Origin of the sequence: Bradyrhizobium sp. CIAT3101, from assembly GCF_029714945.1 — a bacterium.
In the GTDB taxonomy this organism is placed as follows: Bacteria; Pseudomonadota; Alphaproteobacteria; order Rhizobiales; family Xanthobacteraceae; genus Bradyrhizobium.
In genome coordinates this window covers 8,170,127-8,226,045 of record NZ_CP121634.1, presented here as the reverse complement: position 1 = coordinate 8,226,045, position 55,919 = coordinate 8,170,127, and the positions used below count along the sequence as shown (strand labels likewise).

The window sequence follows — 55,919 nt, the reverse complement described above, 5'->3', positions numbered from 1 at the left end:
CGATATTGTCGTAGGTGGGAAACAAATCAGAAAGGGCGACAAGGTCGTCATGTGGTACATCTCTGGTAACCGCGACGAAGAGGTCATCGAGAATGCCGACAAATTTCTCATCGACCGCAAGAACGTGCGGCAGCATCTCTCGTTCGGATACGGCATCCATCGCTGCGTTGGCAGACATCTCGCGGAACTGCAGTTAAAACTCCTCTGGGAAGAAATTTTGAATGCGCGGCTGGAAGTCGAGGTTGTCGGCGAACCCGGGCGAATTGCGTCTAACTTTGTGCATGGTTATTCCGCTCTTCCTGTGCAGATTAGAGCTTAGGCTGTGCTGCGTTGACTTGGAAGGCGCCACGAAGCACGGTCTTAGTTCCTCTTGGGCCGCTTCAAGGCCCCCCCGCGAATGTTCTTGGGCAAACCTTCGCTCATACTTACATAGAAGGTGCTAAATGGGGAATGGTTCCGACGAGAGTGAGCGCGCCGAAGCCTCCTGCGGCTCTCGGCGATCCACAAGAACACGGGATAAGTCATGGGCGCCGTCATGCCGGAGGGGCGCGAGCCCGCGGCTGTTTGCATAGCGGGCGCAGGCGTATCGGTCATCGCGGTCATGTGGCGCGTATTGTCTAGCGCCAGGTTCGTTGCTGCGGATGTTCCGCAGCTCTCTGTTTGAGCTCCTTCTGCTTGGCGAAGAGCTAGATCTAATACGGAACATCGCAACCAATACCGCGTCCGGGGATGGCCCTGTCCGCGTGCGCCGGCTAGGGCTGCACGAACTGAATCGTCGATGTCTTGAAGGGATCAACTCTCCCTGCAGGCCTCGTTAGCGGGTTTATTCAAGACACGACAGCTCACGAAGGACCCGATGGAATCTGCCGCCAACCCGGCCACCGAGTCGGTTAAAGCTTCACCGCTCAGGGTTGCAAAAGAGCAGTCGCGGTCTGACAACGGTCGCCCCGCTAGATAGACCGACCGGGCTAGGCGACAAAGGCGTCGACACAGTAAGGTCGAGGCAACGCTCCAGAGGGTGAAACGGTTGCACGATAAAAAATCGCCAACGAGGTCTGGCACGCCGCCGTCGAAAGATGGTCGCCGCGTTGACCTAGCGAAGACGACTCGCCGGATGCTCAGGGCATAATGCGAAAGTGATCGGCTTAGCCTTCACGAACAGTGCCGGCCCTTCCGCAGGAGGAACGACTTGCACGGCGAACAGGACGAAACAGTCGGGTAGCCATCGCGGCATGACGTTCAAGCCGTCGGCCGCGCCGTTCTCGAATCAAGCTCGATATTGTCTGCAATCTGGACGTTTATTCTGCGCCGGCGTCCAGCGCATCCTGGAATGGAAGTAGACACGCAAAGTCAGGATTAGCAGCTGACATGTCGCGTCATGCCTTACCATTTCCATGTATCTGGGCTCGTGTCGGTAGCAAGCACCCGGATTCCGTTGTTGCTGACGGTTACAATAGCATATGTATAGCCATGGTCGCAGCTCGCCTGGTACTCCCTGTCTCGTTCCGACCAGCGCCAATAGTTATTGCCACTGGATGGATAAAACTGCTGGTCGTGCCCCCGGTGGTGGTGTAGCTCGGTAGAGCAAAGCCGCCCGGACGCGCGCCTCAACTAGCGCCGTAGCGGGCGGGCGGCTTTACGGTGGTCACCGGCAGTTCTCCGGTAGGATCGGGTTGCGACACGCCAACGCAACCGAGGAACCACCGATGACCGACGATATGATGAACCTGCGCACGCTCGTGGAGAAGACCCCTGATGCCGATCTCTTGCGCGAGATGATCGGCTTTGCCGCCCAGCGGCTGATGGAGCTGGAAGTCGAAGGCCAAACCGGTGCAGCCTACGGCGAGAAGAACCCCGAGCGTCTGGCCCAGCGCAACGGCTACCGCGACCGGACCTGGGAGACCCGGGCCGGCACAGTCGAGCTGCGCATCCCCAAGCTGCGCAAAGGCTCCTATTTCCCGGGCTTCCTGGAGCCACGCCGGATGGCCGAGAAGGCGCTCACTGCCGTGGTTCAGGAAGCCTATGTGCAAGGCGTTTCGACCCGCTCGGTCGACGATCTGGTGCAGGCGATGGGGATGAGCGGCATCTCCAAGAGCCAGGTAAGCCGGCTCTGCGCGGAGATCGACGACAAGGTGAAGGCCTTTCTCGCCCGTCCGATCGAGGGCGACTGGCCGTATCTGTGGATCGATGCCACCTACGTGAAGGTGCGCCAGAACGGGCGCATCGTCTCGGTCGCGGTGATCATCGCGGTCGGCGTCAACAGCGATGGCCGGCGCGAGGTGCTCGGCATGGATATCGGCCCGTCCGAGGCCGAGACGTTCTGGACCGCGTTCCTGCGCAAACTCGCCCGCCGGGGCCTGCGCGGCGTCAAGCTGGTCGTCTCCGATGCCCATGAGGGCATCAAGGCCACCGTGACCAAGGTGCTCAATGCCAGCTGGCAACGCTGCCGCGTGCACTTCATGCGCAATGCATTGGCCCATGCCGGCAAGAGCGGCCGCCGCGTCGTCTCCGCCTTCATTGCCACGGCATTCGCCCAGGACGATGCCGAGGCCGCACAAGTACAGTGGCGGAAGGTCGCCGACCAGCTTCGCCCCAAGCTTCCCAAGCTTGCCGGTTTCCTCGACGAGGCCGAGACCGATGTGCTCGCCTATATGACGTTCCCGCCGCAACACCGGACCAAGCTGCACTCGACCAACCCGATCGAGCGCCTCAACGGCGAGATCAAGCGCCGCACCGAGGTCGTCGGCATCTTCCCCAATGAAGACGCCATCGTCCGCCTCATCGGCGCGATCCTGCTCGAGCAAAATGATGAATGGGCCGTCCAGCGCGCCCGCTATATGACGCTGGAAACCATCGCGCCGTTGAGCGATGATCCCACTGTCAGCCTTCCGGCGATCGCCAGCTGACCTGCCCGGCTCTTGCCGGCGAACGCGGTCTCCCGCCGCCAGCTACACCACGCAACGGGACACGATCACTCTGCTTTCGCAGCGAACGCTTGCCAGGCTCAAGGCCTTCGACATCGACCTTGACCTCGTTGCCGCTACTTTTCCACAAAACATGCCCTTTAAGCTTTTCTTTGGTCAGATTTACCACGAAGAATTCGTGCTTCGCTCCGCCCTTCTTTGCTGTTTTTTCCTTCTCTTTTTTCATCATTGCCCCTCATGGCCTGCTTCGGGTGGAAGGCAGAATCATCGGAGCTTGCTGGCGGAACGCTATCGTCTCAACTACTCAACTTGGTGGCTTGCATTCACATACGCTCCGCACGTCGCGTATAGCCAGCAATTCACAGCGGCGACTCGCTTTATCACGATGTGAGCCGCGTCTTCGTTAGAGGCAATAGGTATGGCAGTGCGTCGGGCAGAATGCGCGATGCGAAAGAGTATTGGCGGCTGGAGCAGAGTTACCTGCTAGAGGCGGAGTACGCGATGGGAGATTTCGAGCGAGACGGCTCCTCCAGCGATCGAATGATCCGTTGGTGAAAAGTAAAACTTGTATAGCCTGCGTCACTTCTATGTCGTTAATGCACTGCGAGATGGCGTCGCAGTGCTTTAAGTCGCCCGGAATGGGGACATCACTCCAGATGATCCAAGAACACTATGGTAAGCAAGCCACCCCGACGACATTCGCCACACGGCTGGTCGCCTGATTCATCAGCAAGGAAGGCTCATAGATCAGTTGAATGCGGGTTTGAAAGAGGCCGGCATGCAGCGGAGTAGCTTCGGTGAAAAGTACATGGTGTACAGCCTACGACGGATCCATGCCGTGAATGCAGTGCGGAACGGCGTGGGAGTTTTCGACACGGCCCGCGACATGAGCACTTCCGTTCAGATGATCCAAGAGTACTACGGCAAGCGGGCGATAGCCCGGTGTTTGCAAGTTGGGGTGACTAGGCCGCTGCAATATTGGTGCGAATGGACAGGCTGTAATTCAATGCTTTGACAACGGTGAACGATCTAACGCTCATCGTCGAAGATCAACTCCAACTGTTTCAGTGGGAAGGAACGCTGCGGCCAAAGCCCGTGACATGAAATTGCCTCGTCTGCCTTGGCCGAAGGAGCAACTGGCCGCGTTGGTGCCGCGCCGGTTGAGCTGCGAGCGACTCTGTCTTACTTCATCGACCCTAATCCTGGAGAGCGTGGGTGAACGAGGCGACATCGGTACGCTTCGCATCTTCGCTTCCGTGTGAAGGCCGCGACCGAGACTGTTTACGAGTTCAGAGCCCGCATCAATCAAGCGGCGCGGGATGACGAGGAAGGGGCGCTTCCCGGCGGTGGCGAGGATTGGCTCTAGTAAATACATTCGCGCTTCGACGCGCGCTCATCATGGCAGCTGATTCGATATGCGGGTACATCTTAGAAGACTAAATTTTGTGGACTTCAGTTCGCGCCCGCCGGCTGCAGGCTGGCACAAACAGGCAAGCCGGGATCTGATTGCCATTTAAGCGAGCCCCTCTTTTCCGCTGGGGCTTGGGCAATTCACTTGGAGCAGCGCTTGAAGTGATGATACAAGCACCAACCGCCGACGTCCGACGGACCTCGTGTCCAGTTTTCCTGCGCCTATCAACTCGTAGAGTTTGGTACGCCCCAGGCCGGTAGCTTGGCACGCTTCATCGATCGTACAGGTCAGCCGCTCGGGAAACCGTATTCTTCTTCGGTCGGAAGGCTTCGAAGTGGGGAGATTCCGCTCGACTTGTTCTCGCGCATCTTGACGCATAGGTCCAGCCTTTCAAACTCGACTGACGAGAGTTGCTTGAGCGGCCAAAAAACGTCAATGCGAACACATGAGCGTCAGCGCGTGCGGTGGCGAAAACCAGCGATGATTAGACTCTATTGCCCCAGGACGCGCTTTACGTCTCGCCCTTCGCGGATGAGACGGAGTGCGTCGACCTCGTCGCGCTCAAGCAGACGGACGCGCTGGGCAGCTATCGCCGTGCCGTCGGCTGGACCGACGACACGCGGGATCGCCGCGGCCTCGACAGAAGCTATCTGCTCTTCGGCCATTGAGCTCCGGGCCCTAACCCGAGCCATCAAGGAGACCGACTTCCGGCGAGAGAATAGAACTAGATATTGACCGGCTCAAAGATGTATCCGCGGCGAATCTGCTGTTCGAGCGACATTCTCTGGTCCGATGTGTCGTCAGTTAGCTACGGCTCGCCTTGATCGAACGATTCTGCGTATAGTTGTTCGATCTTCGAAACTTCGTCCTCACTTAGAGCTGCGAACTCGCTTTCTCGCGCTCGCTTCGACAGCTTGCCCTGATTTTGCCTGAGGAAGCCGAACAGATTGTTCAGCGTCCGCTCAGGCATGTCGATCATGTTTTCGACACCGGCACGGAAAGTGTCGAAACTGAGAAGAAAGCGGGTCTCGTTCGGAAGATCACTCTCGATCGTCTGACGCACACAGGCATACAGAAATTCCGCGTGCGGCGTCGCGTCAAAAAAGCGATAGAAGTCAGCAGTATCGTTGAGGACCTTGACGTTCCCGCTCGGCGTGGCCTCCCACTGGATACAGGGGAGCAGCCTGCCCGAATAGCTCTCAAGCACGCGTCTGTACTCGGCGATCCGATCGAGGATGGCCGATGATACCGGAAAATGCACCCCGGCCGGGTTGAATCCGCGACGCGCGAGAACATGGTGCATCAGATAACGATGAATGCGCCCATTGCCGTCCTCGAACGGATGGATATACACGAAGCCGAAGGCCAGCACGGCCGCCGCGATCACGGCATCGATGTCGTTCTCGACGCTATGGTCGAAAGCGATCAATCCCGCCATGAGCGAAGCGATATCTTCATGTCGCGAACTGATATGGTCCGGAATAGGGCGCTGCGTATCGCGGTCGTGCTCGCCGACGAACCCGCCGTCCTTGCGGAAGCCGAGCTTCACGAAACGCTCGTCCCCAATGACGATGCGCTGCAGACGAAGGAACTCCTGCTCGTCGAGTGCTGCGCTGCCTGCCTCGCCAATAGCGCGGCCCCAACGCTGGACACGATCCTGCGGCGGCCTTTCTCCCTCAATCACGTAGCTGGATTTTGAGTCCTTCAGCAGAAGGAAGGCGGCGGTGCGGGCAAGCAGATCCTTGGGCACTTGACTGACAACGGCGCGCGCGCGCTCCTTCCAGTCCTGTGTGATGAAGTCGTTCAGCGCAGGAGTCCTGAAGACAAGCGGACAAAATTCGGGTGTACCGGGAAGATTGTTGCGGACCCGATGCCGAGCCGAGTTATGTCCTGCGCCTCCGAATTGGATGTCGGTATCGACAGCATCCACATACGAGACCTTGTCTGCGGCAGGCAGCTCTAGCTCGCGGCCGAGCAGCCACTCGTACAGAAACCAGATACGGCGCGTGTAGAGGCCGGTAGGCTTCTGCCGTACGAGCTCTGCGATATCTCCCTCCTTGACGGCGAGGAATAGCCGCTTCAGGAGGGCGAGATCCAGGCCCTCGTACTTGAGGGCAAAGGTCAGGTGCCCCTCAAGCGAGGCTTCGGGGGCATGACGAGGCGTATAAATGCGCCAGCCGCCCTGTTCGAGGATGCGGTGCTTGGTACCGATCGCAGAGAGTGTCCGGGGCACCGGCACGGCCAGATCGTAAGCCTCGATCAACGCTGCGTAGCCTGCTGGAACGCCCGTTTCGGGCAGCCGCCGGTCATGAAAAACGCTCACTGGGCCTGAAAAGGGTGCGCTCAACCCAAGATCCATGAAAAAGGCTCTTTTTGCCGTGAATTCTTTTCACGGAGCTCACGGCTCGTGAATTTCAATCGTATCGCATGAAAAATGATCTCTCAAGTCGATTTTTGTGAAAAATGCTCACGCAGGTTCCATTTCCGAGACCCGGCCTTGGCAAATTTCGAGAGAAATCAGTGCCAGAGGGGCGCCGCCGAGCGGGAGACTCTTGTTCCTATGACCTCGGACCTCGCCCAGCCTGCCCGATTACAACCCCTCTGATGGACAGCATTTCCAGCTCAGCAAGAGGATCGTCAAATAGCCAGCTCCAACGAGCCGTTTCCTGTGCATCGCGTTCAATGCTCGCCGCATCAGGTGGATCCGGCAGCGATTTGCCCTCGAAGGTAATCCCGAGCGGATCGTCCCATGCGCAAGGAATCAATTGCTGGTCGATCCCGGTGTGCTCGTCAAGCTCGCCTTGTAGCGGGCAAGACGAACGCCCGTGCCGTGCTCATTCCAAGGCTTCCTGCAGCAATCTTGCAAGACGGAGCCCCGCCTTCGCAATCTGCTCCTTGACCACCGCAACGGCACGATCATCGTAGTTTGCATCGACACGAAAGACCTTTGATGGACCGCACCGGGTGTCCGGCTTCCCATGACGATCCTTGAATTCAAAGTCAGTTTGCTCGGGCTCCTGATCAATGGCTCCCGCGTACACCTTGCCTTTGGCGATCTGAAAGGATTCTGTGGCCCAGTCGCTAGCCGTACCTCCGCTCCACTTCTGGATATTCGCCTTCGTAAGAAGCTGTGAGACGGTGTCGGCCGCCTCGTCGACATCCTTGCCAAGTGCCTTCTGAACCAGATTCGTGTCCCAATAGGCGTGCAACCTTACCGGAACAGTCGCGCGGCCATGAAGAATGCCGACGCAGTTTCCTCCAAAATCTTCATTCCCCGTATCGGAATCGACATGCGTCGATGCGTGGAGCGGTTGGTGTACGTCACCGACGAAATGAAGCAGGAATTGCAGGGCAAGCAATTGCTCCTTTTTCGGTGTGTCCGGATCGGCCAGCTCGGTTTTGAATTGATCAATCTTGTGAACGACGCAGTCATGTGGATTTCCCTGGCTGGCAACGTCTTCAGCCGCCAGCTTGCCGAAGCAGGCTTTGTCGAGATCGGGATGATCGAGGTCTATATCGACGAAGTGCCACTCACGCGTGGCGGCCCTGGCCTCCGGACTGCTCTCGCGAAGGCGTCCGCCCAGGTTGCCTCGCTTGCGATGTCATGATCGGTCAAGTCGCCCTGGTCTCTCCGGAGCAGGGTCTTTACGCGTTTGAGAGTTTCCGGGCTCTCCTGTTGGAGAATGGCGGCCGCGACGGCGCCGATGATTTCGTGGCCTTCATTTCCCCACGCAAGGCATTGCCCGCATCCGAGCAGAACGCCAATAGCAGTTGCTCCAGCCAATCCAGCAATCTTGCGCATGTCTGCTCCTCAATGAAACACGAGCCGGCAAATACTCACTTCAACGGGCAATTCCCTGCATAACCGGGGGCAGCCTGCGTCTCATACTGTGATGGAGATACCGGTTGGCCGTCGAACCAGACCGCCCATTGGCGGGCAATGGCCGCGGGACCGGCGTGACGCCGCCTCTCGTTGATGCCGCGGACGATGTTCCACTCATCATGCGATCCGAGGCTAAAGGCGACTGAGGCGCGCAGGGCGTAATAATTCCTGAACAAGCGCTTATCGACGACTTTGATTTGAGGGTCGTCGGCCGCACGTTTGTCATACTCGGCCTCGAGCTGTGCCATCACATCGGTATCGGCAAGCCTCAAGCCTCGTTTGAAATCGTCAGGGCCAGTGAAGTAGACAAAATCAAAATCCGAGCCATCACCCGCCGCGCCTTCCAGAACCCGTGTCCACATCAGCATGTAGTCGGCCCCGCCGGCGCCGTCGGGAAGCGTCCAGCTCTTTTCGCCTGGGTTGAGCATCCACAGCGAGTTCGCTCCGAACTTCGTCTCGAGGCGCTGCTTGACGTCGCTTGCGACATCGAGATTTACCTTGAGATAGGACCCTTCGAGCGTTGATATTGGAATGCTGATATATCCGGTCGCTTTGCCGGTGGTGCGCTCACTGCTCAGTCGCGCGCGGATCGTTGTGACCCGTTCCTGAATGGCAGGAAGCAGGTCGGCGTTTACGCAAAAGCAGGTGCCCGACTGGGTGCATGAAGTGATAGCCTCGGCACCAGCCTTTGCTCCAAAAGCTGCCATCGCGGCAACCACGAGTACAAGCGGCAGCGTTCGCATTGGTGTCTCCAGCCAAGAGCGAGGGTCATTGCGCCGGGCAGGCGTTGGACGCATAAGCGTTGTTCAGGAATGCCGCGAGCCGGATCCCCGCTTTGCCGAGCTGGCGATCCAGCACCGGCAGGACTTCATTGTAGTAGTTGTCGTCGAGAACTTTGTTATCGGGCACGGCATTCCAGACGGACTGAGCCGCAACGTGGGTTTCAAGGATCCAGTCGGTGGGCGTTCCTATCGCGAGTGCCTTAGCTTCTTCGCTCTGCAGCCATCCATCTTCAAGGCGGTCCACGTAGGCGCCCCAGTCCCAGACCGTCTTCATGATGAGGCCGGTATCCCAGGCTGCATGAAAGTTTGAATGATTGTGGGTCGGATGGCATGTACCCGTGCAGCTCTTGCCCTGCATAAAGATGTCGACCTGCACACCGTTTCCGCCTCGCTCCTCCAGCACCGTGTGCAGGGGTTGGTGGGCGTCTCCCACGAAATGCACAGCAAACTTGAGCGCCTCAATCTTTTTGTCAGTGGATCCGCACCGAAGCTCGGTCTTAAGCCGCTCGAGCTCCGCAATCGTGCAGTCACCTTTCTCCGGGTCCTGCTTGCAGTCCGCGCCAGCATCGTAGGTGCTGCGGGCGATGGGAATGTCGACGAAATGCCAGTTGTACGTCGAGGGGCGAGCGTCGCGCACATCGTCGGCCCAACTGCCGACCGAGGCAAGCGAATGGCCGCGCCCCAGTATTCGCCCGACGGCATCGGCCGCTTCAGGTGAGAGCCGCCGCTGCGCGATCTCGGCGACAATCGAATGGCCTTCCTGGCCCCATGCGTGCGCAGCTGTGATCAGCAGGCATGAAAATATCAGAGAGAGGCAATATGCGCGCATGGAAACCTCAAATAAAGCCGGATTGTGGCATGTTGTAAGAACAATCGCAAGATGCATAGTGCGAATGGGGCACGGATCTTCCGCGCGTCGACGGTGAATTCAAACTGAGGATCGATGTTTGCGAACCGTATCCTTTTCGGACGACCCCGGCTTTGACATCGCCGAAACCGGCATCGAGTAGATGGGCGGTGAAATCCGTCGAAGAAGCACTTCTAAATGCAGAATCTGAGCGCCTATCCCAGAGTTGTTGCATTCACTCGGTGCGAAATACCTCTACTCTGCATGGGCAAGCGTAAGCGTTCGGGACTGAGCCGGCTGCTTGTAGTCCGGCAAAGCGAATTCATCCGGATCTGCCGCAGCTGTTAGGAGTAGGATATGGCGTGCCATTTCTACCGACTCCGTATGGGCATGTATGCCGAGGCCTTGTTTCGGCGCAGCAGGCGGGACTTGGGGCAACGGCTCTGGCTGCAGTACAACCTGATGCGCCTTGGGAACGAGCTGGCTCAATCCCATCGCCAGTCGAGCAATGCACCAGTCAGTCCTGCATGCAAACGGGGCGGCTGAGCCCATCATCGAGCTGGATTAGCTCCGGGCCGATGGCGCGGATTTGCTTAAGCCGCAACGCAGTTGTTCGCATCCGGACAAATGCTTTCGAACCACAGAACGCGGCTGAAGCGCAGTTCATGTAGGCTGGGGCTGAAACAGCAGGCGCTTTGAGCGAAACCTGAGATGACGATCAAGATCCCAGAAGAATCGACGAGCATCGTGGAGGCCTCGTCCGAATCTGCAGGCGGAAATATTGTCGCGTTTCCCTTCGGCGGCGCGAGAAGCCATCGTATCGAAGAGACTAGAAGACACTGTGAAACGCTGCGACAAAGCGTTGAGATACTGCGCGAATCTCTCAAGACCTTAGAGAACATCACTGAGAGTGTCGGCGACTTGCGGGCACGCGAGAGACTTCAATTCCACATAGCTTGGCTGCATGACCTTTTTCTGCTCAGGTTAGATCAACTGTCGGAAACCGATCGCTTGCTGCAAAAAATTCTTCTGCGTACTTGAGTCGTCCGAACCACGGCGCCGACGACCAGCCTGGCCAGGTTGATCGCGAAGTTCGGAGTTTTGAAGCCGGCTTCGCCGATCGGCATGACTCAGTACCACCGCTATAAGCGGGCGAACGAGGAGACGGTCTGGCGGCTTGCCGACTGCAAAGTTCGGGAAGCCGACGCAACGAACGTTTGCGCCGCGCTATCCGATTGAGCTGACGCCGACCGGATTTCAATCCATTCCACAGACATCTCGATCGACGGGGATACAGACCACCCGGACTTCGCGGCGTCGCCGCACCTCAAGCTCAGGGCCGACTTATGTCTTCCGTTGCTCGGTATGTGGCAAGCTGTTCGAACGCAAGACTCATGACAGCGCGCTGCGACCGCATAAGAACCGGGCGGGCTACCAGTGCTATGGCACTTACGGAACGTATGTCCGCACTAAGTACTGATTTGAGCTACTTGGTTTTGGCCTCGCCTTCGCCCGATTGGTCAATCAAAGTAGCATCATATTGGATGCGTCCGACTCTTTCGAAATGCAATGTTGTTGGCAGTGAGCAAGCCTTACAAGTAACGTCGATACCTTCTTTCGCTTGGCTCTGGACGATGTCCTGAAATGCCCCGCAGCGCGGACAATCCAAGAGAAGCTTCGGGGAATGAAACGAATATGGCCGCTTTCTTCGTTTTCAACATCATAGGTTTGTCCGCAGTTGCCACACTCCACGGTCCCGCCGGATAGAATGAACTCTCGACGTCGCGCAACGGGGGTTTCACACTCGCAGCAATTGAAATGATAGAGATTTCCAAGATTTCCAATGATCCGGCCGGGAGCCAATATCGCTGAAATTCGATTGTGAATTTCGAGAGCTCTTGCACGCGCAGGCGCGAAATCAGCTAAGCGAGCGGACTGACGAATTGTAGGAACATGCAGGAAGCTGCCCAGAGCATGGTAACTGTTGCGCAAGTAGCCGATCGGCAACCTTCGGTCCTCTCCGAGCACCTTCCAGGCACCGTTCTCCTCGTTTTCGGTGGCATTCCGTTTCACGCGAAGCTTGTAGCTGGCTTTCGAATTGGGATCGATTGCAAGCAATTCCTTCAGCACCTTGTCGGGTTGCCAGGTCTCTACCGCTCGCAACGGCACTTCGCTGAGATACTTTTGAAGTAAGCTGTAAGCGTATGCCTCGAGCGATTTGCGTAGTTCCAGGCAAGCATAGACGAGATCATCGTCGTCGCCGGATGCCAAAAGGGCGGCACCTTTTTCAAGATGTGTGCGGGTTAGATGCCAGTAGTCGGACATGTGCCAAAACCTGAATGTGCGCGGCCGATCGAACGAGTCGGTATCCAGCAGCATATCAGCCGTTGTAGAACCACCGCGCAATGCCGATTATTCGGCGATGAGATGGATTTTCTCGCCTTCTATCTCGAAACAGGCTTCAACGTTGGCGATCTCGAAAAAGAGGGGGTTTCACTCGCCCTGACCGGAACGTCCGCGCCCATCGATCCCTATTACAACAGCCGGGATGCGGGGGGTGTACTTAAAAGCCAGCGCCAAAACTTAGCCCCTATTTTTCCACGCTCATCATCGCGATCGAAAGCCGCTCGTTTTCCGGTTGGTCGACGGTGACGACGGACTTGTTACGATGTGCGAGTTGGGAGGAGCAGAGGAAGATCGAGGAGCTCCTGGCGCAGTTGAAGAAGAAGGTTGAAAGTAACTGGCGTGATCCGGAACACGAATGTTCACTTGTCATCAGTCCGCCCGAGGCGCGCGATACGGCTGTGGTGTTTTATGCGTATCCGCCGCAGCATGTATCGCGTCGAAGGGAGACAGCAGAGGAGTTGGCGTCCAAGGCACTGGAGGTAAGCGGTCGGCAAAGATGCATAATAGATCTGCCGGAACACTGCGCGATGGGATGAACCCTACAAATCCATCGTCATCGTGCATGCAGCTCCCGATCAGGCAGGCGAAGCTGCTGGCCGTTCGTAATGGGGCGGAGTTATTGCTGAGTTTGTTGCGTTGACTGTGCCGCTTCGTTTGTCGCGTCTAAAGGCTTGCATAACGAGCGATAAGAAAATCAAGTGCGCCTCGGAGTATTGGCGTCACCTTGACGATATCGTCGTAGTTTTCCTCTGCGAGTTCTTTAGTCAGGTAAACGTGCGACGTCGTGTTCCTTCGATCAAGCATGTCCAGCCAAACTTCTTCCTCATGAAGCCAGCCGACACGGAATGCTTCCTTGAAACTCTCACGTGGGGTGTTCGGACTAAACAGGCGTGCCTCCGGGCCGCGTCCGTGAGCTTGCCGGGCAACGGCCAGGTCAGGCTCGCCGCCTCGAACCGCCGGATCGTCAGCCGCACCGTCGAGTGGGGGTGCCCGACCCGCCGCGCAATCTTGCGGCTCGGCAGCCCGGCCGCCTTCATCCCAATCACATCGAGCACATGGCGCATCGCAAGCCTCTCCGTCGGCATCAAGGGTCCCCCTTCGCAGAGCCGAAAGGGATGACCCTATGGGAGCCGGAAGAGGCATCGTCACCCGGGCGACATCATCCCGGAATGGCGGGCGACCTCATCTCGGAGGGTGGACGACTTCAAATCGGAATGGTGGGCGAGATCATCTCGCAACGCTGGGCGACATCGAGGGGAATCCGCACGGATTTGGATCTCTCCGAGATCGGGGGGCGCACGATGGCTCCGCCAAGAATTCGCAAGTTTGGTGCTCTGGCGCTCAAGTCATGCGGGCCGGCCGCTTCCCGCAGACTTGCGACGGCGATGACGGAGCTAAAGAATTGCGCCCCGAAACTGATATCCGCTCTCTTTCTAGTCACCGCTGACGTGCGCTAGCGCACGCGACAGCCCGCGCGTGTTCGCATTGACGGATTTGGGTCGCACAGCAACTCTCATCCCGATGAGTCTAATAGGGTGGCCTATGCGTCGGGACCAGGAACAGAGAAACCGCGGAGAACAGATTATAGACAGTCTGTCCACTTCGAAGGCTTCAGATCTAAGAAAAATACCATTCGCCGAGCGCTTGACCTGTACGATCGACGAAGCGTGCCAAGCGACCGGCTTGGGTCGAACCAAACTCTATGAATTGATAGGGGCGGGACAGCTCGATACCAGAACCGTCGGACGTCGCCGACTCGTGCTTGTGCGCTCACTCCACTCCCTACTCGACGCCAGTTGTTCAAAGGCTGACGGCATCGAAGACGTTTTGTAGCAAACCGATTTTTGGGATGCGGTGTTTGGTCGACCAAGGATGCGAGCTCACCTCAGCACGGTGAGCTCCTTGCAACATTCTCGGCCCGCGCGCGTACAGCTACCAATCCCGTAACCCAGCCTGGCATCTCTTCAAAGCGCGCGAGACCTTTGGTCGCGCCCGACCGCGGTCCAAGTAATGCATGAAGTTCCGGTACGAGCAGATACAATGGTGGGGCGGCTGGTGGGGCGGTAGTCAAAAGATGCAGAATATCAGCAGAAAAAAGTAAGGCGCGACTGGCATCACCACAGTCGCGCCCTACGTCGCCGGCTTATGGGGCAGGGGGGAATAGCCGGCTGTTGAGACGACTCCCAGGCGCGGGAGTCGTTCCAGGCGGCTGCAAAATTTTTTGTGCGGCCTGGCGTGAATTTGGCACACGGTTAAGTGATCTTAACCTCTGGGAAACTCCTGTCCTCTCCTCGCGTTGTTCCCGTGATCGCCATGGGGCGAGGGACCGACAGCCATGCCACAGATTCAAAAGGTATTTTTGGGTGCCGTCGCCATCGCCGCGACGCTTTGCGCCGTTCAGGTCGGCGCCGTTCAGCTTGCCTCCGGCCACGATCTGGCCGAACGCTGGCAGGCTCTCGCCGAGCAGCCGGGCCAGACCTCGGGTCGGAATGTCGCAAGTCATGACGTCAATCGCGCCAGCAAGTCCGACCGGCTCGCCGACCTCAAGCCGGCGGCCGCTCCGACCCGCACCGTCTCGATGCGGCTGAACGATCTGGCCGACACGTCCGTGCTGATCCGGGTCCCCGCGGTGGTCGAGACCGGCAATGCCAAGCCCTCAACCATGCTGTTGAAGCCGGGCCGCAAGCCGACCATCGCGTGTGAGCCGATGGTGAGCTCCCTGACCGAGGTCGCCAAGCTGCTGCAGCCCGGCCGCTGCGTGACCTGATCGGGCCCGTCCCTACCTGCCAAACCGCCCCTCCGCCTGGGGGGCGGCTTTGCACGTCCACTTGATCCCCTATCCCATCGCGTTATATCCCGGGTTTCTCCACTTCCGATTGACCGGGTAAACGCATGACGACGTCCGATACGGCCACGCATACGCAGCCTTTCCAGGCCGAGGTTTCCGAGCTGCTGCACCTGATGGTGCACTCCGTCTATTCGGAGACCGACATCTTCCTGCGCGAGCTGGTCTCCAACGCCTCGGATGCCTGCGACAAGTTGCGCTATGAGGCGATCGCCAATCCGGCCCTGCTGGGTGAGGGCGACGCGCCCAAGATCCGGATCATCCCGAACAAGACGGCAGGGACGCTGACGATCGCCGACAACGGTATCGGCATGGAGCGGCAGGAGCTGATCGATCATCTCGGCACCATCGCCCGCTCCGGCACCAAGGCCTTCGTGTCGAAGCTGAAGGAGGCCAAGGACGGCCTCGGCCTGATCGGCCAGTTCGGCGTCGGCTTCTATTCCGCCTTCATGGTCGCCGACAAGATCGTCGTCGTCAGCCGCCGTGCCGGCGAGAGCGACGTCTGGACCTGGACGTCGTCAGGCGGCTCCGGCTTCGAGATCGCACGCGCGAGCGAGGAGGAGGCGGCGCGTGTGGCGCGCGGCACCGAGATCGTCCTGCACCTGAAGGACGACGCGAAGAAATATCTCGAGACCTACGAGATCGAGCGCATCGTCGGCGCCTATTCCGACAACATCCTCTTCCCGATCGAGCTGGTGCCGGAAGAAGGCGAACCGCGCCAGATCAATTCGGCGAGCGCGCTGTGGCAGCGTTCGAAATCCGAGCTTTCGACGGAAGACTACAAGAAGGCCTACCAGCAGATCGCGTCTGCCTTCGACGATCCCGCGATGACGCTGCATTATCGCGCCGAGGGGCGCTACTCCTATGCCGTGCTGCTGTTCGCGCCGTCGACCAAGCCGTTCGACCTGTTCGAGCCGAACCGCAAGGGCCGCGTCAAGCTCTATGTCCGCCGCGTCTTCATCACCGACGATGCGGATCTCCTGCCGGGCTATCTCCGCTTCATCCGCGGCGTCGTCGACAGCGAAGATCTCCCGCTCAACATCTCGCGCGAGATGCTCCAGAACAACCCGCAGCTGGCGCAGATCCGCAAGGCCGTGGCGACCCGCGTCGTCAACGAGCTCGAAAGCCTCGCCGAGAAGGACGCCGAGAATTTCGCAAAGATCTGGGACGCTTTCGGCGCGGTGCTGAAAGAGGGCATCTACGAAGATTTCGAGCGCCGGGAAAAGCTGCTCGCGCTGTCTCGCTTCACCACCACGACCGGCGAGAAACGCGCGCTCAAGGACATCGTCGCCGATTTCAAGCCGAACCAGACCGAGATCTATTATCTCGTCGGCGACAGCATCGAGCGGCTGAAGTCCAGTCCGCGGCTGGAAGCCGCCGCCGCGCGCGGCATCGAGGTGCTGCTGCTGTCCGATCCGGTCGATGCGTTCTGGACCTCGATGCCGACGGAGTTCGAGGGCAAGCCGCTGAAGTCGCTGAGCCAGGGCGATCTCAATCTCGACCTGATCCCGCGCGTCGACGACAAGGACGAGACGAAGAAGGACGAGCCCGAGGCCGACGAGGCCGCCACCATCGCGGTGATCAAGGCGGCGCTTGGCGAGCGCGTCAGCGACGTCAAGGCCTCGACCCGCCTCACCAGCTCCGCTTCCTGCCTCGTCGCCGACAGCCAGGGTCCAAGCCGCGAGCTCGAGCGCCTGCTGGCGCAGCAGAACCGCGGCATGCGCACCAAGCCGATCCTGGAGATCAATCTGCGCCACCCCATGGTCACGGCGATCACCAAGGCCCAAGCCGGCTCGAACACGGTCGATGACCTCAGCCTGCTCCTGCTCGAACAGGCGCAGATTCTGGATGGCGAGCTGCCGGAAGATCCGGCCGCGTTTGCGGCAAGGCTGAATCGTCTCGTGCTGCAGGGGCTGGGTGGGTAGCGCCACGGCGCGCTCACCTTGCCGTCATTGTCCCCAGGAACAGTCGCCTCGGGCGTAGCGTTGTGTCATAGGAGGCCGTCGGCATCAGATCCGTCGACGCCACCTATTCGAGGAAATGTCCGATGCGCCTCCCTGTCCTGACCCTCACCGCCATCGCAGCGCTTTTCGTCGCGACTTCTGCCAGCGCCCAGCGTTACGACCCGCGTTATCCGGTGTGCATGCACATCTGGTCGGGCGGCCCTCACGGCGGCGCCAGCGACTGGTACGATTGCTCGTTTACATCAATTGAGCAGTGCCGCGCGACGGCATCGGGCCTTTCCGCGATGTGTGACGTCAACCCCTATTACGCCTTCGATCGGCAGCAGCCTCCGGCGCGCAAGCGTCACAAGACGGTGTACTGACGGACTGTGGATGCGATGTCCGGCGGATTGTTCGACCAAGCAATCAATCCGCCTGACGCGTGGAAGAGGTTATTCCTTCCGGATCCCCGACAGCTCCACCACCTTGCGCCAGCGCTCGGTCTCGGCGGTCAGCATGCCGCCGAACTCGCCTGCATTGCCGTGTAGCGGGATCGCGCCGAGCTCGGCGATGCGCGCCTTGATCTCGGCGTCGGACAGCGCCGTGTCGACCTCGCGATTGAGCAGGTCGACGATCTCGCGCGGCGTGTCGTAGGGGGCGCCGACGCCGTAGAACGAGGATGTCTCGTAGCCGGGAAGCGTGCCGGCGATCGGTGGTACCTCAGGCAAGATCTCCGAGCGCTCGCCCGTGGTGACGCCGAGCGCACGCAGCTTGCCGGCGCGCACCAGCTCGAAGGACGAGGTGACGTTGTCGAACATGCCCTGGATCTGGCCGCTCATCACGTCGGTCAGGCCCGGTGCGGAGCCACGGTAGGGCACGTGGGTGAACTGCACGCCGGCCATCGACTTGAACAGCTCGCCGGAGAGATGCAGCGAGGTGCCGATGCCGGACGAGGCGATCGACATCTTGCCGGGATTAGCCTTGGCGTAGGCGATGAAGTCGGCAACGCTCTTGACCGGCAAGTCGTTGTTGACGACCAGCACCAGCGGAATCCGCGCAACGCCGGCGACCGGCGCGATGCCCTTGGCGAAATCATAGGGCAACGCCGGATCGAACGATGCGTTGATCGCATTCGCAGTCGAGGTCAGCAGCAGCGTGTAGCCGTCCGGCGCCGACGTGATCACCGCCTGCGTGCCGATATTGCTGCCGGCACCAGGCTTGTTCTCGACCACGAAGGTCTGGCCGAGCCAGTCGGACAGCCGTTGGCAGATCAGACGTGACAGCACATCGGTGGCGCCGCCCGGTGCATAGGGCACCACCCATTTCACGCTGCGCGAGGGATAGGACGGGTTGCCGATCGCAAAGGCGCGCGGAGTCGCGAGCGTGGCTGCGGCGCAGGCCGCGGTCTGAAGGAAATGTCGCCTGGTGATCATGATGGCCTCCAGTTCATCTCTCGCGGGGCGAGAGGACGCGCGCAGCACGCTCGAATGACTGGCGTTGCTATCGCAAGAATCGCGCCGGGCCGCACGACGTTCCCGTCGGCTTGGTAAAGGATGATCGCAGTTAATCGAGAGCTAACCGAGTTTTACCTTGTCTCTTAACACCTGGGCAGGGCACGCGCGCTAAGCTGCCGGGAACAAGCAGATACCGCCCGAAAGAATGAACGGCATGACCACCGGCGTCATCGAGCAAACGAAAGCCGCGCGCGCGCCTTCGGCTTCAAAGATCTGGCTGAAGGCGATCGAGCTGACGGCGCGGATCGAGACGCTGCCGGGCCGGCTCTTCGCCGACGTCGTCGACGATTGGGCACGTCGCCAGCCCGACCGCGTCGCGCTGGTCACGGACGACGCAAGCCTCGACTATGACGGCCTGTCGAAGCGCATCAATCGCTATGCGCGCTGGGCACTCTCGGTCGGCGTCGCCAAGGGGGATACTGTCGGCCTGATCTTGCCGAACGGCATCGATTATGTCGCGGCCTGGCTCGGCATCAGCCGTGTTGGCGGCGTGGTGGCGCTGATCAACACCAGGCTCGTCGGGCAATCTCTCGCGCATTGCATCGATGTCGCAAAGCCCTCGCACATCATCGTCGCGCATGACCTCTCGGAGACGCTGGAGAGCGCGGCGCCGCACCTGAAGACCGACGCCAAGGTCTGGACCCATGGCGATGCCCGCAGCGAGCGTGCGATCGATGTTGCGCTCGCCGCGCTCGACGACGAGGCGTTGTTGCCGGAGGAGCACGGCGACGTCACCATCGATGACCGCGCGCTGCTGATCTATACCTCCGGCACCACCGGCCTGCCGAAGGCTGCCAGCATCAGCCATCGCCGCATCCTCAACTGGGGTTTTTGGTTCGCCGGCCTCACCGGCGCGACACCGCAGGACCGTCTCTACGATTGCCTGCCGCTGTTCCACTCGGTCGGCGGCATCGTCGCGCCGTGCAGCATGCTCGCGGCTGGTGGTTCGGTGGTGGTCGCCGAAAAATTCTCGGCGTCGAACTTCTGGCCCGACATCGTGCGGCACGACTGCACCCTGTTTCAGTATATCGGCGAGCTCTGCCGCTATCTGCTCAAGGCGCCGCCGTCGGAATACGAAAACCGCCATCGCCTGCGGCTCGTCTGCGGCAATGGCCTGCGCGGCGATATCTGGGAGGATTTCCAGGGCCGTTTCGCCATTCCCCGCATCCTCGAATTCTACGCCGCGACCGAAGGCAATTTCTCGCTGTTCAACGTCGAGGGGCAGCCGGGCGCCATCGGCCGCATCCCGCCGCTGCTCGCGCATCGCTTTCCCGCCGGTCTCGTCAAGCTCGATCCCGACAGCGGCGCGCCGCTGCGCAATGACGAAGGCTTTTGCTTGGCCTGTGCCCGCGGTGAGCCGGGCGAGGCCATCGGTCGCATCGGCAGGGCGGACGAGGGCGGTGGCCGCTTCGAGGGCTATACCGACGCGGGCGAGACCGAGAAGAAGATTTTGCGCAACGTCTTTGCCAAGGGCGATGCCTGGTTCCGCACCGGCGATCTGATGCAGCTCGACGACAAGGGCTTCTTTCATTTCGTCGATCGTATCGGCGATACCTTCCGGTGGAAGGGCGAGAACGTCGCGACCTCCGAGGTCAACGACGCCGTGCGCGATTTCACCGGCGTGGTCGATGCCACCACCTATGGCGTCAGCATTCCCGGTGCCGATGGCCGCGCCGGCATGAGCGCGATCGTCGTGAACGAGGGCTTTGACATCGCCGCGCTGTCTGCGCATCTCGCGCAGCGGCTGCCGGCCTATGCCCGCCCGGTCTTCATCCGCATCTCGCGCGAGCTCGATGCGACCGAGACATTCAAGCAGAAGAAGGGGGAGCTCGCGCGCGAGGGCTTTGATCCAGGCGCGGTGACGGATCCGCTGTTCATGCTGGAGCCGAAATCCGGCGCTTATGTTGCGCTGGATGGGAAGACGTATGCGCAGGTCGTGGACGGTACGATCCGGCTGTAACGGAAGCAAAATCGCGAGATAGGTCCAATTTTATCTGAATTGTCCAAGAGGCCATTTACTTCTGTCCGGTAAACCCACGGGCAAGGGGAGGCGGTCATCGAGAGCCGCCGCAAGAAACACGATCGATTAACTAAAGTCAGAGGCGAGCCAGCCATGTCGGTACGATCCAAGGTCATTGAAGCGATCCAGCAGATCGCAAAAGAGCAGCACGTCACGCTTCCCGCACTTTCGGACGATCTGTCCCTGCACGAGACGGGCTTTGACTCGCTCGCTTTCGCGATCCTGGTCGCGCGTCTCGAGGACGAGACCGGCGTCGATCCCTTCACCATTTCCGAGGACGCAGCGTTCCCCGCCACCGTGGGTGATTTCGTGCGGGCCTACGAAAATGTCCCCGCGTGAGATCTTCGCGCTCCGTGATCATCTCGGCGCGGAGCTGAAAGGGCGGACACTGTCGGATGCGCACGATGTCGTGTCGCTGACCGACATCCTGTCGCAGACGGTCCTCGGTGGCCGCCTGCGCGAGCTGTCCGGCCGCGCGGTCCTCCTGAAACTGTCGGACCAGCTCCGCTCGGGCCTCGCCATGATCGAGCTCGACGGCATCGCCCGTCGCATGCTGCTATGCCCGCCGGATCTCAATCCTGCGCATCTGGACGCGCTCATCGCCGATGCCGGCATCGATGCTGTCGTCACCGACGAGCCCGATCGCTGGGCCGCGACCGGCGTGTCGCTGGTCGTTATCGCCCGATTGCCGCTTCAAGCCACGGCGCCTGCGCAGACCGAGCGTGCGACCGAATGGCTGATGCTGACCTCGGGCACATCGGGCGTGCCCAAAATCGTCGGCCACACGCTGGAAGCGCTCACCGGCGCCATCGTCGCCGAAGGCCCCGCCAAGGGCCCGGCTCCGGTCTGGGCCACCTTCTACGACATCCGCCGCTATGGCGGCCTGCAGATCTTCCTCCGCGCCGTCCTCTCCGGCGGCTCGATGGTGCTGTCGGATCCGCACGAGGCGCTCGCCGATCACGTCGCACGGCTGAACGCGCGCGGGGTCTCGCACATCTCCGGCACGCCCTCGCACTGGCGCAAGCTTCTGATGAGCGGCTCGGCCGCGCAGTTCGCGCCCGGCTATGTCCGCCTCTCCGGCGAGATCGCCGACCAGGCGGTGCTCGACGGCCTCAAGGCGGCATTCCCCAATTCCTCCGTCGGTCATGCCTATGCCTCGACCGAGGCCGGCGTCGGCTTCGCCGTCAATGACGGGCTCGAGGGTTTTCCGGCGAACTATCTCGGCAACCGTAACGGCGTCGAGATGAAGGTCGTCGACGGCTCGCTGCGCATCCGCTCGACGCGGACGGCACACGCTTACATCGGCCGCAACGCGGCTGCGCTCACCGATGGCGACGGTTTCGTCGACAGTGGCGATATCGTCGAATTGCGTGGCGACCGCTATTATTTCGTCGGCCGCCGCGGCGGCATCATCAATATCGGCGGGCTGAAAGTTCATCCCGAGGAGATCGAGGCGGCCATCAACCGTCATCCCGACGTGCGGATGTCGCGGGCGAAATCTCGGCGCAGTCCGATCACGGGCGGCATCGTCGTCGCCGACGTGATTCTCGCCGATGGGACCGACCAGGCGCGCGCGAAGGACATTCGCGACCAGATCCTGGACCAGTGCCGCGCGCAGCTGGCGTCCCACAAGGTGCCGGCGGTGATCCGCTTCGTCGAGGCGCTCGACGTCACCCCGGCCGGCAAACTGGCGCGCACCGATGCATAATGTTCTCGTCACCGGCGGCAGCCGCGGCATTGGCCTTTCGATCGGCAAGCGGCTGGTCAGCGCCGGCTACAATGTGATCGCGGCCGCGCGGCGCGAGAGCGACGAGCTCAAGGCCGCGATCGCCGTCTCCGAGGGCCGCCTGCATTTCCGCGCCTGCGACCTCGCCGTGATCGATGCGATTCCGGCCTTTGCGAAACTGGTGCGCGACGAGTTCGGCCCGACCTACGGCCTCATCAACAATGCCGGCCTCGGCACCGAGGGCCTGCTCGCAACCATGCACAATTCGGAGATCGAGTCGCTGGTACAGCTCAACGTGCTGTCGCCGATCATCCTCACCAAATATGTCGCGCGCCAGATGATGGCGGATGGCGCCGGCCGCATCATCAACATCTCCTCGATCATTGCGACGACCGGCTACAACGGCTTGTCCGTTTACGGCGCGACCAAGGCCGCCGCGACCGGCTTCACCCGCTCGCTCGCGCGCGAGGTCGGCAAGCTCGGCATCACCGTGAACGCGATCGCGCCCGGCTTCATCGATACCGAACTCACGCACAATCTCTCCGACGAAAGCCGCAAACGCATCGCCGGCCGCAGCGCACTGCGCCGCCTGCCGGAGACCGACGACGTCGCGCGCATGGTAGAGTATCTGCTCGGCGAGGGCGGCCGTAACGTGACCGGCACCGTGTTCACGATCGACGCCGGGAATACGGCCTGACACGGAACTCGGTCGGCCCAATCGGGTTGATCCGGCGCAATGACATTGAGCCGGATTTGGTCGTAAGATGCCTCGTGCTCGATTGGGTTACGTCAATCGAACTGCCCTAAACGACAGGGAGCAGTCCATGGTCACGCCAACCGTTGCGAGTCACGGTCAAACGTCTGCAGAGCCATCGCCCGCGAAGCTGGACGATACCCGCTGCCCGCCGATGTCGCATCAAAACTCCGGCAGCCACGGCTACGAAATGTATCCGCAGCAATTCGTGCGGCTGATCGGCTGTCATGACGTGCCGGCATCGGCCCTGCGCAAGCGCCAGGACGAGAAGCTGCATTAGCGCGCGTCGGCGCTCACGTCTGATGTTTCGGCAAATCAATCCGCGCGTGCGAGAATTCCGGCGGCCCTTCGGTCAGGCGGCGAATGCGGCGCTCGCGTTCGTCCGCGGGCAGAGCGGGATCGAGCAGGCTCTCGATCTCGTTCACCGCGATTTCCTCGATTCTCGTCGCATCCGACGTGATCGTGTGCGCCGATGACGGCGCCGCGGGCGCAATCCTGAGACCGAAATTGACCAGCTTGCAGATCGCTTCCGAGCGCGACAGGTGATGGTCCCGCGCCCAGGCATCCACGGCCGCGGTGAGCCATTCCGGCAGTTTGACCGCACTGATGATGTCGGACACCTCGATGATCCCGTGAAAGCTTCTGGGGCGGTCCGACCGTAGCGTCATCCCCGGCGGGCTGTTTGATGCCGATCAATGACGACGTGCGGCATTGCGGCGCGGAGCGAGCTTGTTGTCCGGCGCCATTTCGGCCAATGATCGGGGCATCGAAGGGGGCGCGAACCCCGATCGATCCTGCCACGTATCTCGTTCGGACGCTTCCCAACCATCCGGCATCATCCGATGATCCCAGGCGACTCCTTTTACGGCAGCATCCCTGTCTTCCGCGGCTTCACCAGCCTGATGGAGCCAAAGCTCTATTCGCCGCTGCCGGAGGACTGGAGCATCGGCGTCGCCGACATCGTCGATTCCACCAAGGCGATTGCGGCGCAGCGCTACAAGGCGGTCAACATGGCTGGCGCTGCCGTGATCGCCGCGGTGACGAATGCGCTCGAGGGACGCGAATTTCCTTTCGTGTTCGGCGGCGACGGCGCCAGTTTTGCGGTCGCGCCGGACGACCTCGATGCGGCGCGCGAAGCTTTGGCTGCGACGGCGACCTGGGTGCGGGAAGACCTCGATCTCAAGATGCGTGTGGCGCTCGTGCCGGTGAGCGCCATCCGTGCGAAGGGTCTCGACGTGCGCGTCGCGCGCTTCGGTCCGTCGGCCAATTTGTCCTATGCGATGTTCTCCGGCGGCGGGCTCGCCTTCGCCGACGCCGCGATGAAGCGCGGCGAGTTCGCCGTCGCCGAGGCGCCCGCAGGTGCGCAGCCCGATCTCTCCGGCCTGTCCTGCCGCTTCGAGGTGATACCGGCCTCGCGCGGGCTGATCCTGTCGGTGCTGGTGATGCCGGCTGCTGGCGTCGACGCGCAGGCCTTCCGCAAGGTGATCGAGGACATCATCCATCTCGTCGAGCGCAGTCCGGAGTCCGGGCGTCCCGTGCCGCCGCAGGGGCCACCGCTGAAATGGCCGCCGCAGGGCCTGGATTACGAGGCGCGGGCGATCCGCGGCGGGTCATTGCTCAAGCGTCGCGCCGGCCTGCTCGCCTACACGTTTTTCGCTTATGTCCTGATGCGCTTCGACATCAAGGTCGGCGGCTTCCTGCCGAAGGTCTACAAGCGCCAGGTGGTCGAGAATTCCGACTTCCGCAAATATGACGACGGACTGCGCATGATCCTCGACTGCACGCCGGAGCTCGAGCGGGCGCTGAGCGATCGTCTCGCGATCGCCGCGCGCGACGGCGTCGTGCGCTACGGCCTCTACCAGCAGGATGCCGCGATGATGACCTGCTTCACGCCCTCGGCGCTGCGCAGCGACCACGTCCACTTCATCGACGGCGCGCGGGGCGGCTACGCCTCGGCGGCGACGGCGCTGAAGGCGATGATGGCGGCCGCGACCTAGCGACCTGCTCGCGTCCAGGTTTCGCCGCCGCAGAGCGCGCCGACGCAGCCTTCGACGCGCAGCGTCTCTGCGCCCGTCACGGAGACGCTGCTCGCATAGGTGCTGCCGTCATCGGCATTGTAGATCTGGCCCGACCATTTGTTCGGACCGGACGGCTGCATGCCGGCGAACAGCGGCAGTCCGATCATCGGGCGCCTGGCGAGTGCGGGATTGGGATTCTTGCTGTCGGTCGCGGGCTGGCCGGTCGCGGTGTCGGTGGGCTCGCGCAGCCAGACGATGACGCCGCAGATGCCGCCGGCGCATTTGCTGATTTTTACGCGCGCATCGCCGGCCTGGGTGAGCCAGGTCCCGCTCGCGTCCGCGCTCTGCGCATGCGCAGCCGTTGCGCCGGACAGCGCAGCGAGGAGGACGGTGAAGATGGCGAATCTGCGGGACATGGAAAGGCCTCGGAATGGAGGGCGTCTCCATAGCAGCAAATCAGGATCGTGCAACGCCTGATGGAATCACATTGCTGCGTTCATTTGCCCCAGAGAGCGTCTCACCAGGGCAGGCCGCAGAGGTCGATGGTGCCGAGCGTCGGCGCACGGACGATGTTGAACACATAGGGCGCCGTATGCGTGAAGCGGATCCGCCCCTCCGGCTGCTCGCAATAGACCTCGCCCTTGAAGGACAGCCAGCTGCGCGCCTCGTAGAACGCGGCATTGTGCGGCTCGCAGAACAGGATCGCGAAGCGCACCGCCTCGTTGGCACGCATCGTATGCACCGCCGCGTCGATTGCCATGGTGGCATAGCCGCGGCCCCGGCGATCCTCGCGCGTGCAGACGCCGCCGATGCCGCCGACATGCACCTTCTGTCCATTCCAGGTGACGGTGCGGAAATAGATGCCGACATGGCAGACGAGGCCGTCCTCGGGAGTCTCGATCAGCACGCGGAGATCGGGATTCGCCCATTTGATATGGCCCCAAGGCAGCTTCTCCACCACCTCGCGCGGATAGACTGCCTTGAAAAGCGGCTCGGCGATCGGCCACGCGGCGTCGCCGTTCAAAATGTCGATTTCGATGCTCATGGCTTTCGCAGCTCTGCTCCGTGACGCATTCGTTCTGCCATAAGCGCTTCAAAGGCAATGATATTTTTCTGGGATCTGAAAGCTGTGCAATCGGGCCATGCCGTCGCAATCGCGCCTTTTCGCAAATTGGCGGTATTTAACGGCGCAGGAACCTTCTATAAGGGGTGACCGTTAGAACACGTTCCCCACCCAGTTGCGGACAAGAACCCATGACATTCACGCTGCCCCCACTCCCTTACGCCTATGACGCCCTCGGCCAGTTCATGTCGAAGGAGACGCTGGAATTCCACCACGACAAGCATCATCAGGCCTACGTCACCAACGGCAACAACGCGCTCAAGGGCACCGAATGGGAAGGCAAGTCCCTTGAAGAGATCGTCAAGGGCTCGTTCGGCAAGAACCCCGCGGTGTTCAACAACGCCGGCCAGCACTACAACCACATCCACTTCTGGAGCTGGATGAAGCCCAATGGCGGCGGCACCAAGCTGCCGGGCAAGCTCGAGAAGAAGATCAACGAGGACCTCGGCGGCTTCGAGAAGTTCAAGACGGACTTCCAGGCGGCCGGCGTCGGCCAGTTCGGCTCCGGCTGGGCCTGGCTCCAGGTCAAGAACGGCAAGCTCGAAATCGCCAAGACCCCGAACGGCGAGAATCCGTTGGTGCACGGCGCGACCCCGATCCTCGGCGTCGACGTCTGGGAGCACTCCTACTACATCGACTATCGCAACCGTCGTCCCGACTATCTCAAGGCGTTCGTCGAGAACCTCGTGAACTGGGAATACGTCGAGTCCCTGTTCGACAAGGCGTAAGTCTTACACCGTCAGAAACGAAAGGCGGTCGCTCACGCGGCCGCCTTTTTGCTGTGCGGAATTGACTGATGAGCCAGTCCTGCGCGGTGCGCGCACGGGTCTGTCATCGTTCCGTTTGCATCGCCTCGACGGCGCCCTTAATCAGGAGAGGCATCACCCTCGAGCCGACCCAGCCCGTTGTCAGATTCTTCCCCGAAAAGTCCTGCGCCTGCCGAGGACGCTGAGTCCGAGCCGCGGCCGGGGCGTGTCCGCAAGCCGATCGGCTGGTCGACGATCATCATCGCAGCGCTGGTGGCAGTGAGTGCAGCGCTGGTCTGGCGGCGCGACGGCGCCGATGGCGTTCTCGACATTCTCACCCACGACCTCTCGCTGTTCGGCGGCATCCTGCCGCGCGTACTGGCGGGCTGCCTGCTCGGCGCCTTCATCTCGGAAATCCTGCCGCACGAAAAAGTCTCGCGCTCGCTTGGGCCTAAATCCGGCCTGATGGGCCTTCTGATCGGCACCGCCTTCGGTGCGATCCTGCCCGGCGGTCCCTTCACCGCCTATCCCGTGGCGAGCGCGCTGCTCGCGGTCGGCGCCGATTTCGGCGCCACCATCGCCATGGTCGTGAGCTGGACCTTGATCGGCTACGGCCGCGCAGTCGCCTGGGAAATCCCGATCATGGGCACCGACTTCACGCTGTGGCGGATCCTGATCTCGCTGCCGCTGCCGGTGCTCGCCGGCGCGCTCGGCCGCTTCGTCTACGTCCGGGTCTATCCGAAGCGCGACAGCGACGAGGAGGCGGCGTGAGCGCGGCGCTCCTCATCGATATCCTGCTGTGGGGCTCGGTGTTCGGCGTCGGCCTGATCGCCTTCCGTCGCGGCCCTCCGGTGTTCAAGGCCTCGCTGCGCGAAGGCTCGATGGATTTCATCAACATCGTGCCGCGGATCGCGCTCGGCGTGATCGGCTCCGGCTATATCGCCGCCATCATCCCGCAGGAGGTGATCACCGGCTGGCTCGGGCCGGACAGCGGCTGGCTCGGGGTTGCGACCGCCGTGGTCGCCGGCGCCGCCACGCCTGGCGGCCCCGTGATCGGCTTTTCGATTGGCACGGTGGCGCTGAAGTCGGGCGGCGGGGTGCCCCAGGTGGTCGCCTATGTCGTGGCCTGGGCCCTGTTCGCCTTCCAGCGGGTGATTTTGTGGGAAATCCCGTTCATGCCGGCCCGTTTCGTCTGGTTCCGCTGCGCGGTCTCGGTGCCGTTCCCGTTCCTGGCGGCCGCCATCGCGATGGTGATCGGCAAGCCCTGAGCCGGCCGTGGACAGGGGTAATGTTATAATATAACGTCTTGGGCATGGTTCCCGCCGCGTCCCACGCCCATCATCACGACCATGCCCACGGTCATTCGCCTGGCCACTCCCACGGCCATTCCCATGATGATGACCACGGGCATTCGCATGGGCACGACCACACCCACGCCCATGTCCATGACGCGGCCTCGCCGCACCCGGCCCAGGAGGCGCCCTGGTCGATCCTGCGTATGACCATGGCCGGCCGCCTGTCGGCCGCCGTCGCCGTCTGCGCCGTGCTCTGGGGCGTCGTCTTTCTGGCGATGAGGTGACCATGGCGGCCATACACTTTCACAACGTGACGCTCGGCTATGACCGCCATCCGGCCGTGCACCATCTCAACGGCGAGGTCGCGCCCGGCGCGCTGGTCGCCGTGATCGGTCCCAACGGCGCCGGCAAGTCGACGCTGCTGCGCGGCATCGTCGGCATCCTCCGGCCGCTCGACGGCAGCATCCATCTCGGCGGCTTGGATAGCCGCGACATCGCCTATCTGCCGCAGAGCGCGGACATCGACCGCAGCTTTCCGATCTCGGTGTTCGATTTCGTCGGCACCGGGCTGTGGCGCGGGACGGGTCTGTTCGGCGGCATCGGCAAGGCCGCGCGCGAAAAGATTCTTCGCGCGATTGCGTCGGTGGGGCTCAACGGTTTCGAGAACCGTCCGATCGGCACGCTCTCGGGCGGGCAGATGCAGCGCGTGCTGTTCGCGCGTGTGCTGCTCCAGGATGCGCGCCTGATCGTTCTCGACGAACCCTTCAACGCCATCGACAGCAAGACCACGGCCGACCTGCTTGCGCTGGTGAAACACTGGCATGGCGAGGGCCGCACCGTGCTCGCCGCGCTGCACGACATGGAGATGGTGCGCACCCATTTCAGCGAGACGCTGGTGCTGGCCCGCGGCCCCGTGGCCTGGGGGCCGACGGCGGAGGTGCTGACGCCGGAAAACCTGCTGGTTGCGATGCGGATGTGCGAAGCCTTCGACGACAGCGCCACCGCCTGTGCCGAGGACGGGCGCTCGCGGGCGGCGTGATAGCAGATGATTTATGACGCGCTGATCGGCCCATTCACCGAGTTTGAATTCATGCGGCGGGCGCTTGCCGCGGTGATCGCGCTCTCGCTGGCGGGCGCCCCGATCGGCGTGTTCCTGATGTTGCGGCGGATGAGCCTCGTCGGTGACGCCATGGCGCACGCAATTCTGCCGGGCGCCGCCGTCGGCTTCCTGCTGTCCGGCCTCAATCTGTTCGCGATGACGGCCGGCGGGTTGATCGCCGGCTTTGCGGTCGCGATTCTCGCCGGCGTGGTCGCGCGCTCGACGGGGTTGAAGGAGGATGCCTCGCTTGCGACCTTCTATCTGGCTTCGCTGGCGCTCGGCGTCACCATCGTCTCGATCAAGGGCACCAATATCGATCTCTTGCATGTGCTGTTCGGCAACATCCTCGCGATGGACGATCAGACGCTGCTGGTGGTCGCCTTCAACGCCACGGTCACGCTGCTGGTGCTCGCAGTGATCTACCGGCCGCTGGTGATCGAGAGCGTCGATCCCTTGTTCTTGCGCACGGTCAGCCGCGCCGGCGGCCCCGCGCATCTCGCCTTCCTCGCGCTCGTCGTCATCAACCTCGTCAACGGCTTTCAGGCGCTCGGCACTCTGCTCGCGGTGGGATTGATGATCCTGCCGGCCGGCATCGCGCGGTTCTGGTCGCGCGATCTGACGGTGATGATCTGCATCGCGGTCGTCGCTGCCGCCGTCTCGGGCTATGCCGGCCTCGTGCTGTCATTCCAGACCCGCGTGCCCTCCGGCCCTGCGATCATCCTCGTGGCGACGGTGTTCTACATCGTCTCCGTCCTGTTCGGCCGCGTCGGTGGTATCGTCCGGCAGCTGTTTCCCGGCCGGCATCTGGAAGCATGACGATGCGCTTCCTTCTGCTTTTTGTGCTGCTGATCGCGTCGCCGCTGCATGCCGCCGAGCGGCTCAATATCGTTGCGAGCTTCTCGATCCTCGGCGATTTCGTCCGCACCATCGGCGGCGACCGGGTCAACGTGACCACGCTGGTCGGTCCCGACAGCGACGTCCATGTCTACACGCCGGCCCCGAGCGATGCGAAGCGGATCGCGGATGCAAAACTCGTCATCGTCAACGGGCTCGGCCTCGAGGGCTGGCTGCCGCGGCTGGTTCAATCCGCAGGCAGCAAGGCGACGATCGTGACCGCGAGCGCCGGCATCGCGCCTTTGAAGCTCGGCTCGGCCGCAGACCCCCATGCCTGGCAATCCGTGCCCAACGCCAAGGTCTATGTGACCGACATCGCCAACGCGCTGGTCGCGGCCGACCCCGACGATGCCGAACTCTTCCGCACGCAGGCAAAGGCCTATCTGGACAAGCTCGAAGCGCTCGACCGGGAGGTCCGCGAGGCCGTGGCCAAAATCCCACCCGAGCGGCGCAAGATCATCTCGACCCACGATGCCTTCGGCTATTTCGCCGCCGAATATGGCGTCCAGTTCGTGGCCCCCCTCGGCGTTTCCACCGAAACCGAGCCCAGCGCGCGGGACATCGCCGCCATCATCGGCCAGGTCAAGGCCGCGAGGATCCCGGCGGTTTTCCTGGAAAATATCAGCGACGACCGCCTGATCCGGCGGATCGCAGCCGAGACCGGCGCAAAGGTCGGCGGGACCCTGATTTCGGACGGTTTGACCGGCGAAAAGGGGCCTGCACCCACTTACATTGACATGGTCAGGCACAATATAAAGGCCCTGACCAGCGCGCTTGACCATTAGGGCAGGGGGCCACCCCGTCGCCTCGCGTCGCGCGGCAAGCCGACCCCGGAGTTCTTATGTCTGAAGCGACCGCGTCCAAAATTCCCGTGACCGTCCTGACCGGCTATCTCGGTGCCGGCAAGACCACGCTGTTGAACCGCATCCTGTCGGAAAACCACGGCAAGAAATACGCCGTCATCGTCAACGAATTCGGCGAGATCGGCATCGACAACGACCTCATCATCGGCGCCGATGAGGAAGTGTTCGAGATGAACAACGGCTGCATCTGCTGCACCGTGCGCGGCGACCTCGTCCGCATCATGGACGGTCTGATGAAGCGCAAGGGCAAGTTCGACGCCATCATCGTCGAGACCACCGGCCTTGCCGATCCGGCGCCGGTCGCCCAGACCTTCTTCGTCGACGAGGACGTGCAGAAGAACGCGCGGCTCGACGCGGTGGTCACTGTTGCCGACGCCAAATGGCTGGCCGACCGGCTCAAGGATGCACCCGAGGCCAAGAACCAGATCGCCTTCGCCGACGTCATCGTGCTGAACAAGACCGATCTCGTCACCAAGCCCGAGCTTGCCGAGGTCGAAGCCCGCATCCGCGGCATCAACCCCTATGCCAAGCTGCATCGCACTGAGCGCTGCTCGGTCGCACTGGCCGACGTGCTCGATCGCGGCGCGTTCGACCTCGACCGCATCCTCGACATCGAGCCTGATTTCCTCGAGGTCGACGATCATGATCACGAGCATGACCACCATCACGGCCACGACCATCATCACCACCATGATCACGGCCACGGCCTGAAGCACTATCATGACGAGGACATGCAATCGCTGTCGCTCAAGACCGACAAGCCGCTCGATCCGAACGTGTTCATGCCCTGGCTCCAGAACCTGGTGCAGGTCGAAGGCGGTAAGATCCTGCGCTCCAAGGGCATCCTCGCCTTCCACGACGATGATGACCGCTACGTGTTCCAGGGCGTTCACATGATGCTGGAGGGCAACCACCAGCGGAAATGGAAGGACGGCGAGCCGCGCGAGAGCCGCCTCGTCTTCATCGGCCGCGAATTGCCGGAAAAGGCCATTCGCGAGGGCTTTGAGAGCTGCATCGTCTCGTGATGAAAGAGTTTACGCCGGCCCCCGATTCCGCCTCGATCGTCTCCGTCACCGATCGCGTCAAGCCCGTGACGCTCGGCATCGGCGTGACCTCGGTGCATTTCCTTGGCCCCCGCGCCGCCTTCGTCGGCGGGGAGGAAAACGTCGCATTCGTCGACGCCAAGGGCGAGATCACGACGGTTGCCGTGCATAGTGGCGGCATTCTCTCGACCGCCTCGGACGGCAAGCGCCTCGTGATGGGCGGCGATGACGGCAAGGTCGTCTCGCTCGATGCCAAGGGCGAGGTGACGCTGCTCGCCACCGATCCGAAGCGGCGCTGGATCGACGCGGTGGCGGTGCATCCGGATGGCGCCTACGCCTGGTCGGCCGGCAAGACCGCGACCGTCAAGAGCGGCAAGGCCGAGGAAAAATCGCTCGAGGTGCCCTCGACCGTCGGCGGGCTCGCGTTCGCACCGAAGGGCCTGCGGCTCGCGATCGCGCATTACAACGGCGCGACGCTGTGGTTTCCCAACATGGAAGGGTCGGCCGAATTCCTGCCCTGGGCCGGCTCGCATCTCGGCGTCACCTTCAGCCCGGACAACAAATTCCTGGTCACCACCATGCACGAGGCGGCGCTGCACGGCTGGCGGCTCGCCGACAACAGGCACATGCGCATGACCGGCTATCCCGGCCGTGTCCGCTCGATGTCCTGGAGCGTGGGCGGCAAGGGCTTGGCGACCTCGGGTGCCGACACCGTCATCATCTGGCCGTTCGCCAGCAAGGACGGCCCGATGGGCAAGGAGCCCGCGATGCTCGCGCCACTGCAGGCGCGCGTGTCGGTCGTCGCCTGCCATCCGAAGAACGACATCCTCGCCGCCGGCTACAGTGACGGCACCGTGCTGATGGTGCGGCTGGAGGACGGCGCGGAGATCCTGGTCCGCCGCAACGGCACCCCGCCGGTGGCCGGGCTCGCCTGGAACGCCAAGGGCACGCTGCTGGCCTTCGCCGACGAAAATGGGGACGGCGGTCTGCTGGAGCTTTGATCTGTCATCGTTCCGGCCGTATAGGGAATCATGCGGTTCCTGACGACCTTCCAGATCGCCGATTTCGCCGACACGCTGGTCAGCCTGTTCACAGCCTTCGTGCTGGGCACGCTGATCGGCGCCGAGCGTCAATATCGGCAACGTACTGCCGGCCTGCGCACCAATGTGCTGGTCGCGGTCGGCGCTGCGGCCTTCGTCGATCTCGCCATGCATCTGGACGGCGCCGACGGTGCGGTGCGGGTGATCGCCTATGTCGTCTCCGGCATCGGCTTCCTGGGCGCCGGCGTCATCATGAAGCAGGGTATGGACGTGCGCGGGCTCAACACCGCGGCGACGCTGTGGGCCTCGGCCGCCGTGGGGTCCTGCGCCGGGGCCGACATGGTCGCGCAGGCGGCGGCGCTGACCGTGTTCGTGATCGCCGGCAACACGATGCTGCGCCCGCTGGTCAACGCCATCAACCGCATCCCGCTGGATGTGAAGGCGCTGGAGGCGACCTATTACTTCAAGCTTGCGGTCACCACCGAAGCCTTGCCCGACATGCGCGACCGTCTCGTCGACAAGCTCGAGGCCGCGAAATATCCGGTGGCCGATGTCGACGTGGTTGAGATCGGTGACGACATTCTGGAGATCGTCGCCAAGCTGGTGGCGACCGCGGTCGATCCGAACGAGCTGAACGCGGTGGCGACCGACCTCCAGCATGCGTCCGGCGTGCGCCATGCCACCTGGGAAGTCAGCACCACGGAGTAGGCGGCCTTTTGGCGCGCAAGCGAGCGGTTCCCGCCCGGCCGGGCACGGAACCGCAGCCGGGCCATTTCGTTGATCCCGCGGACAAAGGCGGTGATCGACATGCCCGGCCAAGATGACAAGCGCAGATTGAAGCTCGATTTGACGATTGCCTGCTCGCTATTCGCAGCAGGCGTCGTGGTGTCAGTGATGTCACTCGCCCAAATCCGCGCCCAGAGCCGGATGGAGTTGGCCCAGGCGACGCAGCCGCTTCAGGGCACGCCGTCCAACGATCAGAACAAGTTGCCGGCCGAGGCCAAACCCGGCGGCGATCGGCCGACCACGCCGGCGCCGGAGCCCGCGCGCCCCGATCCGCAGACGCAAGGTGCGGCGGGAGCCGCCAAACCGGCATTGCCGCCGGCTCCGGCCGAGAAGGTCGCGCCGCCGCTTGAGAAGAAATAGCCTCGACGGCCGCGCGTCTTGACGCGTATTTGACTGCCGATGCCGCTTCAACGATCTCGCCTCGGCGTGCAGGGCGTCCCATAATCCGTCGAACCAACGACAGATGGGGCCTTCCATGAAGATCGAGGACGTCCGCCGTACCGCTTACTCGATGCCGCTCACCAACCCGTCGTTCCCGCCAGGGCCATATCGCTTTTTCAACCGCGAATATTTCATCATCACCTACAGGACCGATCCCGACGCCCTTGCCGCCATCGTGCCGGAGCCGCTCGAGGTGGCGGAGCCGGTGGTGAAATACGAATTCATCCGTATGCCCGACTCCACCGGCTTCGGTGACTACACCGAGACCGGGCAGGTGATCCCGGTCCGTTTCAAAGGTGAGCTGGGCGCTTACACCCACGCGATGTATCTCGACGACGAAGGTCCGATCGCCGGCGGCCGCGAGCTGTGGGGCTTTCCGAAGAAGCTGGCACGGCCGAAGATCGAGGTCGAGAGCGACGTGCTGGTCGGCTCGCTGCATTATGGTTCGGTGCTCTGTGCCTCAGCGACCATGGGCTACAAGCACCGCAAGGTCGACCTTGACGCGGTGCTGCAGCCGATGAAGGCACCGAACTTCATCCTGAAGATCATCCCGCATGTCGACGGTAGCCCTCGGATCTGCGAGCTGGTGCGCTTCCATCTCGAGGACATCACACTGAAGGAAGCCTGGACCGGTCCCGCCGCACTCGGCCTGTTTCCTCACGCGCTCTGCGACGTCGCCCGCCTGCCGGTGCGCGAAGTGATCTCGGCGTTGCACTTCAAGGCGGACCTGACGCTCGGGCTCGGCAGCGTGGCGTTCGATTACATGGCCAAGTAACCTGGCGAAGTAACGAGGCGAGACCGGCCGCGAAACGAAAATGCCCGGCGCGAAGCCGGGCATCATGATCGATCAGGCCTCGTGCGCGATCACCGCACCAGAATATTCCGGAACTGCCAGGGATCGCTGGTGTCGATGTCTTCCGGGAACAGTCCCGGACGATCCGTCAGCGGCGTCCAGTCGGTGTAGAAACCCTTCACCGGGCCGAGATACGGCAGCTGGATTTCCAGCAGGCGATCGAAATCCATCTCGTCGGCTTCGACGATGCCTTCCCTGGGGTTTTCCAGCGCCCACACCATGCCGCCGAGCACGGCGGAGGTCACCTGCAGGGCGGTGGCGTTCTGATAGGGCGCGAGCGCGCGGGTCTCTTCGATCGAGAGCTGCGAGCCGTACCAATAGGCGTTGTTGTCGTGGCCGAACAGCAGCACGCCGAGCTCGTCGATGCCGTCGACGATCTCGTCCTCCTCGAGGATGTGGTGCTTCTCCTGCATCTTGGCGGCGCGGCCGAACATTTCGTGCAGCGACAGCACGGCGTCGTCGGCCGGGTGATAGGCATAGTGGCAGGTCGGCCGATAGATCGCCTTGCCCGATGCGTCACGCACCGTGAAGTAATCGGAGATCGAGATCGACTCGTTGTGGGTGACGAGGAAGCCGTATTGCGCGCCGCGGGTCGGACACCAGGTGCGCACGCGCGTGTTGGCGCCGGGCTGCATCAGATAGATGGCCGCGCCGCAGCCGGCTTCGTGGGTGCGCGCATTCTCGGGCATCCATTTCTCGTGGGTGCCCCAGCCGAGCTCGGACGGCTGCACGCCTTCGGAGAGGAAACCTTCCACCGACCAGGTGTTGACGAAGACGTCCGGCTCCTTCGGTGTCTTGGAGCGCTGGGTGTCGCGTTCGGCGATGTGGATACCCTTGATACCGGCCTGCCGCATCAGGTCAGCCCATTCTGCCTTGGTCTTCGGCTTGGGGGCATTGAGCTTCAGGTCGGCCGCGACGTTGAGCAGTGCCTGCTTGACGAAGAAGGAGACCATGCCGGGATTGGCGCCGCAGCAGGACACAGCCGTGGTCGAGCCCGCCGGGCGCGCCTTCTTGGCGGCCAGCGTCACTTCGCGAAGTGCATAATTGGAGCGCGCTTCCGGGCCCTTGGTCGAATCGAAATAGAAGCCGAGCCAGGGCTCGTTGACGGTGTCGATATAGAGCGCGCCGAGCTCGTTGCAGAGCTCCATGATGTCGGTCGAGCCGGTGTCGACCGAGAGATTGACGCAAAAGCCCTGGCCGCCGCCTTCGGTCAGCAGCGGGGTCAGCAATTCGCGGTAATTGTCCCTGGTCACGGCCTTCTGGATGAAGCGCACATTCTGCTTCTCGCAATGCGCCTTGCGGCCCTCGTCCTTGGGGTCGATCACGGTGACGCGGGACTTGTCGTAATCGAGATGCCGCTCGATCATCGGCAGCGTGCCTTTGCCGATGGAGCCGAAGCCGACCATGACGATGGGACCGGTGATCTTCGCGTAGATCTGCGAGGGGTGGCTCATGGGATGGGTTCTCCGGAACGTGCTGGCGGACAAAGGGTGATGGGTGGATCAGGCGCTGCGGCGCTTGGCGGTGACTTCGATCTCGACCTTCATCTCGGGCTTGGCGAGCGCGCTGACGACCAGCAAGGTCGCAGCCGGTCTGATGTCACCGAGAACCTCGCCGCAGACGGCGAAGTGGGCGTCGATGTAGCTGGCGTCGGTGACGTAGTAGGTCGCACGGACGATATCGGCCATCTCGAATCCGCCCTCCCGCAGGGCGGCCTCGATGGTCTTGAAGCAGTTGCGTGACTGGCTCGTGACATCGGCCGGCATCGTCATCGTCGTGTAGTCATAGCCGGTGGTTCCTGCGACGAAGGCGAAGTCGCCGTCGATCACGGCGCGGCTGTAGCCGACGCTCTTCTCGAGGGGGGAGCCGGTGGAAATCAGGCGACGGGACATGGGTTCGGCCTCGGCTGAAGGGGGATTTCGTGGGGTTTACGGGCAATTTGCGGGCCGGCGCAACCCCAAAGCAATGGAGCTGAACGGAGGCGCAGCCGGACGAAGCCGCTCAACGCGGCTTGGTCCGTCGCCATCATGGCGATGTCTTAGGCCGCGTGCGCCTGGAGGGGACGAACTACCCTCCGTTTGGGCAGGGCCGCGCCGGTCGGGACGATCATCCCCTCGGCGCCATCCAGCGCACCGGCCTCGAATTCGATTGCCAGCAGGCGCTCGCGCTCGAACGGGCCGGGCAGCATCAGCGCGCCGGTCTTCTCGGCCGAGAAGCCGAAACGGGCATAGTAGGGCGCATCGCCGAGCAGGATGACGGCGGTATGCCCGCGCGCCCGGGCGGCGGCCAGCGCTTGTTGCATCAGCGCGGCGCCGATCCCGAGCTCGCGGCAGGCAGGGTCCACCGCCAGCGGTCCGAGGACCAAAGCGGGCCTGCCTCCGGCGCTGACGTGCCACAGCCGCACGGTTCCCACGAGTGTCCCCTCGCGCACAGCCGACAGGGCAAGGCCTGCGGCAGGTGCACGTCCGTCGCGCAGGCGCTGGCAGGTGCGGTCATGGCGGTCTTCGCCAAAACTGGCATCCAGCAGCGCTTCACGGGCGGCGACGTCGACAGCACGTTCCGCACGGATCGCGAACGGAGCGGCTTTCGAAGTGAGGGCGACTTGTGGCTTCCGAAAAGCAGTCATGGCGCGTCAGTCCCCGCTTGAGCCGACGTGCGCGCAGCACGCCGGTCCAAGGCGTCGTCAGAATCAAAGATGTCAGGGAGGAGCCGGCAAGCCGGCTCCCGGGTTCGTCAGGCCTCGGACAAGAGAGGCAGCTTAGATGTGGTAGGTCCGCAGCGGCGGGATGCCGTTGAATGCCACCGCCGAGTAGGTCGACGTATAGGCCCCGGTGCCTTCGATCAGCAGCTTGTCGCCGATCTCGAGTGTCACCGGAAGCGGATACGGGGTCTTCTCGTACAGCACGTCGGCGCTGTCGCAGGTCGGGCCTGCGAGCACGCACGGGGTCATGTCCGCGCCGTCATGCGGGGTGCGGATGGCGTAGCGGATCGACTCGTCCATGGTCTCGGCGAGACCGCCGAACTTGCCGATGTCCAGGTACACCCAGCGCACCTCGTCCTCGTCGCTCTTCTTCGAGATGAGCACGACCTCGGATTCGATGATGCCGGCGTTGCCCACCATGCCGCGACCCGGCTCGATGATGGTCTCCGGAATCTGGTTGCCGAAGTGCTTGCGCAGCGCGCGGAAGATCGAACGGCCGTAGGTCACCACCGGCGGCACGTCCTTGAGGTACTTGGTCGGGAAGCCGCCGCCCATGTTGACCATGGTCAGGTTGATGCCGCGCTCGGCGCAGTCGCGGAACACCTGCGAGGCCATCGCCAGCGCACGGTCCCACGCCTTCACCTTGCGCTGCTGCGAGCCGACATGGAAGGAGATGCCGCACGGCTCCAGGCCCAGGCGCTTGGCGACGTCGAGCACCTCGACGGCCATTTCCGGGTCGCAGCCGAACTTGCGCGACAGCGGCCATTCGGCGCCGGCGCAGTCATAGAGGATGCGGCAGAACACCTTCGCGCCGGGGGCGGCGCGGGCGACCTTCTCGACCTCGGGGACGCAATCGACCGCGAACAGGCGAATGCCGAGCGCGAAGGCACGCGCGATGTCGCGCTCCTTCTTGATCGTGTTGCCGAAGGAGATGCGGTCGGGCGTCGCACCGGCGGCCAGCGCCATCTCGATCTCGGCGACGGTCGCGGTGTCGAAGCAGGAGCCCATGGAGGCCAGCAGTGCCAGCACTTCCGGCGCCGGGTTCGCCTTGACGGCATAGAACACGCGGCTGTCGGGCAGCGCCTTGGCGAAGGTCTGGTAATTGTCGCGCACGACCTCGAGGTCGACGACGAGGCACGGCTCGGTGTCGAGACCTTCCTTGCGGCGGTTGCGCAGGAATTCCTGGATACGTTCGGTCATGGCACTCTCCAACGGCCCCAGCGACGGGGTCCGCATCAACGTGACGTCGGATAAGAGTGCTCCGGCCACACCGCGCGATGGAGGCGCGTTGAGACCAAAAGACTCAAACCAGACTGTGCTGCCGTGGATTGGTTGGGAGAGTTTCCCGCCCGCACACCTGGCAATGAAGGACAAGCCTTTTCAGTAGCCCGCGCCGGCGTTGGAATGCCGGTAGAGACCAAAAAAGCCCGATCCGTCGTTGCTTTAAGTCGCGTCCCCCGTTGAGAGCGGGGTGCGCCGGTTCGCCTCCGGCTGCCAGTCACGGTTGCAAAAAGTGAAGTCACCTTCGACTAGGCATCTCTTTGAGAGAGATGCTGGGCGCTCCGGGTTTGCTGTCCGTCTTCAACCCCTGGAGGTTTCCGACTTCCGCACTTCCGAAGAGCCCCTCGGCTTCTTCACCCCTTGGCGGCTGTCCGGCCTCTTGTCCGGATACCTACCGACTGACACACGACCACAGGCACGTGCGAAATTGGGCAAGAGCGCACATAAGCGTTTTGACTCGGCTTCGCAAGAATTTTTTTAGGCTGAAGACAGAATTGCCTAACATCTGCTTGCGCGGTGTTGCGCGAGCGACGCGGAAGATGAATGCGCGTTAAGTTTTCTGTGTCGTGCGCGTGACTGAGACGCGCGCGAGGAGCGTCAGCCGCGCTTGAAGAACGGCTCGACGCGCTGAGCGGCGCGGATGAAGGCGGTCATCACCAGCACGCCGAGTGCGAACAGCACGGCCTGGAGGATGTGCGCGCCCTGGTCGCCGAGTCCGAACAGAATCGCGAGCGCCCAGCCGCCGGCAAACGCCGCGCCGAACACCTCGGCGCCGATCAGGATGGCGGCGCTGATGACGGTGATGACGCTCGGCCAGACGATCTGACGGGAAGACGAGGAGGGCGCGTTCATGGGCATAGGGGTCCGTGGCTTCGAGGGCCGCAATCTCCCCGAAAAGGCGGGCGGGAGCAAGGCCAAATGGCCCAAAAAAGCCCCATGGCGTGCTAAGCTGGACCCAACAAATCGGCTCAAAAAACGGACTTGCGATGTCAGATCCCCGCCAAACCACGGACTCCGAGACCAACCCGCTGCTGAAGGCCTGGGTGACGCCGTTTGCGACCCCGCCTTTCGACGAGATCACGCCGGAGCACTTCCTGCCCGCCTTCGAGCAGGCCTTCGCCGATCACTCCGCCGAGATCGCGGCGATCACCAACGATCCCGCTACGGCCGACTTCGCCAACACCATCACGGCGCTGGAGCGTTCCGGCAAGCTGCTCAGCAAGGTCGCCTCCGTGTTCTACGACCTGGTCTCGGCGCATTCCAACCCGACCATCCTGGACATCGACAAGGAGGTCTCCTTGCGGATGGCGCGGCACTGGAATCCGATCATGATGAACGCCGTGCTGTTTGGCCGCATCGCCCAGCTGCACGAGAACCGCGCCAATCTCGGCCTCAACCCGGAGCAGCTCCGCCTGCTGGAGCGCACCTACACCCGCTTCCACCGCGCCGGCGCCGGCCTCTCCGACGAGGCCAAGACGCGCATGGCCGAGATCAACGAGAAGCTGGCCCAGCTCGCGACCGGCTTCAGCCATCACCTGCTCGGCGACGAGCAGGACTGGTTCATGGAGTTAGGGGAGGCCGACCGCCAGGGCCTGCCGGAGAGCTTTGTGGCCGCCGCCAGGGCTGCGGCAGAAGATCGCGGCATGGAAGGCAAGGCCATCGTGACGCTGTCACGCTCCTCGACCGAGCCGTTCCTGAAGAGCTCGGCCCGGCGCGACCTGCGCGAGAAGGTCTACAAGGCCTTCACCGCGCGCGGCGACAACGGCAATTCCAACGACAACAACACGACCATCGGCGAGATCCTGAAGCTGCGCGAGGAGAGCGCCAAGCTGTTGGGCTACCCGACCTTCGCCGCCTACCGTCTCGAAGACTCCATGGCCAAGACGCCGGATGCGGTTCGCGGCCTGCTCGAGCGGGTCTGGAAGCCGGCCCGGGCCCGGGCGCTCGCCGACCGCGACGAGATGCAGGCGCTGATCACGGAGGAGGGCGGCAATTTCAAGCTCGCTCCCTGGGACTGGCGCTTCTACGCCGAAAAGCTCCGCCTGCAGCGCGCCAATTTCGACGACGCCGCGATCAAGCCCTATCTGACGCTCGACCACATGATCGCGGCGGCCTTCGACTGCGCCACCCGCCTGTTCGGCGTCACTTTCGCCGAGCGCAAGGACGTGCCGGTCTGGCACCCGGATGTCCGGGTCTGGGAGGTGAAGGGTCCCGACGGCAAGCACAAGGCGCTGTTCTACGGCGACTACTATGCCCGGCCGTCAAAGCGCTCCGGCGCCTGGATGACCTCGCTGCGCGACCAGCAGAAGCTCGACGGCGAGATCGCGCCGCTCGTCATCAATGTCTGCAATTTTGCCAAGGGCACGGGCGCCGAGCCCTCGCTGCTATCGCCCGACGATGCCCGCACCCTGTTCCACGAGTTCGGCCACGGCCTGCACGGCATGCTCTCCAACGTGACCTACCCGTCGCTGTCGGGCACCTCGGTGTTCACCGATTTCGTCGAGCTGCCCTCGCAGCTCTACGAGCACTGGCAGGAGCGGCCCGAGGTGCTGCAGCAGTTCGCCCGCCACTACCAGACCGGCGAGCCGCTGCCGGACGATCTGCTCAAGCGCTTCCTTGCCGCGCGCAAGTTCAACCAGGGCTTTGCCACCGTCGAGTTCGTCTCCTCGGCGCTGGTGGATCTCGAATTCCACTCCCAGCCTGCCGCGGCCGTGCAGGATGTCCGCGCCTTCGAGAAGAAGGAGCTGGAGAAGATCGGCATGCCCGAGGAAATCTCGATGCGGCACCGGCCGACCCAGTTCGGCCACATCTTCTCCGGCGACCACTACGCGGCCGGCTATTACAGCTACATGTGGTCGGAGGTGATGGACGCCGACGCCTTCGGCGCGTTCGAGGAGGCCGGCAACATCTTCGATCCGGCGGTGGCCAAGCGTCTGCACGACGACATCTATTCGAGCGGCGGATCGGTCGATCCGGAGGCGGCCTATGAGGCCTTCCGCGGCCGCCCGCCCGAGCCCGACGCGCTGCTCCGTCGTCGCGGCCTGCTCAACGACGCGAAGGCGGCTTGACCGGCATGCGCCGCCTGTTCGGATGGCTGCTCGCCGTCGCCCTCACGTTCGCATCAGGCGCGGCGAGCGCGCATCCGCATGTCTGGATCACAGCGACCAGCGAACTGCTCTATGCCGAGGACGGCTCGATTACCGGCGTCCGCCACGCCTGGACCTTCGACGACATGTTCTCGGCCTATGCGGTGCAGGGGCTCGAAGCCAAGAAAAAGGGCGCCTACTCCCGCGAGGAGCTGGGACCGCTGGCGCAGACCAATGTCGAGTCGCTGAAGGAATATGCCTACTTCACCTTTGCGCGAGCCGACGGCAAGAAAGAGCGCTTTAACGAGCCGGTCGACTATTATCTCGACTACAAGGATACGGTGCTGACCCTGCACTTCACCTTGCCGCTGAAGACGCCGCTCAAGCCGAAGCAACTGATGCTGGAAGTGTTCGACCGCTCCTTCTTCATCGATTTCCAGATGGCCAAGGACAATCCGGTCAAGCTGGTCGGCGCGCCGGCCGGCTGCCAGATGAAGCTCGATCGTCCCAGCGACGGCACAGCGACCGCGCAGAAGCTCAACGAGCAGACCTTCATGGACGGCCCGAATGCCAATTTCGGCATGATGTTCGCCAACAAGATCACGGTGGATTGCCCTTGAAGCCGCATCTCTCGCCGCTCATGCGCGGGCTCCTCGCCTGTGCCGCTGTTCTCCTCGTCGTCGGTCTGGCCGATGCCGCGACCCACGATGTCTTGGCGCAAAACCCGTTCGGCGCGCCGAAACAGGCGCCTGCCGCCGAGCCGGAGGCCAGCGGCCTGATCGGCTGGCTCTTGGCAAAGCAGTCGGAATTCTATCGCCAGATGTCGTCGACGATCCGCGCCGCCAAGACCGACGGCTCGGCCGTGTGGACGCTGCTCTTCATCTCGTTTGCCTACGGCATCTTCCATGCCGCCGGTCCCGGCCACGGCAAGGCGGTGATCGCCTCCTATCTCGTCGCCAACCGCGAGACCGCGCGGCGCGGCATCGCGCTGTCCTTTGCCTCGGCGCTGATGCAGTCGTTGGTGGCGATCCTGATCGTTGGCATCTCGGCCTGGATCCTGAATGCGACGGCCAAGACCATGTGCAAGGCGGAGGGCGCGATCGAGATCGCAAGCTATGGCCTGATCGCGCTGTTCGGCCTGCGGCTGGTCTGGGTCAAGGGCCGCACCTTCATCCGCGCGCTCCAGGCGACGCAGCCGGTGCCGGCGATCGCCGGCGTGCCGCACGACCATCACGATCACGGCCATCACCATCATCGTGATGCGCATGATCATCATCACCACGATCACGGCCATGATCACCATGACCATGGTCACGCCCCAGCGCATCACGCTCATGACCACGTCCACGACGAGCACTGCGGCCATTCCCATGGCCCCACGCCGAGCGAGCTCGCCGGACCCGGCGGCTGGCGGCGCGGTTTTGCCGCGATCCTGACCGTCGGCATCCGCCCCTGCTCCGGTGCGATCCTGGTGCTGGTGTTCGCGCTCGCCCAGGGCCTGTTCTGGGCCGGCATCGCCGCGACCTTCCTGATGGGGCTCGGCACCGCGATCACCGTCGCGGCCATCGCCGTGATTGCCGTCTCCGCGAAGGACATCGCCGGTCGCCTGAGCGGAGCCCGCGACGGCGGCGGCGCGCTGTTCATGCGCGGCATCGAATTCGCCGCTGCCGCCCTCGTGCTGCTGTTCGGCGCAGGCCTGTTGCTTGGCTATGTCGCGGCCGAGCGGACGACGTGTTTCTGAAGCAGAGCTTTCTTCACCCTCCCCTGGAGGGGGAGGGTCGGCTCATATTGAGCGCAGCGAAATGTGAGACGGGGTGGGGTGATCTCTCAGCACGGGCAGTGTGCGATGTGGAGAGACCGTCACCCCACCCCGCTCGCGCTGCGCGCGATCGACCCTCCCCCTCCAGGGGAGGGTAAGGTTCACACCGGCAAAAACCGCTTCAGCAGCGGCATGAAGAAAATCCCGAGATTGATCGCAAAGCCGATGCTCCAGAGGATCGAGCGGAGCGTCGGGCGGTTGCCGAGATAGGTCAACACATAGGCGATCCGCACGATCAGGAACAGCACCGCGAGCTCGTCGACCAGGCGCTGCGGCGAGTCCCGGAATTCGGCGAGCAGCACGGCAAAGGCAAAGAACGGAAACGTCTCGATCCCGTTCTGATGCGCGCCGAGCGCGCGCTGCGCGATCGCGTCCTGATAGAACGCGGGATCGCGCGGCCGGGAATTGTCGAAGCCGCGAAACCGGATCCATTTGATCGAGACGATCGTCAAGAGATAGAGCAGCAGCGCTCCAAATATGCACCATTCCGCGAGTGTCATCTTCCCTCCCCCGCTTGGGCGCGACCCTAGCGAAACCGGGCTCATCTTGACAAGTTCGGGGCAACGCGCGACCCAACGGATCATGACGACCGTCACCCCCATCCAGGCCACGAAACCGGCTGTGCCGCCAGCCCAGCCGCGCGTCGGCGTACTGCTGGTCAATCTCGGTACGCCCGACACCGCCGACGCCCCGGGCGTGCGGGTCTATCTCAAGGAATTCCTGTCGGATGCCCGCGTCATCGAGGACCAGGGCCTGATCTGGCAGCTGGTGCTGAACGGCATCATCCTGCGCAGCCGTCCCCGCACCAAGGCGCTCGACTACCGGAAGATCTGGAACAACGAGCGAAACGAGTCGCCGCTGAAGACCATCACGCGCTCGCAGAGCGACAAGCTCGCCGCCGCGCTGTCGGACCGCGTCCATGTCGTGGTGGATTGGGCGATGCGCTATGGCAATCCCTCGATCAAGGCGGGTATCGATGCACTCATCGCCAAGGGCTGCGACCGGATCCTCGCCGTGCCCCTCTATCCGCAATATTCCGCCTCGACCTCGGCGACCGTCTGCGACGAGGTGTTCCGCGTGCTCGCCCGCCTGCGCAATCAGCCGACGCTGCGGGTGACGCCGCCTTATTACGCGGACGACGCCTATATCGAGGCGCTCGCAACCTCGATCGAGACGCATCTGGCGACGCTTCCGTTCAAGCCCGAGCTGATCGTCGCCTCCTTCCACGGCATGCCGAAATCCTATGTCGACAAGGGCGATCCCTATCAGAGCCACTGCGTCGCCACGACCGAAGCACTGCGCCGCCGGCTCGGCATGGACGACACCAAGCTGCTGCTGACCTTCCAGTCGCGCTTCGGCAATGACGAGTGGCTGCAGCCCTACACCGACAAGACGATGGAGCGTCTCGCCAGGGAAGGCGTGCGCCGCATCGCGGTGGTGACGCCGGGCTTCTCCGCCGACTGCCTGGAAACGCTGGAGGAGATCGCGCAGGAGAATGCCGAGATCTTCAAGCATAATGGCGGCGAGCAATTTTCCGCGATCCCCTGCCTCAACGACAGCGATCCCGGCATGGACGTGATCCGCACGCTGGTGCTGCGCGAACTTCAGGGCTGGATCTGATGATGTCTCCCATGAACCGCCGCGACTATCTGGCGCTTCTTGGGATGCTTGCGGCATGGCCGGCTTCGGTGCTGGCGCAGCAGCCGAATGCGCCGCGCCGGCTGGGCGTGCTCTCGGTCACGGCCGACGACGTGATCGGGCAGGCCCGCCTCGCCGAGGCGCTCGCCGTCCACGGCTGGAGGGAGCAAGACAATATCAAGGTCGATTGGCGCAGCGGGGCCGGCGATCGTGCTCCCATCGCTCCGCTTGCCGACGAGCTGATCGCGCTGAAGCCCGATGTCCTGCTCGCGATCGGCACGCCCTCGGTGGAGGAGCTGCGCCAGCGCACGACGACGATTCCCATCGTGTTCGCCGTCGTCACAGATCCCGTCAGCCAGGGCTTTGTGCAAAATCTCGCTCATCCCGGCGGCAACATCACCGGCTTCACCGACTATGACGGCCCGCTCGCCGGAAAATGGCTGGAGATGCTGACGCAGGTCACGCCAAAAGTGTCCCGCGTTTTCGTCGTCTACAATCCCGCCACCGCCCCGTTCGCGCCCCTGATGCTGCGCACGCTCGAGGATGCCGCGCGCACGCTTCATGTCACGGTCGAGCCCGCGCCGGTGCATGATGCCGCCTCGATCGCGGCGCTGGCCTCGCGCAGGGACGGCGGTCTCCTGGTGCTGCCCGACTTCTTCACCATGGCCAATCGTGCGCCGCTGCTGGCGGCAATCAATGAGGCACGCGCGCCGGCGGTGTTCTGGAGCCGCGTCTTCGTCGACGAGGGCGGGCTGATGTCCTACAGCACGGACAGCGCCGAGCAGTTGCGGCGCGCCGCCTCCTATATCGATCGCATCCTGAAAGGCGCGATGCCCGCGGACCTGCCGGTCCAGAATCCCACCAAGTTCGAGCTCGCCGTCAACCTGAAAACGGCCAAGGCGCTCGGCGTCATGCTTTCTCCAGGCCTGCTCGCAATCGCGAACGACGTCATCGAGTAGCGGCGCAATCGTTAACCTTTGCCGCTAGGTCTGCGCCTGGAGGCTTTCAAGGGCCCTTCGCAAATACATAATCGTGAGCGTTCCCTCTCGTCGCGTCTTGTGCAGAATGGCGTGGATGCCGACCTGAAAAGCGACCGCTGAACCGGTAGGGTCCTGGTCCCGACCAATGGCAGCGCGGGAAGGGTCTGGTCCCGCCTTGGAGGAAATATGAGCGGTTTCGATATTTTCGCGATTGTTCTGGTGTTGCTCGTCATCGTCACGCTGATTGCCGGCGTGAAAACGGTGCCACAGGGCTATGACTGGACCATCGAACGGTTCGGCAAATACACCCAGACGCTGAGCCCCGGGCTCAATCTGATCGTGCCTTATTTCGATCGCGTCGGGCGCAAGATCAACATGATGGAGCAGGTGATCGACATTCCCGAGCAGGAGGTCATCACCAAGGACAACGCCACCGTGACGGTGGACGGCGTCGCCTTCTTCCAGGTGTTCGATGCGGCGAAGGCGAGCTACGAGGTCGCCAACCTGACGCAGGCGATCACGGTTTTGACCATGACCAACATCCGCTCGGTAATGGGCTCGATGGATCTCGACCAGGTGCTGTCGCACCGCGACGAGATCAACGAGCGCCTGCTGCGCGTGGTCGATGCCGCGGTCTCGCCCTGGGGCGTCAAGGTCAACCGCATCGAGATCAAGGACATCGTGCCGCCGGCCGATCTCGTCGAAGCGATGGGCCGGCAGATGAAGGCCGAGCGCGTCAAGCGTGCCGACATTCTTGCCGCCGAAGGTCAGCGCCAGTCCGAGATCCTGCGCGCCGAAGGCGCCAAGCAGGGCCAGATCCTTCAGGCCGAAGGCCGCCGCGAAGCCGCCTTCCGCGATGCCGAGGCGCGCGAGCGTCTGGCCGAGGCCGAAGCCAAGGCGACGCTGGCGGTGTCGGACGCGATCGGCAAGGGCGACGTCGCCGCACTGAACTATTTCATCGCCGACAAGTATATCAAGGCGTTCGGCCAGTTCGCGGACGCGCCGAACCAGAAGATCATCATGCTGCCGATGGAAGCAACCTCCATGCTCGGCTCGCTCGCCGGCATCGGCGAGATCGCGAAGGCGACGTTCGGCGAAAGTGCGGCATCTGCCGCCGCCGCCGCGCGCCGTACCGGCTCGGTGCCGCCGACCGGCGGCACGACACCGCCGGCGGTCCCGCCGCGGCAGGGGTAAGGAACGGCGCATGATCTTCCGCTAAGGTCATGCGCTAATATTAAGAGGTCGTGTCATGACCGACATGTTCGTATCGCTCGGCACCTGGAACTGGCTGATCTTCGGCTTCATCCTGATGGCGCTGGAGGTGATTGCGCCGGGCGTGTTCCTGTTCTGGCTCGGGCTGGCCGCGTTGCTGGTCGGCCTGATCTCGTTCGCTATGCTCATATCCTGGCAGATCCAGCTCGTGATGTTCGCGGTGTTCGCTGCCGCCGCCGTTCCGGTGTGGCGCCGGCTCGCCCGGCCGAAGCCGGATGCCAGCGCCAGCCCCTTCCTCAACAGGCGTACCGAGGCGCTGCTCGGCCGCGAGTTCACGCTGGAGAAGCCGATCATTGACGGCAACGGCACGGTCCGCATCGGCGACACGGTCTGGCGCGTGGCCGGCCCGGACACGCCGGCGGGAACGCGGGTGAAGGTGGTCCAGGTGGACGGCGTCAATCTGACGGTGGCCGCGGCGTAGTTCGATTCTTACCATCCCCCTGCAGGGGAGGGTCAGCGAGGGCTCTACTTCTTCCACCTCTCCGCAAACCTGTGCAGCGGCATGAACGTCTCGCACAGCTCCCGCCCCAGCGGCGTCAGCCCATAGCCGCCGCCGTCGCCGAGTTCCACAAAGCCGGCCTCGCGCAGCTCCGTCAGCCGGGCCTGCAGCACTGTCGGCGAAGCCTCGTCGCAGGCCGTGCGCAGGGCGCGGGAGGTGAGGGGGGCGTCGCGCAACTCCCACAGGATGCGAAGGGTCCAGCGCTGGCCGAGCAGGTCGAGCAGCGCCATGATCGGCCGTCCGCTGCGCGAGCCGCGCACGCTCCGTGTTTTTGAGCTGGCCTGCTTTGCCATTGAAGCCCTCCTGGAAACCCTCTTGCGCATTGCTACATAAAGTGTAGCGTGATGCTACGATAAATGTAGCAAGGGAGGCGCCCCATGTCCCAGCCGACGCCGCGTATCGCTCCGCTCGATCAGCCTTATCCCCCGGATATCCAGGCGCAGTTCGACCGCATCATGCGCGGCGCGCCGCCGCTGGTGCTGTTCCGGGTGATGGCCGGCCACAACCGCGCCTGGGACAAGTTTCGCGCCGGCGGGCTTCTTGATCCGGGTCCACTCTCCCTGCGCCAGCGCGAGATCGTCATCGACCGCACCTGCGCGCTGAACAAATGCGAATATGAATGGGGCGTGCATGTCGCGATCTTTGCGGGCCCGGCGGGCCTTACCGAGGAAGACGTGCGGGCGACTGTCGAGGGCGATGCGAGTTCACCCTGCTGGTCGACGGCCGAGCAGGCCCTGATCGCGGCGGTGGACGCGCTGCACACCAGAGCGACCTTCACCGACGCCGAGTTTTCCGCGCTGGCGGCGCATTACGACGAGGCGCAGATTCTGGAGGTCATGCTGCTGTGCGGCTTCTATCGCACGGTGTCGTATCTCGCGAACGGCTTGCGGCTGCCGCTGGAGGAGAAGGCGGCGCGGTTTCCGGCTTAGACTCCCTCGCCCCGCTTGCGGGGAGAGGGTTGGGGTGAGGGGGAGTCTCCGCGGGGAGGTGATAGTTGGACTCGTGGAGAGTCCCCCTCACCCGGAATACCCGCGTGCCGCGCGTATTCCGGCCTCTCCCCGCAGGCGGGGAGAGGCGAAGAAACTACGCCACGCCCGCCCGCAGCAGATCGTGCAGATGCACGATGCCAACCACCTTGTCCGCCTCGGTCACGACCAGCGTCGTGATCTTGCGGGTGTTCAGCACCTCGATCATCTCGCTGGCGAGCATCGTGGGCGGTACGGTCTTCGGCTGCCGCGTCATGATGTCGTCGACCGACACCGTCAGCAGGTCCGGCCGCATGTGGCGGCGCAAATCGCCGTCGGTGATGATGCCCACGGCCTCGTTCGCGGCGTTGACGATGCAGACGCAGCCAAGGCCCTTGGCCGACATCTCCATCACCGCGTCCGACATCTTGGTGCCTTCAGGCTTGACCGGGATCTCCGCGCCGGTGCGCATATAATCGCGGACGAATTTCAGCATCGCCCCCAGCTTGCCGCCCGGATGGAAATGCGCAAACTCCAGCGCGGTGAAGCCGCGGCCTTCGAGCAGCGCAATCGCGATGGCATCGCCGATCGCGACCTGCATCATGGTCGAAGTGGTCGGTGCCAGATTGTGCGGGCAGGCCTCGCGGGCCTTCGGCAGCTCGATCACGATGTCGGCGGCCTGTCCCAGCGAGGACACCGCATTCGATGTTACCGCGATCATGGGGATGGCAAAGCGCGCGGAATAGTTCACCAGCGTCTTCATCTCCGGCTGCTCGCCGGACCAGGACAGCGCCATGATGACGTCGTCGGTGGTGATCATGCCGAGGTCGCCATGGGCGGCTTCGGCGGTGTGGACGAAGAAGGCCGGCGTGCCGGTCGAGGCGAGGGTCGCGGCGATCTTGCGTGCCATGTGGCCGGACTTGCCGAGTCCGGTGACGATGACGCGGCCCTTGGCGTTGCGGATCAGATCGACCGCCTTGGCGAAAGCTTCGCCGAGCGGGCCGCGCAGGGCGGCCGCGAGCGCATTGATGCCGCCGCTCTCTGTCTCCAGTGTGCGGAGCGCGGATTCGACGCTGGCGGGGGCGGATGATGGGGTCATCAGCGGTTTCGAACTCGGCATGTTCTGGTCCAGGGAGGAGGGGCGTCGGCCCGTTGGCGCCTGCTTAGCATGCCCCGGCCCGTGAGGCGACGCGGGCCCGTAAACCCTCAACCGGTCATTAACCATAATTGTTTTAACTCCATTAACGATGGTTCCCGCGAGCCGGTGGGAGGTCATCGTCAAAGTGTTTGATTTCGTTGGAGTTATTCCATCGTGGGGTCGCCTCCAGGTAGGGGCCGGAGCAGTCGCGCGCACGTCTTTCGCGCCGCTTTGCCGTGCCTGCTGCTGACCGCGCTGGAAAGCGCGCCGGCGGCCGCCCAGAGCGTCACGCCCGACCTGTTCAATCCCACCCGCGGTGGCTTTGCCGCGCCTGACACGCTGCCGACGCGGCGTACGGCCGGTGTGCCGCAGGCGCCGTCGGATGCGATCCCGGCACCGCCGGATCCCAACGACGATCCGCGCAAGAAAAGCGATGCACCCGCGACCTCGCGCGTCGGCCAGGTCCCGACCTATGGCCTGCCCGCAGCGAACGGCGCGAGTAGCTCCGGTTACGACTCGCTCAATCGCAAGCGCCAGCAGCCAAAACTCTATCCGGGCCAGCCGAAGCCGAAGAAGCCCGCAGGTCCGGGCTCGCCGGTGCCGTCCGCAACACCGACGCTGTCGCCTCTCGGTGCGCCGCGCATTGCGCCGCCGCCGTCGGAGACCGCGAACAAGGCGCCGTTGCCGCCGGCGATGGCGGGTACCGTGCCCGGTCAGCCGCAGCGTCGTCGCCTCAAGGTCGATGACGACGCGTTCGGCGCGGTCGGCGATTACGCCGGCAGTTTTCTGATCAAGGGCGGGCTCGAGCTGTCCACCGGCTACGACACCAATCCTGCGCGCCTGCAGAAGCCGGTCGGCTCGCCGGTCTATGTCGTTGCGCCCGATCTTCTCGTCATGTCCGACTGGGAACGCCACGCGCTGGTCGCTGACTTGCGCGGCTCGTTCTCGGGCTACACCAACAATATGCCGGCGACGATCGACGGCCTTGCTTCGCCGTCGCCGGTCGAGATCAACCGTCCCGATTTCACCGGCCATGTCGACGGCCGCTTCGACGTCGATCGCGATCTCAAGCTGACCTCGCAATTCCGCCTGCGGCTCGCCACCGACAATCCCGGCAGCCCGAACGTGCAGGCCGGCCTGCAGAAATATCCTGTCTACGCCACCTATGGCGGCACCTTCGGCTTCGACCAGACCTTTAACCGCTTCCAGGTCGCCGCCGGCGCCACCATCGATCGCACGGCTTACACCGACTCCAAGCTCACCGACGGCTCGACCTTCAGCAATGACGATCGCGACTTCAACCAGTATGGCGGCGTCGGGCGCTTCTCCTACGAGCTGAAGCCGGGCCTCAAGCCCTTCGTCGAGATCGAGGGCGACAACCGCGTCCACGACCAGGCCGCCGATCGCAACGGCTATTTCCGCGATTCAACCGGCGGCTACGCCAAGGTCGGCTCGTCCTTCGAGTTCTCGCGCATCCTCACCGGCGAAATCTCGGTCGGCTACTCCGCGCGCAACTATGTCGACCCGCGGCTGAGCCAGCTCTCGGGCTTCCTGACTTCGGGCTCGCTGATCTGGAACGCGAGCGGGCTGACGACGGTGAAGTTCAACACCGACACCCAGATCGCGGAAACCACGATCCCCGGCTCCTCCGGCGTGCTGGTGCACACCTATGCCGCCGAAGTCGACCACGACTTCCGCCGCTGGCTCACCGCGATCGGCAAGTTCACCTACGGCACCTACGACTACCAGGGCCAGAATCGCAACGACAAGACCTACTCGATCGAAGGCAATCTGATCTACAAGCTCAACCGCAACGTCTGGATCAAGGGCACACTGCGCCACGACATCCTGGATTCGAACCAGCCGGGCTCAAGCTCGCAGGGGACGGTGGTGATGCTGGGGGTGAGGTTGCAGAATTAAGGGGCGGCGAGGGCGTTGCCACTCACTCCGCTGTCGTGCCCCGGCTTGACCGGGGCATCCAGTACGCCGCGGCCCACCCGCATACGTTTGACGTCTCTGGAATACTGGATCGCCCGGTCAAGCCGGGCGATGACACCGTTTGCCAATTTGGCGGCCGAGCAAAAAAACTCAGCGCGGCAGATCCGTCTTCCCCATCAGGAACGTGTCGATCGACCGGGCACACAGCCGGCCTTCGCGGATGGCCCAGACCACCAGCGACTGGCCGCGGCGCATGTCGCCGGCGGAGAACACGTTCGGGCGCGAGGTCTGGTAGTCCAGCGTGTTGGCCTTGACGTTGCCGCGCGGGTCGAGGTCGACCGCGAGCTGCTTGAGCAGGCCCTCGTGGACGGGATGGACAAAGCCCATCGCGAGCAGGACCAGCTCGGCATCGAGCTCGAATTCGGTGCCTTCGATCGGCTTGAACTTGTCGTCGACGCGCACGCAGTGCAGCTTCTTGACCTTGCCGTTCTCGGCGGTGAACTTTTGCGTCAGCACCGCGTACTCGCGGACCGCGCCTTCGGCCTGGCTCGACGACGTCCGCATCTTCAGCGGCCAGTTCGGCCAGGTCAGGCCCTTGTTCTCGCGCTCGGGCGGGGCGGGCATGATCTCGAGCTGGGTCACCGAGAGTGCGCCCTGGCGCAGCGAGGTGCCGATGCAGTCGCTTCCGGTATCGCCGCCGCCGATGACGACGACATGCTTGCCGCCGGCCAGAATCTCGGTGACGCCGTTGAGGGGTTCGCTGGAGACGCGGCGGTTCTGCTGCGGCAGGAAGTCCATCGCGTAGTGGATGCCGTCGAACTCGCGGCCGGGGATCGGCAGGTCGCGCGGGGCTTCCGCGCCGCCGGTCAGTGCGATCGCGTCGTACTGGTTGAGCATCTCGCGCGGATCGACATTGCCGTCGACGCCGACATGGCTGTTGTAGTGGAATGTGACGCCTTCGCCTTCCATCTGCTTGACGCGGCGGTCGATGACGCCCTTCTCCATCTTGAAGTCGGGAATGCCATAACGCAGCAGGCCGCCGGCCTTGGCGAACTTCTCGAACAGGTGCACGTCGTGGCCGGCGCGCGCGAGCTGTTGCGCGCAGGCCATGCCGGCCGGACCCGAGCCGATCACGGCGACCTTCTTGCCGGTCTTCACCGCGGCGACTTCAGGCTTCAGCCAGCCATTGTCCCAGGCGCGGTCGACGATCGCGCATTCGATCGTCTTGATGGTGACCGGGTTGTCGTCGATGTTGAGCGTGCAGGACGCTTCGCACGGCGCCGGGCAGATGCGGCCGGTGAACTCCGGGAAATTGTTGGTCGAGTGCAGGTTGCGCGAGGCTTCTTCCCAATTGCCCTGATAGACGAGGTCGTTGAAGTCAGGGATCTGGTTGTTGACCGGGCAGCCCGGCGTGCCCGGCGCGACCGAGCCGGTGCCGTGGCAATAGGGGATGCCGCAGTTCATGCAACGCGCGGCCTGGTCGCGCGTTTCCTTTTCGGTCAAGGGAACGACGAACTCGTTGTAATGCTTCACGCGCTCGGCGACCGGGGTGTACTTGCGGTCATGCCGTTCGATTTCGAGAAAACCCGTGATCTTGCCCATTAAACCCGAAGTCCCTGCCGCTTGGTCGTTTGTTCTCTAGCTAAACCCTCATCCTGAGGAACGCGGAACGCGCGTCTCGAAGGATGAAGGCCCGGCTGGTGGTCTCATGGTTCGAGACGGCGCTTTCGCACCTCCTCACCATGAGGCTCTTGTATTTACGCCCCGATCGCGATTTTCGGCTCGGCGTCCGCGTTGGCGGCCATCTCACGCAGCGCGCGCCGGTACTCGACCGGCATCACCTTGCGGAATTTGGGCAGCCAGTCCTTCCAATTGGCAAGGATGTCGGCGGCGCGCTTGGAACCGGTCGCCTTGGCGTGGCGCGAGATCAGGACGTGCAACCGCTCGACGTCGGAATCGAGCAGGTTCATGAACACGTCGACCCGGCCGTGCGCCTCGAGGTCACCGGAGTGGTGATAGGTGCCGGCGTTGATCAGCTCTTCCGACAGCACCGGCTCGAGCTCGACCATCGCCATGTTGCACAGCTTGTCGAAGTCGCCGGTCTCGTCGAGCACATAGGCGATGCCGCCCGACATGCCGGCTGCGAAGTTGCGCCCGGTCTTGCCGAGCACGACCACGATGCCGCCGGTCATGTATTCGCAGCAATGATCGCCCGCGCCTTCGACGACGGCGACCGCACCCGAGTTGCGCACGGCGAAACGTTCGCCGGCGACGCCGCGGAAGTAGCACTCGCCCTGGATCGCGCCGTACATCACGGTGTTGCCGACGATGATGCTCTCTTCGGGCACGATGCCGCTGTTGGCCGGCGGCTTGACGATGATCTTGCCGCCGGAGAGACCCTTGCCGACATAGTCGTTGCCTTCACCTTCGAGCTCGAAGGTGACGCCGTTGGCGAGCCACGCACCGAAGGCCTGGCCGGCCGTGCCCTTGAGGCTGACGTGGATGGTGTCCTGCGGCAGGCCGGCATGGCCGTAGATCTTGGCGACCGCGCCCGACAGCATCGCACCCGCGGAGCGGTTGGTGCTGTTGATCGTGGCCTCGATCTTCACCGGCGCGCCGCGATCGAGCGAGGGCTGTGCCTTCTCGATCAGCGTGCGATCGAGCACCGCCTCCAGGTGATGGTTCTGGCGCTCGGAGTGATAGATCTTCTGGCCCTTCTCTTCCTTCTGCTTGACGAACAGCTTCGAGAAATCGAGGCCCTTGGCCTTCCAGTGCGCCACCAGCCTGGTCTGGTCGAGCAGCTGAACCTGGCCGATCATCTCGTTGAAGGTGCGGAAGCCGAGCGAGGCCATGATCTCGCGGACTTCTTCCGCGACGAAAAAGAAGTAGTTGATCACGTGCTCGGGCTGGCCGGTGAAGCGCTTGCGCAGGACGGGGTCTTGCGTGGCGACGCCGACCGGGCAGGTGTTGAGATGGCACTTGCGCATCATGATGCAGCCGGCCGCGATCAGCGGCGCGGTGGCAAAGCCGAACTCGTCGGCACCGAGCAGCGCGCCGATCACGACGTCACGTCCGGTGCGGAAGCCGCCGTCGACCTGGACCACGATGCGGCTGCGCAGCCGCTCGCGCACCAGCGTCTGGTGGGTCTCGGCAAGGCCGATTTCCCACGGCGAGCCGGCATGCTTGATCGAGGTTAGCGGCGAAGCGCCGGTGCCGCCCTCGAAGCCCGCGATGGTGACATGGTCGGCGCGCGCCTTGGCGACGCCCGCGGCCACCGTGCCGACGCCGATCTCGGAGACGAGCTTGACCGAAACGTCGCCCGTCGGGTTGACGTTCTTGAGGTCGT

At 63.2% G+C, this 55,919-nt stretch carries 56 protein-coding genes (2 of these 56 running past the window's edge); 36 read left to right on the top strand and 20 right to left on the bottom strand.

The genetic code is table 11. The features are described from left to right. Together QA645_RS38480 and QA645_RS38475 are read left to right on the top strand one after the other, a co-directional pair. On the top strand, positions 1 to 319 hold the final stretch of the coding sequence (locus QA645_RS38480; RefSeq protein ID WP_283046249.1) for a cytochrome P450. The gene continues 929 nt to the left of window position 1, outside the view; only the last 319 of its 1,248 coding nucleotides appear in the window; its start codon lies beyond the left edge, outside the window; the stop codon is at positions 317 to 319. 1,387 nt (positions 320 to 1,706) lie between these two features. Continuing rightward, the gene (locus QA645_RS38475) at positions 1,707 to 2,906 is read left to right on the top strand and encodes an IS256 family transposase (RefSeq protein ID WP_283046248.1); all 1,200 of its coding nucleotides are present in this window, start codon (positions 1,707 to 1,709) and stop codon (positions 2,904 to 2,906) included. Here QA645_RS38475 and QA645_RS38470 read toward each other — a convergent pair. Beyond that, positions 2,881 to 3,153: a hypothetical protein gene (locus tag QA645_RS38470; RefSeq protein WP_283046247.1), complete on the bottom strand. Its 273-nt coding sequence runs from the start codon at positions 3,151 to 3,153 to the stop codon at positions 2,881 to 2,883. The genes QA645_RS38475 and QA645_RS38470 overlap by 26 nt on opposite strands. Before the next feature lie 1,676 nt (positions 3,154 to 4,829). On the opposite strand from QA645_RS38470, the gene QA645_RS38465 reads away from it, so the two are divergent. Further along, the gene (locus QA645_RS38465; RefSeq protein WP_283046246.1) at positions 4,830 to 5,003 is read left to right on the top strand and encodes a hypothetical protein; all 174 of its coding nucleotides are present in this window, start codon (positions 4,830 to 4,832) and stop codon (positions 5,001 to 5,003) included. Between the two features lie 140 nt (positions 5,004 to 5,143). Here QA645_RS38465 and QA645_RS38460 read toward each other — a convergent pair whose 3' ends face one another. Beyond that, positions 5,144 to 6,694: a Fic family protein gene (locus QA645_RS38460; RefSeq protein ID WP_283046245.1), complete on the bottom strand. Its 1,551-nt coding sequence runs from the start codon at positions 6,692 to 6,694 to the stop codon at positions 5,144 to 5,146. Positions 6,695 to 7,169: 475 nt separating this feature from the next. After that, positions 7,170 to 7,850 (bottom strand): S1/P1 nuclease, encoded by a 681-nt coding sequence (locus QA645_RS38455; RefSeq protein ID WP_283053506.1) that lies wholly within the window; start codon positions 7,848 to 7,850, stop codon positions 7,170 to 7,172. An 89-nt stretch (positions 7,851 to 7,939) separates the two neighbouring features. Between QA645_RS38455 and QA645_RS38450 the strand changes: the two genes are divergently transcribed. Continuing rightward, complete coding sequence (locus QA645_RS38450) at positions 7,940 to 8,200, top strand: hypothetical protein (RefSeq protein ID WP_283046244.1); 261 nt, start codon at positions 7,940 to 7,942, stop codon at positions 8,198 to 8,200. Here the strand turns inward: QA645_RS38450 and QA645_RS38445 are convergent. Together QA645_RS38445 and QA645_RS38440 are read right to left on the bottom strand one after the other, a co-directional pair. Then, positions 8,173 to 8,961, bottom strand: a complete 789-nt coding sequence (locus QA645_RS38445; RefSeq protein ID WP_283046243.1) for a hypothetical protein — start codon at positions 8,959 to 8,961, stop codon at positions 8,173 to 8,175. The two genes, QA645_RS38450 and QA645_RS38445, sit on opposite strands and share 28 nt — an antisense overlap. A gap of 25 nt (positions 8,962 to 8,986) precedes the next feature. Beyond that, positions 8,987 to 9,829 carry a S1/P1 nuclease gene (locus QA645_RS38440; RefSeq protein WP_283046242.1) on the bottom strand — a complete coding sequence of 281 codons (843 nt, stop codon included), beginning with the start codon at positions 9,827 to 9,829 and terminating at the stop codon, positions 8,987 to 8,989. A 729-nt stretch (positions 9,830 to 10,558) separates the two neighbouring features. On the opposite strand from QA645_RS38440, the gene QA645_RS38435 reads away from it, so the two are divergent. Further along, a complete protein-coding gene (locus QA645_RS38435) occupies positions 10,559 to 10,888 on the top strand; it encodes a hypothetical protein (RefSeq protein ID WP_283046241.1) in 330 nt (109 codons plus the stop codon). A gap of 483 nt (positions 10,889 to 11,371) precedes the next feature. Here QA645_RS38435 and QA645_RS38430 read toward each other — a convergent pair whose 3' ends face one another. Next, complete coding sequence (locus QA645_RS38430) at positions 11,372 to 12,172, bottom strand: hypothetical protein (protein WP_283046240.1); 801 nt, start codon at positions 12,170 to 12,172, stop codon at positions 11,372 to 11,374. Positions 12,173 to 12,274: 102 nt separating this feature from the next. Here QA645_RS38430 and QA645_RS38425 point away from each other — a divergent pair, with 102 nt between their 5' ends. The 4 genes from QA645_RS38425 (at position 12,275) to QA645_RS38410 (ending at position 17,424) form a co-directional block, all read left to right on the top strand. Further along, complete coding sequence (locus QA645_RS38425) at positions 12,275 to 12,499, top strand: hypothetical protein (RefSeq protein WP_283046239.1); 225 nt, start codon at positions 12,275 to 12,277, stop codon at positions 12,497 to 12,499. A 2,089-nt stretch (positions 12,500 to 14,588) separates the two neighbouring features. Continuing rightward, complete coding sequence (locus tag QA645_RS38420) at positions 14,589 to 15,020, top strand: hypothetical protein (RefSeq protein ID WP_254134618.1); 432 nt, start codon at positions 14,589 to 14,591, stop codon at positions 15,018 to 15,020. Positions 15,021 to 15,145: 125 nt separating this feature from the next. After that, positions 15,146 to 17,023, top strand: a complete 1,878-nt coding sequence (gene htpG, locus QA645_RS38415; RefSeq protein WP_283046238.1) for a molecular chaperone HtpG — start codon at positions 15,146 to 15,148, stop codon at positions 17,021 to 17,023. A 122-nt stretch (positions 17,024 to 17,145) separates the two neighbouring features. After that, positions 17,146 to 17,424 carry a DUF3551 domain-containing protein gene (locus QA645_RS38410; protein WP_254195780.1) on the top strand — a complete coding sequence of 93 codons (279 nt, stop codon included), beginning with the start codon at positions 17,146 to 17,148 and terminating at the stop codon, positions 17,422 to 17,424. Positions 17,425 to 17,493: 69 nt separating this feature from the next. Here the strand turns inward: QA645_RS38410 and QA645_RS38405 are convergent, their stop codons facing one another. After that, a complete protein-coding gene (locus QA645_RS38405; RefSeq protein ID WP_283046237.1) occupies positions 17,494 to 18,474 on the bottom strand; it encodes a tripartite tricarboxylate transporter substrate binding protein in 981 nt (326 codons plus the stop codon). 226 nt (positions 18,475 to 18,700) lie between these two features. Here QA645_RS38405 and QA645_RS38400 point away from each other — a divergent pair, with 226 nt between their 5' ends. The 5 genes from QA645_RS38400 (at position 18,701) to QA645_RS38380 (ending at position 23,335) form a co-directional block, all read left to right on the top strand. Further along, complete coding sequence (locus QA645_RS38400) at positions 18,701 to 20,515, top strand: long-chain-acyl-CoA synthetase (RefSeq protein ID WP_283046236.1); 1,815 nt, start codon at positions 18,701 to 18,703, stop codon at positions 20,513 to 20,515. A gap of 153 nt (positions 20,516 to 20,668) precedes the next feature. Continuing rightward, positions 20,669 to 20,914 (top strand): acyl carrier protein, encoded by a 246-nt coding sequence (locus tag QA645_RS38395; RefSeq protein WP_015688794.1) that lies wholly within the window; start codon positions 20,669 to 20,671, stop codon positions 20,912 to 20,914. Further along, positions 20,901 to 22,283, top strand: coding sequence for a fatty acid--CoA ligase family protein (locus tag QA645_RS38390; RefSeq protein ID WP_283046235.1), 1,383 nt, complete (start codon positions 20,901 to 20,903; stop codon positions 22,281 to 22,283). The genes QA645_RS38395 and QA645_RS38390 overlap by 14 nt, the downstream gene beginning before the upstream one ends. After that, the gene (locus QA645_RS38385; RefSeq protein ID WP_283046234.1) at positions 22,276 to 22,998 is read left to right on the top strand and encodes an SDR family NAD(P)-dependent oxidoreductase; all 723 of its coding nucleotides are present in this window, start codon (positions 22,276 to 22,278) and stop codon (positions 22,996 to 22,998) included. The genes QA645_RS38390 and QA645_RS38385 overlap by 8 nt, the downstream gene beginning before the upstream one ends. A 127-nt stretch (positions 22,999 to 23,125) precedes the next feature. After that, the gene (locus QA645_RS38380) at positions 23,126 to 23,335 is read left to right on the top strand and encodes a hypothetical protein (RefSeq protein ID WP_254134611.1); all 210 of its coding nucleotides are present in this window, start codon (positions 23,126 to 23,128) and stop codon (positions 23,333 to 23,335) included. 13 nt (positions 23,336 to 23,348) lie between these two features. On the opposite strand, the gene QA645_RS38375 is transcribed toward QA645_RS38380, so the two are convergent. Continuing rightward, positions 23,349 to 23,723 carry a hypothetical protein gene (locus QA645_RS38375; RefSeq protein WP_283046233.1) on the bottom strand — a complete coding sequence of 125 codons (375 nt, stop codon included), beginning with the start codon at positions 23,721 to 23,723 and terminating at the stop codon, positions 23,349 to 23,351. Between the two features lie 174 nt (positions 23,724 to 23,897). On the opposite strand from QA645_RS38375, the gene QA645_RS38370 reads away from it, so the two are divergent. Next, positions 23,898 to 25,052: a DUF3095 domain-containing protein gene (locus QA645_RS38370; protein ID WP_283046232.1), complete on the top strand. Its 1,155-nt coding sequence runs from the start codon at positions 23,898 to 23,900 to the stop codon at positions 25,050 to 25,052. Here QA645_RS38370 and QA645_RS38365 read toward each other — a convergent pair. Next, positions 25,049 to 25,489 (bottom strand): DUF2147 domain-containing protein, encoded by a 441-nt coding sequence (locus QA645_RS38365; RefSeq protein WP_283046231.1) that lies wholly within the window; start codon positions 25,487 to 25,489, stop codon positions 25,049 to 25,051. The two genes, QA645_RS38370 and QA645_RS38365, sit on opposite strands and share 4 nt — an antisense overlap. 101 nt (positions 25,490 to 25,590) lie before the next feature. Then, positions 25,591 to 26,118 (bottom strand): GNAT family N-acetyltransferase, encoded by a 528-nt coding sequence (locus tag QA645_RS38360; RefSeq protein WP_254195772.1) that lies wholly within the window; start codon positions 26,116 to 26,118, stop codon positions 25,591 to 25,593. Positions 26,119 to 26,327: 209 nt separating this feature from the next. On the opposite strand from QA645_RS38360, the gene QA645_RS38355 reads away from it, so the two are divergent. The 12 genes from QA645_RS38355 to QA645_RS38300 all read left to right on the top strand — a co-directional run bounded on the left by QA645_RS38355 (position 26,328) and on the right by QA645_RS38300 (position 35,178). Beyond that, positions 26,328 to 26,924: a superoxide dismutase gene (locus QA645_RS38355; RefSeq protein ID WP_063985730.1), complete on the top strand. Its 597-nt coding sequence runs from the start codon at positions 26,328 to 26,330 to the stop codon at positions 26,922 to 26,924. Between the two features lie 177 nt (positions 26,925 to 27,101). Beyond that, on the top strand, positions 27,102 to 27,713 hold the full coding sequence (locus QA645_RS38350; RefSeq protein WP_283046230.1) for a permease: 612 nt from the start codon (positions 27,102 to 27,104) through the stop codon (positions 27,711 to 27,713). Then, positions 27,710 to 28,210, top strand: coding sequence for a hypothetical protein (locus QA645_RS38345; RefSeq protein WP_211381293.1), 501 nt, complete (start codon positions 27,710 to 27,712; stop codon positions 28,208 to 28,210). The genes QA645_RS38350 and QA645_RS38345 overlap by 4 nt, the downstream gene beginning before the upstream one ends. Positions 28,211 to 28,254: 44 nt before the next feature. Continuing rightward, positions 28,255 to 28,521: a hypothetical protein gene (locus QA645_RS38340; protein WP_254195770.1), complete on the top strand. Its 267-nt coding sequence runs from the start codon at positions 28,255 to 28,257 to the stop codon at positions 28,519 to 28,521. Between the two features lie 2 nt (positions 28,522 to 28,523). After that, positions 28,524 to 29,276, top strand: coding sequence for an ABC transporter ATP-binding protein (locus tag QA645_RS38335; protein WP_254134604.1), 753 nt, complete (start codon positions 28,524 to 28,526; stop codon positions 29,274 to 29,276). A 6-nt stretch (positions 29,277 to 29,282) separates the two neighbouring features. Continuing rightward, positions 29,283 to 30,152 carry a metal ABC transporter permease gene (locus QA645_RS38330; protein ID WP_254195768.1) on the top strand — a complete coding sequence of 290 codons (870 nt, stop codon included), beginning with the start codon at positions 29,283 to 29,285 and terminating at the stop codon, positions 30,150 to 30,152. Between the two features lie 2 nt (positions 30,153 to 30,154). Continuing rightward, entirely contained in the window at positions 30,155 to 31,015 is an 861-nt protein-coding gene (locus QA645_RS38325) for a metal ABC transporter substrate-binding protein (RefSeq protein ID WP_283046229.1), read from the top strand. 56 nt (positions 31,016 to 31,071) lie between these two features. Further along, a complete protein-coding gene (locus QA645_RS38320) occupies positions 31,072 to 32,118 on the top strand; it encodes a GTP-binding protein (protein WP_283046228.1) in 1,047 nt (348 codons plus the stop codon). Continuing rightward, positions 32,118 to 33,137, top strand: coding sequence for a WD40 repeat domain-containing protein (locus QA645_RS38315; RefSeq protein ID WP_283046227.1), 1,020 nt, complete (start codon positions 32,118 to 32,120; stop codon positions 33,135 to 33,137). The genes QA645_RS38320 and QA645_RS38315 overlap by 1 nt, the downstream gene beginning before the upstream one ends. Positions 33,138 to 33,167: 30 nt before the next feature. Continuing rightward, positions 33,168 to 33,884, top strand: coding sequence for an MgtC/SapB family protein (locus QA645_RS38310; RefSeq protein WP_283046226.1), 717 nt, complete (start codon positions 33,168 to 33,170; stop codon positions 33,882 to 33,884). A 99-nt stretch (positions 33,885 to 33,983) separates the two neighbouring features. After that, the gene (locus tag QA645_RS38305) at positions 33,984 to 34,322 is read left to right on the top strand and encodes a hypothetical protein (protein ID WP_254195765.1); all 339 of its coding nucleotides are present in this window, start codon (positions 33,984 to 33,986) and stop codon (positions 34,320 to 34,322) included. Between the two features lie 115 nt (positions 34,323 to 34,437). After that, entirely contained in the window at positions 34,438 to 35,178 is a 741-nt protein-coding gene (locus QA645_RS38300; RefSeq protein ID WP_254134597.1) for an acetoacetate decarboxylase, read from the top strand. Positions 35,179 to 35,267: 89 nt separating this feature from the next. On the opposite strand, the gene QA645_RS38295 is transcribed toward QA645_RS38300, so the two are convergent. From QA645_RS38295 to QA645_RS38275, 5 genes are all read right to left on the bottom strand, one after another. Next, on the bottom strand, positions 35,268 to 36,710 hold the full coding sequence (locus QA645_RS38295; protein WP_283046225.1) for a homospermidine synthase: 1,443 nt from the start codon (positions 36,708 to 36,710) through the stop codon (positions 35,268 to 35,270). A gap of 48 nt (positions 36,711 to 36,758) precedes the next feature. Further along, positions 36,759 to 37,148, bottom strand: a complete 390-nt coding sequence (locus tag QA645_RS38290; RefSeq protein ID WP_254134595.1) for a RidA family protein — start codon at positions 37,146 to 37,148, stop codon at positions 36,759 to 36,761. 146 nt (positions 37,149 to 37,294) lie between these two features. Beyond that, entirely contained in the window at positions 37,295 to 37,882 is a 588-nt protein-coding gene (locus tag QA645_RS38285; protein ID WP_283046224.1) for an N-acetyltransferase, read from the bottom strand. Positions 37,883 to 38,014: 132 nt separating this feature from the next. Then, entirely contained in the window at positions 38,015 to 39,157 is a 1,143-nt protein-coding gene (locus QA645_RS38280) for a type III PLP-dependent enzyme (RefSeq protein ID WP_254134593.1), read from the bottom strand. Between the two features lie 678 nt (positions 39,158 to 39,835). Beyond that, the gene (locus tag QA645_RS38275; RefSeq protein WP_254134592.1) at positions 39,836 to 40,090 is read right to left on the bottom strand and encodes a hypothetical protein; all 255 of its coding nucleotides are present in this window, start codon (positions 40,088 to 40,090) and stop codon (positions 39,836 to 39,838) included. 134 nt (positions 40,091 to 40,224) lie between these two features. On the opposite strand from QA645_RS38275, the gene QA645_RS38270 reads away from it, so the two are divergent. The 3 genes from QA645_RS38270 to QA645_RS38260 are packed head-to-tail and all read left to right on the top strand — an operon-like array spanning position 40,225 to position 44,065. Next, positions 40,225 to 42,306, top strand: a complete 2,082-nt coding sequence (locus tag QA645_RS38270) for a M3 family metallopeptidase (protein WP_283046223.1) — start codon at positions 40,225 to 40,227, stop codon at positions 42,304 to 42,306. 5 nt (positions 42,307 to 42,311) lie between these two features. After that, positions 42,312 to 42,944, top strand: a complete 633-nt coding sequence (locus tag QA645_RS38265) for a DUF1007 family protein (protein ID WP_283053503.1) — start codon at positions 42,312 to 42,314, stop codon at positions 42,942 to 42,944. Further along, positions 42,941 to 44,065, top strand: a complete 1,125-nt coding sequence (locus tag QA645_RS38260; RefSeq protein ID WP_283046222.1) for a nickel/cobalt transporter — start codon at positions 42,941 to 42,943, stop codon at positions 44,063 to 44,065. The genes QA645_RS38265 and QA645_RS38260 overlap by 4 nt, the downstream gene beginning before the upstream one ends. Before the next feature lie 179 nt (positions 44,066 to 44,244). Here the strand turns inward: QA645_RS38260 and QA645_RS38255 are convergent, their stop codons facing one another. After that, a complete protein-coding gene (locus QA645_RS38255) occupies positions 44,245 to 44,643 on the bottom strand; it encodes an MAPEG family protein (protein WP_254134588.1) in 399 nt (132 codons plus the stop codon). Positions 44,644 to 44,725: 82 nt separating this feature from the next. Between QA645_RS38255 and hemH the strand changes: the two genes are divergently transcribed. From hemH to QA645_RS38235, 4 genes are all read left to right on the top strand, one after another. After that, positions 44,726 to 45,763 (top strand): ferrochelatase, encoded by a 1,038-nt coding sequence (gene hemH / locus QA645_RS38250; RefSeq protein ID WP_283046221.1) that lies wholly within the window; start codon positions 44,726 to 44,728, stop codon positions 45,761 to 45,763. An 11-nt stretch (positions 45,764 to 45,774) separates the two neighbouring features. After that, the gene (locus tag QA645_RS38245) at positions 45,775 to 46,740 is read left to right on the top strand and encodes an ABC transporter substrate-binding protein (RefSeq protein WP_283046220.1); all 966 of its coding nucleotides are present in this window, start codon (positions 45,775 to 45,777) and stop codon (positions 46,738 to 46,740) included. 207 nt (positions 46,741 to 46,947) lie between these two features. Continuing rightward, positions 46,948 to 47,955, top strand: a complete 1,008-nt coding sequence (locus QA645_RS38240; protein ID WP_283046219.1) for an SPFH domain-containing protein — start codon at positions 46,948 to 46,950, stop codon at positions 47,953 to 47,955. Positions 47,956 to 48,010: 55 nt separating this feature from the next. Next, positions 48,011 to 48,454, top strand: coding sequence for an NfeD family protein (locus QA645_RS38235; RefSeq protein WP_254134584.1), 444 nt, complete (start codon positions 48,011 to 48,013; stop codon positions 48,452 to 48,454). Positions 48,455 to 48,498: 44 nt separating this feature from the next. Here the strand turns inward: QA645_RS38235 and QA645_RS38230 are convergent, their stop codons facing one another. Then, positions 48,499 to 48,825 carry a helix-turn-helix domain-containing protein gene (locus QA645_RS38230; RefSeq protein ID WP_254134583.1) on the bottom strand — a complete coding sequence of 109 codons (327 nt, stop codon included), beginning with the start codon at positions 48,823 to 48,825 and terminating at the stop codon, positions 48,499 to 48,501. 84 nt (positions 48,826 to 48,909) lie between these two features. On the opposite strand from QA645_RS38230, the gene QA645_RS38225 reads away from it, so the two are divergent. Then, on the top strand, positions 48,910 to 49,461 hold the full coding sequence (locus tag QA645_RS38225) for a carboxymuconolactone decarboxylase family protein (RefSeq protein ID WP_283046218.1): 552 nt from the start codon (positions 48,910 to 48,912) through the stop codon (positions 49,459 to 49,461). 154 nt (positions 49,462 to 49,615) lie between these two features. Here the strand turns inward: QA645_RS38225 and QA645_RS38220 are convergent, their stop codons facing one another. Beyond that, positions 49,616 to 50,617, bottom strand: a complete 1,002-nt coding sequence (locus QA645_RS38220) for a KpsF/GutQ family sugar-phosphate isomerase (RefSeq protein WP_283046217.1) — start codon at positions 50,615 to 50,617, stop codon at positions 49,616 to 49,618. 192 nt (positions 50,618 to 50,809) lie between these two features. Between QA645_RS38220 and QA645_RS38215 the strand changes: the two genes are divergently transcribed. Continuing rightward, positions 50,810 to 52,555 carry an outer membrane beta-barrel protein gene (locus QA645_RS38215; RefSeq protein WP_283046216.1) on the top strand — a complete coding sequence of 582 codons (1,746 nt, stop codon included), beginning with the start codon at positions 50,810 to 50,812 and terminating at the stop codon, positions 52,553 to 52,555. Between the two features lie 168 nt (positions 52,556 to 52,723). Here the strand turns inward: QA645_RS38215 and QA645_RS38210 are convergent, their stop codons facing one another. Together QA645_RS38210 and gltB are read right to left on the bottom strand one after the other, a co-directional pair. Then, on the bottom strand, positions 52,724 to 54,175 hold the full coding sequence (locus QA645_RS38210; protein WP_254134579.1) for a glutamate synthase subunit beta: 1,452 nt from the start codon (positions 54,173 to 54,175) through the stop codon (positions 52,724 to 52,726). A gap of 155 nt (positions 54,176 to 54,330) precedes the next feature. After that, positions 54,331 to 55,919, bottom strand: partial view of a glutamate synthase large subunit gene (gltB, locus tag QA645_RS38205; RefSeq protein ID WP_283046215.1) — the end only. It continues 3,145 nt past the right edge of the window; 1,589 of the gene's 4,734 nt are visible here — the last part of the coding sequence; its start codon lies off the right edge, out of view; the stop codon is at positions 54,331 to 54,333.

Coding starts and splice junctions, on each gene's coding strand:
- QA645_RS38380 (WP_254134611.1), top strand. CDS start 23,126: ATGGTCACGCCAACCGTTGCGAGTCACGGTCAAACGTCTGCAGAGCCA.
- QA645_RS38255 (WP_254134588.1), bottom strand. CDS start 44,643: ATGACACTCGCGGAATGGTGCATATTTGGAGCGCTGCTGCTCTATCTC.
- QA645_RS38315 (WP_283046227.1), top strand. CDS start 32,118: ATGAAAGAGTTTACGCCGGCCCCCGATTCCGCCTCGATCGTCTCCGTC.
- QA645_RS38235 (WP_254134584.1), top strand. CDS start 48,011: ATGACCGACATGTTCGTATCGCTCGGCACCTGGAACTGGCTGATCTTC.
- QA645_RS38360 (WP_254195772.1), bottom strand. CDS start 26,118: ATGAGCATCGAAATCGACATTTTGAACGGCGACGCCGCGTGGCCGATC.
- QA645_RS38295 (WP_283046225.1), bottom strand. CDS start 36,710: ATGAGCCACCCCTCGCAGATCTACGCGAAGATCACCGGTCCCATCGTC.
- QA645_RS38340 (WP_254195770.1), top strand. CDS start 28,255: ATGGTTCCCGCCGCGTCCCACGCCCATCATCACGACCATGCCCACGGT.
- QA645_RS38230 (WP_254134583.1), bottom strand. CDS start 48,825: ATGGCAAAGCAGGCCAGCTCAAAAACACGGAGCGTGCGCGGCTCGCGC.
- QA645_RS38210 (WP_254134579.1), bottom strand. CDS start 54,175: ATGGGCAAGATCACGGGTTTTCTCGAAATCGAACGGCATGACCGCAAG.
- QA645_RS38460 (WP_283046245.1), bottom strand. CDS start 6,694: ATGGATCTTGGGTTGAGCGCACCCTTTTCAGGCCCAGTGAGCGTTTTT.
- QA645_RS38440 (WP_283046242.1), bottom strand. CDS start 9,829: ATGCGCGCATATTGCCTCTCTCTGATATTTTCATGCCTGCTGATCACA.
- QA645_RS38270 (WP_283046223.1), top strand. CDS start 40,225: ATGTCAGATCCCCGCCAAACCACGGACTCCGAGACCAACCCGCTGCTG.
- QA645_RS38420 (WP_254134618.1), top strand. CDS start 14,589: ATGCCACAGATTCAAAAGGTATTTTTGGGTGCCGTCGCCATCGCCGCG.
- QA645_RS38405 (WP_283046237.1), bottom strand. CDS start 18,474: ATGATCACCAGGCGACATTTCCTTCAGACCGCGGCCTGCGCCGCAGCC.
- QA645_RS38305 (WP_254195765.1), top strand. CDS start 33,984: ATGCCCGGCCAAGATGACAAGCGCAGATTGAAGCTCGATTTGACGATT.
- QA645_RS38470 (WP_283046247.1), bottom strand. CDS start 3,153: ATGATGAAAAAAGAGAAGGAAAAAACAGCAAAGAAGGGCGGAGCGAAG.
- QA645_RS38390 (WP_283046235.1), top strand. CDS start 20,901: ATGTCCCCGCGTGAGATCTTCGCGCTCCGTGATCATCTCGGCGCGGAG.
- QA645_RS38370 (WP_283046232.1), top strand. CDS start 23,898: ATGATCCCAGGCGACTCCTTTTACGGCAGCATCCCTGTCTTCCGCGGC.
- QA645_RS38475 (WP_283046248.1), top strand. CDS start 1,707: ATGACCGACGATATGATGAACCTGCGCACGCTCGTGGAGAAGACCCCT.
- htpG (WP_283046238.1), top strand. CDS start 15,146: ATGACGACGTCCGATACGGCCACGCATACGCAGCCTTTCCAGGCCGAG.
- QA645_RS38375 (WP_283046233.1), bottom strand. CDS start 23,723: ATGACGCTACGGTCGGACCGCCCCAGAAGCTTTCACGGGATCATCGAG.
- QA645_RS38300 (WP_254134597.1), top strand. CDS start 34,438: ATGAAGATCGAGGACGTCCGCCGTACCGCTTACTCGATGCCGCTCACC.
- QA645_RS38330 (WP_254195768.1), top strand. CDS start 29,283: ATGATTTATGACGCGCTGATCGGCCCATTCACCGAGTTTGAATTCATG.
- QA645_RS38240 (WP_283046219.1), top strand. CDS start 46,948: ATGAGCGGTTTCGATATTTTCGCGATTGTTCTGGTGTTGCTCGTCATC.
- QA645_RS38225 (WP_283046218.1), top strand. CDS start 48,910: ATGTCCCAGCCGACGCCGCGTATCGCTCCGCTCGATCAGCCTTATCCC.
- QA645_RS38290 (WP_254134595.1), bottom strand. CDS start 37,148: ATGTCCCGTCGCCTGATTTCCACCGGCTCCCCCCTCGAGAAGAGCGTC.
- QA645_RS38450 (WP_283046244.1), top strand. CDS start 7,940: ATGATCGGTCAAGTCGCCCTGGTCTCTCCGGAGCAGGGTCTTTACGCG.
- QA645_RS38220 (WP_283046217.1), bottom strand. CDS start 50,617: ATGCCGAGTTCGAAACCGCTGATGACCCCATCATCCGCCCCCGCCAGC.
- QA645_RS38400 (WP_283046236.1), top strand. CDS start 18,701: ATGAACGGCATGACCACCGGCGTCATCGAGCAAACGAAAGCCGCGCGC.
- QA645_RS38425 (WP_283046239.1), top strand. CDS start 12,275: ATGGATTTTCTCGCCTTCTATCTCGAAACAGGCTTCAACGTTGGCGAT.
- QA645_RS38385 (WP_283046234.1), top strand. CDS start 22,276: ATGCATAATGTTCTCGTCACCGGCGGCAGCCGCGGCATTGGCCTTTCG.
- QA645_RS38275 (WP_254134592.1), bottom strand. CDS start 40,090: ATGAACGCGCCCTCCTCGTCTTCCCGTCAGATCGTCTGGCCGAGCGTC.
- QA645_RS38410 (WP_254195780.1), top strand. CDS start 17,146: ATGCGCCTCCCTGTCCTGACCCTCACCGCCATCGCAGCGCTTTTCGTC.
- QA645_RS38310 (WP_283046226.1), top strand. CDS start 33,168: ATGCGGTTCCTGACGACCTTCCAGATCGCCGATTTCGCCGACACGCTG.
- QA645_RS38325 (WP_283046229.1), top strand. CDS start 30,155: ATGCGCTTCCTTCTGCTTTTTGTGCTGCTGATCGCGTCGCCGCTGCAT.
- QA645_RS38280 (WP_254134593.1), bottom strand. CDS start 39,157: ATGACCGAACGTATCCAGGAATTCCTGCGCAACCGCCGCAAGGAAGGT.
- QA645_RS38365 (WP_283046231.1), bottom strand. CDS start 25,489: ATGTCCCGCAGATTCGCCATCTTCACCGTCCTCCTCGCTGCGCTGTCC.
- QA645_RS38320 (WP_283046228.1), top strand. CDS start 31,072: ATGTCTGAAGCGACCGCGTCCAAAATTCCCGTGACCGTCCTGACCGGC.
- hemH (WP_283046221.1), top strand. CDS start 44,726: ATGACGACCGTCACCCCCATCCAGGCCACGAAACCGGCTGTGCCGCCA.
- QA645_RS38445 (WP_283046243.1), bottom strand. CDS start 8,961: ATGCGAACGCTGCCGCTTGTACTCGTGGTTGCCGCGATGGCAGCTTTT.
- QA645_RS38395 (WP_015688794.1), top strand. CDS start 20,669: ATGTCGGTACGATCCAAGGTCATTGAAGCGATCCAGCAGATCGCAAAA.
- QA645_RS38245 (WP_283046220.1), top strand. CDS start 45,775: ATGAACCGCCGCGACTATCTGGCGCTTCTTGGGATGCTTGCGGCATGG.
- QA645_RS38430 (WP_283046240.1), bottom strand. CDS start 12,172: ATGTCCGACTACTGGCATCTAACCCGCACACATCTTGAAAAAGGTGCC.
- QA645_RS38435 (WP_283046241.1), top strand. CDS start 10,559: ATGACGATCAAGATCCCAGAAGAATCGACGAGCATCGTGGAGGCCTCG.
- QA645_RS38265 (WP_283053503.1), top strand. CDS start 42,312: ATGCGCCGCCTGTTCGGATGGCTGCTCGCCGTCGCCCTCACGTTCGCA.
- QA645_RS38335 (WP_254134604.1), top strand. CDS start 28,524: ATGGCGGCCATACACTTTCACAACGTGACGCTCGGCTATGACCGCCAT.
- QA645_RS38285 (WP_283046224.1), bottom strand. CDS start 37,882: ATGACTGCTTTTCGGAAGCCACAAGTCGCCCTCACTTCGAAAGCCGCT.
- QA645_RS38355 (WP_063985730.1), top strand. CDS start 26,328: ATGACATTCACGCTGCCCCCACTCCCTTACGCCTATGACGCCCTCGGC.